42 protein-coding genes and 1 pseudogene are annotated in these 42,264 nt (G+C 60.9%); 9 read left to right on the top strand and 34 right to left on the bottom strand.

The window, feature by feature from the left end; all coding sequences use genetic code 11:
- Window positions 1-333 precede the first annotated feature (333 nt).
- The 5 genes from nifJ to DMP08_RS09450 form a co-directional block, all read right to left on the bottom strand.
- The gene (gene nifJ, locus DMP08_RS09470) at window positions 334-3,870 is read right to left on the bottom strand and encodes a pyruvate:ferredoxin (flavodoxin) oxidoreductase (RefSeq protein WP_123192653.1); all 3,537 of its coding nucleotides are present in this window, start codon (window positions 3,868-3,870) and stop codon (window positions 334-336) included.
- 338 nt (window positions 3,871-4,208) lie between these two features.
- Window positions 4,209-5,060 carry an ABC transporter ATP-binding protein gene (locus tag DMP08_RS09465; RefSeq protein ID WP_123192652.1) on the bottom strand — a complete coding sequence of 284 codons (852 nt, stop codon included), beginning with the start codon at window positions 5,058-5,060 and terminating at the stop codon, window positions 4,209-4,211.
- Window positions 5,057-7,084, bottom strand: coding sequence for a dipeptide/oligopeptide/nickel ABC transporter permease/ATP-binding protein (locus tag DMP08_RS09460; RefSeq protein ID WP_114567162.1), 2,028 nt, complete (start codon window positions 7,082-7,084; stop codon window positions 5,057-5,059). Before DMP08_RS09460 ends, DMP08_RS09465 begins: the two co-directional genes overlap by 4 nt.
- Window position 7,085: 1 nt before the next feature.
- Entirely contained in the window at window positions 7,086-8,042 is a 957-nt protein-coding gene (locus DMP08_RS09455; protein WP_114567161.1) for an ABC transporter permease, read from the bottom strand.
- A gap of 193 nt (window positions 8,043-8,235) precedes the next feature.
- Complete coding sequence (locus DMP08_RS09450) at window positions 8,236-8,775, bottom strand: very short patch repair endonuclease (protein ID WP_244596907.1); 540 nt, start codon at window positions 8,773-8,775, stop codon at window positions 8,236-8,238.
- A gap of 219 nt (window positions 8,776-8,994) precedes the next feature.
- Between DMP08_RS09450 and DMP08_RS09445 the strand changes: the two genes are divergently transcribed.
- The 4 genes from DMP08_RS09445 (at window position 8,995) to DMP08_RS09430 (ending at window position 13,355) form a co-directional block, all read left to right on the top strand.
- On the top strand, window positions 8,995-10,602 hold the full coding sequence (locus DMP08_RS09445) for an ABC transporter substrate-binding protein (RefSeq protein ID WP_114567160.1): 1,608 nt from the start codon (window positions 8,995-8,997) through the stop codon (window positions 10,600-10,602).
- Between the two features lie 178 nt (window positions 10,603-10,780).
- Window positions 10,781-11,725 (top strand): dihydrodipicolinate synthase family protein, encoded by a 945-nt coding sequence (locus tag DMP08_RS09440; RefSeq protein ID WP_123192650.1) that lies wholly within the window; start codon window positions 10,781-10,783, stop codon window positions 11,723-11,725.
- 8 nt (window positions 11,726-11,733) lie between these two features.
- Window positions 11,734-12,684, top strand: a complete 951-nt coding sequence (locus DMP08_RS09435; protein ID WP_123192649.1) for an ROK family protein — start codon at window positions 11,734-11,736, stop codon at window positions 12,682-12,684.
- The gene (locus tag DMP08_RS09430) at window positions 12,681-13,355 is read left to right on the top strand and encodes an N-acetylmannosamine-6-phosphate 2-epimerase (protein WP_244596906.1); all 675 of its coding nucleotides are present in this window, start codon (window positions 12,681-12,683) and stop codon (window positions 13,353-13,355) included. Before DMP08_RS09435 ends, DMP08_RS09430 begins: the two co-directional genes overlap by 4 nt.
- 153 nt (window positions 13,356-13,508) lie before the next feature.
- Here DMP08_RS09430 and DMP08_RS09425 read toward each other — a convergent pair whose 3' ends face one another.
- The 4 genes from DMP08_RS09425 to DMP08_RS09410 all read right to left on the bottom strand — a co-directional run bounded on the left by DMP08_RS09425 (window position 13,509) and on the right by DMP08_RS09410 (window position 16,641).
- A complete protein-coding gene (locus DMP08_RS09425) occupies window positions 13,509-14,117 on the bottom strand; it encodes an ATP-binding cassette domain-containing protein (protein WP_123192648.1) in 609 nt (202 codons plus the stop codon).
- On the bottom strand, window positions 14,114-14,866 hold the full coding sequence (locus tag DMP08_RS09420; RefSeq protein WP_244596905.1) for an ABC transporter permease: 753 nt from the start codon (window positions 14,864-14,866) through the stop codon (window positions 14,114-14,116). The genes DMP08_RS09425 and DMP08_RS09420 overlap by 4 nt, the downstream gene beginning before the upstream one ends.
- Before the next feature lie 9 nt (window positions 14,867-14,875).
- Window positions 14,876-15,916 (bottom strand): ABC transporter substrate-binding protein, encoded by a 1,041-nt coding sequence (locus tag DMP08_RS09415; RefSeq protein WP_123192647.1) that lies wholly within the window; start codon window positions 15,914-15,916, stop codon window positions 14,876-14,878.
- A 92-nt stretch (window positions 15,917-16,008) separates the two neighbouring features.
- Window positions 16,009-16,641, bottom strand: a complete 633-nt coding sequence (locus DMP08_RS09410) for a Crp/Fnr family transcriptional regulator (protein ID WP_161555456.1) — start codon at window positions 16,639-16,641, stop codon at window positions 16,009-16,011.
- Window positions 16,642-16,827: 186 nt separating this feature from the next.
- Between DMP08_RS09410 and DMP08_RS09405 the strand changes: the two genes are divergently transcribed.
- The 3 genes from DMP08_RS09405 to DMP08_RS09395 are packed head-to-tail and all read left to right on the top strand — an operon-like array spanning window position 16,828 to window position 19,288.
- Complete coding sequence (locus DMP08_RS09405; protein WP_123192645.1) at window positions 16,828-17,604, top strand: GTP-binding protein; 777 nt, start codon at window positions 16,828-16,830, stop codon at window positions 17,602-17,604.
- A complete protein-coding gene (locus DMP08_RS09400) occupies window positions 17,592-18,335 on the top strand; it encodes an ATP-binding cassette domain-containing protein (protein ID WP_123192644.1) in 744 nt (247 codons plus the stop codon). The genes DMP08_RS09405 and DMP08_RS09400 overlap by 13 nt, the downstream gene beginning before the upstream one ends.
- A complete protein-coding gene (locus DMP08_RS09395; protein WP_123192643.1) occupies window positions 18,332-19,288 on the top strand; it encodes a hypothetical protein in 957 nt (318 codons plus the stop codon). The genes DMP08_RS09400 and DMP08_RS09395 overlap by 4 nt, the downstream gene beginning before the upstream one ends.
- 169 nt (window positions 19,289-19,457) lie before the next feature.
- Here the strand turns inward: DMP08_RS09395 and nagA are convergent, their stop codons facing one another.
- From nagA to rplB, 22 genes are all read right to left on the bottom strand, one after another.
- Window positions 19,458-20,576, bottom strand: a complete 1,119-nt coding sequence (gene nagA / locus DMP08_RS09390; protein WP_123192642.1) for an N-acetylglucosamine-6-phosphate deacetylase — start codon at window positions 20,574-20,576, stop codon at window positions 19,458-19,460.
- Between the two features lie 157 nt (window positions 20,577-20,733).
- Window positions 20,734-21,462 carry a glucosamine-6-phosphate deaminase gene (nagB, locus tag DMP08_RS09385; protein WP_123192641.1) on the bottom strand — a complete coding sequence of 243 codons (729 nt, stop codon included), beginning with the start codon at window positions 21,460-21,462 and terminating at the stop codon, window positions 20,734-20,736.
- A gap of 68 nt (window positions 21,463-21,530) precedes the next feature.
- The gene (locus DMP08_RS09380) at window positions 21,531-23,663 is read right to left on the bottom strand and encodes a cytochrome C oxidase Cbb3 (protein WP_244596904.1); all 2,133 of its coding nucleotides are present in this window, start codon (window positions 23,661-23,663) and stop codon (window positions 21,531-21,533) included.
- A gap of 133 nt (window positions 23,664-23,796) precedes the next feature.
- Window positions 23,797-24,423: an adenylate kinase gene (locus DMP08_RS09375; protein WP_123192639.1), complete on the bottom strand. Its 627-nt coding sequence runs from the start codon at window positions 24,421-24,423 to the stop codon at window positions 23,797-23,799.
- A 454-nt stretch (window positions 24,424-24,877) separates the two neighbouring features.
- The gene (gene secY / locus DMP08_RS09370) at window positions 24,878-26,158 is read right to left on the bottom strand and encodes a preprotein translocase subunit SecY (RefSeq protein ID WP_123192638.1); all 1,281 of its coding nucleotides are present in this window, start codon (window positions 26,156-26,158) and stop codon (window positions 24,878-24,880) included.
- A complete protein-coding gene (gene rplO, locus DMP08_RS09365) occupies window positions 26,152-26,601 on the bottom strand; it encodes a 50S ribosomal protein L15 (protein WP_123192637.1) in 450 nt (149 codons plus the stop codon). Before rplO ends, secY begins: the two co-directional genes overlap by 7 nt.
- A 202-nt stretch (window positions 26,602-26,803) precedes the next feature.
- Window positions 26,804-26,995: a 50S ribosomal protein L30 gene (gene rpmD / locus DMP08_RS09360; RefSeq protein ID WP_114567146.1), complete on the bottom strand. Its 192-nt coding sequence runs from the start codon at window positions 26,993-26,995 to the stop codon at window positions 26,804-26,806.
- Window positions 26,995-27,522: a 30S ribosomal protein S5 gene (gene rpsE, locus DMP08_RS09355; protein ID WP_114567145.1), complete on the bottom strand. Its 528-nt coding sequence runs from the start codon at window positions 27,520-27,522 to the stop codon at window positions 26,995-26,997. The genes rpmD and rpsE overlap by 1 nt, the downstream gene beginning before the upstream one ends.
- A 16-nt stretch (window positions 27,523-27,538) precedes the next feature.
- Window positions 27,539-27,907, bottom strand: a complete 369-nt coding sequence (gene rplR / locus DMP08_RS09350) for a 50S ribosomal protein L18 (RefSeq protein ID WP_114567144.1) — start codon at window positions 27,905-27,907, stop codon at window positions 27,539-27,541.
- Between the two features lie 32 nt (window positions 27,908-27,939).
- On the bottom strand, window positions 27,940-28,479 hold the full coding sequence (gene rplF, locus DMP08_RS09345) for a 50S ribosomal protein L6 (protein WP_114567143.1): 540 nt from the start codon (window positions 28,477-28,479) through the stop codon (window positions 27,940-27,942).
- Between the two features lie 16 nt (window positions 28,480-28,495).
- A complete protein-coding gene (rpsH, locus tag DMP08_RS09340) occupies window positions 28,496-28,894 on the bottom strand; it encodes a 30S ribosomal protein S8 (RefSeq protein WP_114567142.1) in 399 nt (132 codons plus the stop codon).
- 107 nt (window positions 28,895-29,001) lie between these two features.
- Window positions 29,002-29,187, bottom strand: a complete 186-nt coding sequence (locus DMP08_RS09335; protein ID WP_009306343.1) for a type Z 30S ribosomal protein S14 — start codon at window positions 29,185-29,187, stop codon at window positions 29,002-29,004.
- A gap of 109 nt (window positions 29,188-29,296) precedes the next feature.
- Complete coding sequence (gene rplE / locus DMP08_RS09330) at window positions 29,297-29,848, bottom strand: 50S ribosomal protein L5 (protein WP_114567141.1); 552 nt, start codon at window positions 29,846-29,848, stop codon at window positions 29,297-29,299.
- Window positions 29,849-29,971: 123 nt separating this feature from the next.
- The gene (gene rplX / locus DMP08_RS09325) at window positions 29,972-30,292 is read right to left on the bottom strand and encodes a 50S ribosomal protein L24 (protein WP_123192636.1); all 321 of its coding nucleotides are present in this window, start codon (window positions 30,290-30,292) and stop codon (window positions 29,972-29,974) included.
- A 14-nt stretch (window positions 30,293-30,306) separates the two neighbouring features.
- Window positions 30,307-30,675 carry a 50S ribosomal protein L14 gene (gene rplN / locus DMP08_RS09320; RefSeq protein ID WP_114567139.1) on the bottom strand — a complete coding sequence of 123 codons (369 nt, stop codon included), beginning with the start codon at window positions 30,673-30,675 and terminating at the stop codon, window positions 30,307-30,309.
- Between the two features lie 52 nt (window positions 30,676-30,727).
- Window positions 30,728-30,988, bottom strand: a complete 261-nt coding sequence (gene rpsQ / locus DMP08_RS09315; protein WP_123192635.1) for a 30S ribosomal protein S17 — start codon at window positions 30,986-30,988, stop codon at window positions 30,728-30,730.
- Between the two features lie 28 nt (window positions 30,989-31,016).
- Window positions 31,017-31,211 carry a 50S ribosomal protein L29 gene (rpmC, locus tag DMP08_RS09310; RefSeq protein ID WP_080803034.1) on the bottom strand — a complete coding sequence of 65 codons (195 nt, stop codon included), beginning with the start codon at window positions 31,209-31,211 and terminating at the stop codon, window positions 31,017-31,019.
- Entirely contained in the window at window positions 31,212-31,634 is a 423-nt protein-coding gene (rplP, locus tag DMP08_RS09305; RefSeq protein WP_114567137.1) for a 50S ribosomal protein L16, read from the bottom strand.
- The gene (rpsC, locus tag DMP08_RS09300) at window positions 31,635-32,348 is read right to left on the bottom strand and encodes a 30S ribosomal protein S3 (protein ID WP_114567136.1); all 714 of its coding nucleotides are present in this window, start codon (window positions 32,346-32,348) and stop codon (window positions 31,635-31,637) included. It abuts the gene before it with no gap.
- 5 nt (window positions 32,349-32,353) lie between these two features.
- Window positions 32,354-32,695 (bottom strand): 50S ribosomal protein L22, encoded by a 342-nt coding sequence (rplV, locus tag DMP08_RS09295; protein WP_114567135.1) that lies wholly within the window; start codon window positions 32,693-32,695, stop codon window positions 32,354-32,356.
- Window positions 32,696-32,707: 12 nt separating this feature from the next.
- A complete protein-coding gene (gene rpsS, locus DMP08_RS09290; RefSeq protein WP_123192634.1) occupies window positions 32,708-32,983 on the bottom strand; it encodes a 30S ribosomal protein S19 in 276 nt (91 codons plus the stop codon).
- 22 nt (window positions 32,984-33,005) lie between these two features.
- Window positions 33,006-33,836, bottom strand: a complete 831-nt coding sequence (gene rplB / locus DMP08_RS09285) for a 50S ribosomal protein L2 (protein ID WP_114567133.1) — start codon at window positions 33,834-33,836, stop codon at window positions 33,006-33,008.
- A 724-nt stretch (window positions 33,837-34,560) separates the two neighbouring features.
- On the opposite strand from rplB, the gene DMP08_RS09275 reads away from it, so the two are divergent.
- Window positions 34,561-35,823 carry a GGDEF domain-containing protein gene (locus DMP08_RS09275; protein ID WP_123192632.1) on the top strand — a complete coding sequence of 421 codons (1,263 nt, stop codon included), beginning with the start codon at window positions 34,561-34,563 and terminating at the stop codon, window positions 35,821-35,823.
- A 15-nt stretch (window positions 35,824-35,838) separates the two neighbouring features.
- Window positions 35,839-36,513 (top strand): annotated as a pseudogene (locus DMP08_RS09270) (EAL domain-containing protein); the annotation flags it as partial.
- A gap of 81 nt (window positions 36,514-36,594) precedes the next feature.
- Here the strand turns inward: DMP08_RS09270 and DMP08_RS09265 are convergent.
- Genes DMP08_RS09265 through DMP08_RS09255 form a run of 3 tightly spaced genes read right to left on the bottom strand, consistent with a single transcriptional unit; the run spans window position 36,595 to window position 42,128 of the window.
- Window positions 36,595-37,890, bottom strand: a complete 1,296-nt coding sequence (locus tag DMP08_RS09265; protein ID WP_123192630.1) for a trigger factor — start codon at window positions 37,888-37,890, stop codon at window positions 36,595-36,597.
- Between the two features lie 46 nt (window positions 37,891-37,936).
- Window positions 37,937-41,416: an FtsX-like permease family protein gene (locus tag DMP08_RS09260; protein ID WP_123192629.1), complete on the bottom strand. Its 3,480-nt coding sequence runs from the start codon at window positions 41,414-41,416 to the stop codon at window positions 37,937-37,939.
- Window positions 41,417-41,426: 10 nt separating this feature from the next.
- Complete coding sequence (locus DMP08_RS09255; RefSeq protein WP_123192628.1) at window positions 41,427-42,128, bottom strand: ABC transporter ATP-binding protein; 702 nt, start codon at window positions 42,126-42,128, stop codon at window positions 41,427-41,429.
- Between the last annotated feature and the right edge of the window lie 136 nt (window positions 42,129-42,264).

Genomic DNA, 42,264 nt, shown 5'->3' with positions numbered 1-42,264 from the left:
CAAGGTGAAATCGGACACACTTTTTGAAACACCTAGAAGTTGGTGCGAAACAACTTCTAGGGTCTATTTTCTATTGATGAACTGGTAATACAGGGTAGAAATAGACACACTTTTTGAAACTTAACCCTAGAATGCAGCCCTTAGAGAGACGGCGACAAGGGGGCCTACGGCTCAAAAAACGCAACATTGCGCGTAAAATCGAGCAGAAGCATCGGTCGCTACGTCAAACATCTGCTGGCATCCTACGAGCCGCTCGCAAAAAAGCCCTCGGCGCAATGCCGAGGGCTTTCAACTTTCAGGAACTCACCAACACGCTTGCGTCTACGCGTTCGCTTACGCCTCCGCGTACACGTCCTTGAGCTTGAGCAGGTGCTCGTAGCGCTCCAGAGCAGCCTTCTCGTTGCGCTCGAACAGCTCGGTGGCGCGCTCGGGGAACTCGCGGGTCAAACGGCTGTAACGGGCTTCGTTCATAAGGAACTCCTGGTAACCGCCTGCGGGCTCCTTCGAATCCAGCACGAACTTCTTGCCTGCAGGAGCCGCAGGGTTGAAACGGAACAGGTTCCAGTAACCGCAGTCGACCGCCTTCGCCATTTCGTCCTGGCAGTTTGCCATGCCGCCCTTGATGGAGTGCATCTCGCACGGCGAGTAGCCGATGATGAGCGACGGTCCCGGATACGCCTCGGCCTCGGCGATGGCCTTGATGGTCTGGGCCGGCTTCGCGCCCATGGCCACCTGCGCCACGTACACGTAGCCGTACGCCATGGCGATCTCGGTCAGGCTCTTCTTCTTGACATCCTTGCCGGCTGCCGCGAACTGCGCAACCTGGCCGATGTTCGTAGCCTTGGAAGCCTGGCCGCCCGTGTTGGAGTACACCTCGGTATCGAACACGAACACGTTCACGTCCTCGCCGGAAGCCAGCACATGATCAAGGCCGCCGTAACCGATGTCGTACGCCCAGCCGTCGCCGCCGAAGATCCACACGGACTTCTTGGTCAGGTATTCGCTGTTCTCCAAGATGTCGGCGGCAATGCTGTTGCCCTCGGCGATTTCCTGAAGCTTGGCAACGTATGCGGCGGCCGCTTCCTTGCTGGCGTCAGCTTCGTTGCGAGCCTCGACCCAAGCTTGCGCCGCATCCTTCACGGCCTGATCAACGTCGGAGGCGAGCAGCTTCTCCGTGTCGGCCAGCAGCTTGTCGCGCACGGCCTCGTGGCCCAGCAGCATGCCCAAGCCGTGCTCGGCGTTGTCCTCGAACAGCGAGTTCGACCATGCGGGGCCGTGACCGTCCTTGTTCATGGTGTACGGCGAAGTGGCAGCAGGACCGCCCCAGATGGACGAGCAGCCCGTCGCGTTCGCCACGTACATGCGATCGCCGAACAGCTGCGTGACCAGTTTCGCGTACGCCGTCTCGGCGCAACCCGCGCAAGCGCCCGAGAACTCGAGCAACGGCTGCTTGAACTGGCTGCCCTTGACCGTCGCATCGCCCAGAGCAGGCTTGTCGGATACCTGGTCGACGCAGTAGCTGAACACGTCCTGCTGAGCCAGCTCGGCTTCCTGATCCACCATCTTGAGCGAATCGCTCGGGCACACGTTCACGCACACGCCGCATCCCATGCAATCGAGCGGCGAAATGGCCAGCGTGTACTGCAAGCCGGCAGCGGCCTTGCCCTTCGCAGCCACCAACGTGATGGCGGACGGAGCGGCGGCAGCCTCTTCCTCGGTGAGGGCGAACGGACGAATGGTGGCGTGCGGGCACACGAAGGCGCACTGGTTGCACTGGATGCAGCTTGCCGCATCCCACGCAGGAACGCTCACGGCAACGCCGCGCTTCTCGTACGCAGCCGCACCCTGCTCGAACTGGCCATCGGCATGCTCCACGAACGCGGACACGGGCAAACGGTCGCCGTCCATGCGGCCAACCGGCTCCATGATGTCGCGAACCATCTTGACCAGCTCGGGGCGGCCCTCAAGCTCGGCACCCTGGCCCTCGTCCTTCGCGTCAGCCCAGCTAGCCGGCACGTCGACGCGCACGAACGCCGTCGCGCCGGCATCGATAGCGCGGTGGTTCATGTCCACGACTTCCTGGCCCTTCTTCAGGTAGGACTTCGTGGCCGCGTCCTTCATGTACTGCAACGCCTCGTCCTGCGGGATGACGTTCGCCAGCGTGAAGAACGCCGACTGCAGAATGGTGTTCGTGCGCTTGCCCATGCCGATCTCGCGAGCAAGGTCGATGGCGTTGATGGTGTACAGCTTGATGTCGTTGTTGGCAATGTAGCGCTTGGCCTCGGCGCTCAAGTGATGCTCAAGCTCTTCCGGCGTCCACTGGCAGTTGATCATGAACGCACCGCCGGGCTTCACGTCGTTCACCATGCGGAAGCCCTTAGTGACGTAAGACGGGTTGTGGCACGCCACGAAGTCCGCCTTGTTCACGTAGTACGTGCTCTTGATGGGAGAATCGCCGAAGCGCAGGTGACTGATGGTCACGCCGCCCGTCTTCTTCGAGTCGTACTGGAAGTACGCCTGCACGTACTTGTCGGTGTGATCGCCGATGATCTTGATGGAGTTCTTGTTCGCGCCCACCGTGCCGTCGCCGCCCAGACCCCAGAACTTGCACTCGATGGTGCCGGCCGCAGCGGTGTTGGGGCTGTTCGGATCCTCGGGCAAAGACAGGTTCGTCACGTCGTCGACGATGCCGACCGTGAACTCGCGCGCCGGCGCATCCTTCTCGAGCTCCGTGTAGATGGCGAACACCGAAGACGGCGGGGTGTCCTTCGATGCCAGGCCATAGCGGCCTCCAACCACCGTGAGATCGGTGCGGCCCTCGTGCGCAAGCGCGTTCACCACGTCCATGTACAGCGGCTCGCCCAGAGAACCGGGCTCCTTGGTGCGGTCCATGACCGCGATCTTCTGCACGGTAGACGGCAACGCTGCCATGAACTTCTCGGACACGAAGGGGCGGTACAGGCGAACCTTGACCAAGCCCACCTTCTGGCCGTTGGCGTTCAGGTAGTCGACGACCTCCTCCACCACGTCGCAGAACGAGCCCATGGCCACGATCACGCGGTCGGCGTCGGGCGCGCCATAGTAGTTGAACAGCTGGTAATCGGTGCCCAGCTTGGCGTTGACCTGGTTCATGTAGTCCTCGACCACGGCAGGCAGCGCGTCGTACACGCCGTTGCACGCCTCGCGGTGCTGGAAGAAGATGTCACCGTTCTCATGGCTGCCGCGCATGGCGGGACGCTCGGGGTTGAGCGCATGCTCGCGGAACACGCGCACGGCATCCATGTCGCACATCTCGGCCAGATCGTCGAAATCCCACACAGCGATCTTCTGCACCTCATGCGATGTGCGGAAGCCGTCGAAGAAGTTGATGAAGGGGATGCGGCCCTTGATGGCGGCCAGGTGGGCAACGGCGGAAAGGTCCATGACTTCCTGGACGTTGCTTTCGGCCAGCATGGCGAAGCCGGTCTGACGGCAAGCCATGACGTCGGAGTGGTCGCCGAAGATGCTGAGCGCCTGGGTGGCCACGGTACGCGCGCTCACATGGAACACGGTCGGCAGCATTTCAGCGGCGATCTTGTACATGTTCGGGATCATGAGAAGCAGGCCCTGAGAAGCCGTGTACGTGGTGGTCAGAGCACCCGCGGCAAGCGAGCCGTGAACCGCGCCTGCAGCGCCGCCCTCGGACTGCATCTCGCACACCTTGACCGTGGTGCCGAAGATGTTCTTCTTTCCTGCAGCGGACCACTGGTCCACCAGGTCGGCCATAGGGCTCGACGGGGTAATAGGATAGATGCCTGCGACCTCGGTGAACGCATAGGAGACGTACGCCGCGGCATTGTTGCCATCCATTGATTTGAATTCTCTCGTCATATTCCTCTCCTTTGAAGGGGATGTGGCCCGACCGGAAATTCGCACGGAGAACGCAAGCCCCATGTGACGCAATCGCACGCGCGGGCTTCGACCCTCTTCTCTCGCACTGAACTCTTCGCCTGATCCGACTATACGGCTCTCATAATACCAGTACGAATCAGCCGCTTCGCCCGTCGAAAGCAAGGGACGGCATGTCGCGGGCGCACTCGTCGGCAAACGGCCTGACTCGCGCGCAAGCAGCGCCTGCAAAAAGAGAGCCCGCCTCCCTGAAGAGACGGGCTCGAACCAGCTTCGTCGCGCATGCGCTCCGAAAGCGGCGCTTGTCAAGAACCGAGACGCTACTTGCCCAAATCGGGATGCAGCAGCGAGGGCGCAGCTCCCAAGAGCAAACGCGTGTAGTCGTCTTTCGGATGCTCGAACACCTCTTTGGCGGTGCCGTTTTCCACAGCCTCGCCCGCGTTCATCACAATGATACGGTCGGAAATATAGCGCACCGTCTGGATATCGTGGCTGATGAACACCATGGACAGGCCGAGCTCCTTCTTGAGGTCCATGAGCAGGTTCAGAATCTGCGCGCGCACGGACACGTCAAGGGCGCTCGTGGGTTCGTCGGCGATGATGGCGTCGGGCTTGAGCGACAGGGCGCGCGCGATAGCCACGCGCTGGCGCTGGCCGCCGGACAGCTGGCCCGGCAGCGCGTCGAGCACCGACCCCGGCAGGCCGACCATCTCGATCAACTCGTTCACGCGAGCCTCGCGAGACGTCTTGTCGCCCACCTTGTGCACCACCAGCGGGTCAAGCAGCTGGTCGTGCACGCTCATGCGCGCGTTGAGAGCCGTGGCGGGGTCTTGGAAGACCACCGAGATCACGCGGCCGATCAGGCGGCGCTGGGCGGCGGAACGCTTCGTGACGTCCTCGCCCTTGAAGAACACGCGGCCTTCCGTGGGCTGCTGCAAGCCGCACATCACGTTGGCCGTGGTGGACTTGCCGCAACCGGACTCGCCCACGATACCCAAGGTCTGACCCGGCATCAGCTTGAGGGTCAGGCCGCGAACGGCCTGCACCTTGTTCGGGTGCAGAATGGATCCGGTACGCGTCTTGAACGTCACGCGGATGTCGTCCAGGAAGATGATGGGCGTCTGCCCGTCGGCGGCGGAAGCGTTCGCCGCGTTCGTTTCGAGTTCGCTCATAGCAGCACACCTCCGGGAACGTACGGTTTGATGCCAAGGCGCTTGAGCTCGCTGTCAGGCAGCTCGGCATAGTAATGATCGGTGCTTTCGACGCGCTTGAGCACGGGACGCAGCTGCGACACCTTGTCGGGATGGCTCGAACGCGGCGTGAAGCGGTCGCCCTGAGGGAAGTCCTTCGGGCTGGGAACGCTGCCGGGAACCTGGTGCAGGCGGTCGCCGCCGGCTTCGATGGAAAGCACCGAGCCCAGCAGCCCGCGCGTGTACTCGTGCACGGGGTGGCACAGGATGTCCGACACCGGACCCTGCTCAACCACCTGACCGGCGTACATAACCGTGATCGAATTCGCCACTTCGGCGACAAGCGCCAGGTCGTGGCTGACGAACACCATAGCGAAGCCCAGTTCCTTCTGCAGTTTGTTCAAAAGGTCGATGACCTGCTTCTGCACGGTCACGTCAAGAGCCGTAGTGGGCTCGTCGGCGATAATGACCTTCGGGTCGCGCGTGAGCGCCATGGCAATGAGCACGCGCTGACGCTGGCCGCCCGACAGCTCGTGCGGATAGGAGTCGAGCGTGCGCTTCGGATCAAGGCCCACCAGCTCCAGCAGCTCCTCGGCGCTACGGGTGCCACCGCGCTTGGTCAGCTGCTTCATCTGAGCCCTGATCAGCATGGACGGGTTGAGCGAAGACAGCGCGTCCTGGTAGATCATGGCGATTTCGCGGCCGCGCAGAGCGTTCATCTGCTTCTGATCCATGGCCAGCAGGTTCTGACCGTCGTACAGAATCTCGCCCGTGACGGTTGCCTTCGGATCAAGCAGGCCCATGATGGTCAGCGACGTAATGGACTTGCCGCAGCCGGACTCGCCCACCAAGCCCATGGTCTGGCGCGGACGCACCACGAAGCTCACATGGTCCACCACGTTCACGTCGCCGTGGCGCGGGAACTTGATGCACAGGTCCTTGACTTCCAAAATAGGCGGCACATCGGTGCGAGCCTCGAAGCGATCGGTGCGCGTCTTCTCGATGGTCTGCAGCTGCATCAGGCGCTTTTCCAGCATGTCGGCCTGAGCGGCGTACGCCAGCGTGGGGTCGGCAACCATTTTGTCGGCTTCGCGCTCGGCCAGCACGGCGGAGTCGTCGGCCTTGACCGGAGCCTTGGGAGCGGCGGCCATGGCGTCGGTGATGCCCTCGGACAGGATGTTCAGGCACAGAACCGTGATCATGATGGCAAGACCCGGGAACAGTGCTTGCCACCAACGACCGGACAGCACGCCGTTGCGAGCATCGGCCAAAATGTTACCCCAGGTGGGAGTAGGCTCGGGAATGCCCGCCGAGATGAAGGACAGCGACGCCTCGAACACGATCGCGTCGGCCACCAGCACGATGGTGAACACCATGACCGGAGCGATGCAGTTGCGCACAACGTGCTTGACCAGGATCCATGGGGCGCGAGCGCCGCTTACGACGACGGCGCGGACGTAATCTTGGTTGTACTCCGAAACCACGTTCGCGCGCACGATGCGGGCGATCTGGGGAATGTACAGAAAGCCGATGGCGAAGATCAGCGTGGCCAGCGAGTTGCCGAACGCGATGACGAACGTGGCGGCCAAGGCGATGCCCGGGAACGACATGATGACGTCGAGCACGCGCATGATGACTTCGCTGACCCACTTGCGAGACACGGCAGCGATAGCGCCGATGATCGAGCCGCACACAAGCGCAAAGCCCGTAGCGCCGATGCCGATGATGAGCGAGTAGCGCGCACCGTACATCATGCGCGACAAAACGTCGCGGCCCTTATCGTCGGTACCGAACAGGAACTGCGCATCAGGAGCCTGGCGCGCCGTGAAGATAGCCAGCGGATCATGCGGGGCAACGATATTCGCAAACGCGGCGATCATAACGACCAGCACCAGCACCACAAGCGAGATGCGCGAGCCGATGCCCATGGCCTTCCAGCGACGGAAGCGAACCTTGCCCGGGTTGGCCTCCATTTTCTTCGTAAGGTTTCCTCGTAACTGAACCATGCTACACCGTCCTGATTCGCGGATCGATCAGGATATAAAGCATATCCACGATGATGTTGATAACGATGAAGGTGATGGCCACCACCAGCACGACGCCCTGAACCAGCAAAACGTAGCTGTTCTGGATGCCCGAAAGAATGGCCATGCCCATGCCGGGGAGGTTGAAGATAACCTCGATGACCACGGCGCCGCCGATCAGATAGCCGATGCGCAGGCCCAGAACCGTAACCGGCGTGATGAGCGCGTTGCGCAAGACGTTGCGCGCCACGACGACGCTCTTCGGAATGCCAGCGCCCAGAGCCGTACGCACGTAGTCTTTGTCCAGCTCCTCGACCATCGACGTGCGGATAACGCGCGTCAGCTGGCCGGTAACGGGAACCGCCAACGCGATGGCCGGCATGGCCATGCGAGCGAGCCACCCTGCCGGATCCTGCGATATCGTAGGCAGCGGACCCGACGCCGGCAGCAGGTGCAGCATCGAAGAGAACAGCAGGATCATGAGCACCGCAAGCCAGAACGAAGGCGTTGCGATACAGGCGATCGAGAATACGCGGATGATCTGGTCGGGCCATCGATCGCGGTACAACGCCGAAACAACGCCCAATATCACCGCGAAAAAGACCGCTATGATCAGACCGAGGAACGTCAGCTGCAACGTGACCGGCAGCGCTTCGGCGATACGGTCGGATACGGCTGCTTTGTTAGCACCGTACGTTCCCATGTCCCCCTGGAACAGGCCGGCCATATAGTTTCCATACTGTACGAGCACCGGATCGTTCAACCCGTGCTCCTCGCGGTACTGCTCGGCTTGCGCCTCGGTGGCGTTCTCGCCCAAGACCGAATAAGCTTGGTCAATAGGAGACAGCGCCATAATGAAGAACACGAGAATGGTCACGCCGAAGATCATGATCGGCAGCGCTATCAGGCGCCTTCCGATCAGTCGTAGCAGGTTGCTCACCGCGTCCTCCTTTCGTTTTACGGCTCTTACGCTTTGACAATTACTGGCTTTGTGCGCGGGCCGTTTTCAGCCGAATGCGGCCCGCGCACAAACATCCATTAGGCATTCTATATGAATCTTGGGTATAGCTGCACAAGAAATATGTGGTCAGATTGTCGGGAAACGGAGTGTTTTTTGTAATCTTTGAGCGCGCTTAGGCGCCATCGGGCTTGAGCGGCTTGCCCAGCTCTTCGGCCAGCACGGGCAGCAGCGCAGCAAACGTGGCGTCGATTTCCTTTTTCTTGAGCTGGCACTCCCAAATAACGTGCACGGTCCAGCCCATCTGCTCGAGCTCCGCACGGCTTCGCTCGTCCCGCTCCACGTTGCGCTGAAACTTCACTGCCCAGTACTCCACGTTGCTTTTGGGCATGGATGGCTTGCACCGAGGACAGCGATGCCAAAAACACCCGTTAACAAATACAGCTACGCGCTTGCCCGGCCATGCGACGTCCGGATGCCCGGGAACCTTCCATTGCAGACGATAGCCCGTCAACCCCGCAGCGCGCAGGCGCTGGCGAACGAGCAGCTCCGGCTTCGTGTTGCTTCGCCGGTTTCCCAACATGGACTTGCGCACGTTCTCGTTGGTGGCAGGAGGGGCCTTCAAGCGCATCGGCGCAGGGAGCGCAGGGCGCGAAAGCGCGGTCACGCGCACCGAAAACGCCCCCGAACGCACCTCGCCGTTTGTTGCATACACGTTACTTTTATGTAGAGTGGCGGTCATGCTGCGCATAATACCATTCATTTCCCCTGCTCATCCGTTTTCCCGCGCAAGCCCTGCCGATAACTCGAATTTTACAAGTCCTTTATTTTCCTCAAGTTTTCCCCGATAATGGGCATTGCTGTTGTGCGCGTGCTCAATCACGCGCGTGCAATCGAGGCGCGGATGCCTCGAAACCGAAATGGAGGGAAACCAATGGAACAGCATAAGAATGCATCTTTGTCCCGCCGCACGTTCCTGGCGGGCAGCGCTGTCGCAGCAGCGGCAGCAGGCCTCAGCCTGTACGGCTGCGGCGGCGGCAACGCCGAAACGCCGGCCGAAGGCACTGGCACCGACGCCGGCGCTGCGGTCAAGGGCGGTCAGCTGACGGGTGCTTGCGCCTACAGCTCCACCAACGTCAACCCGATTGGCAACAGCTCCGCTCTCATGCTGGGCGCCACGTGGCACGTATTCGAGGGCCTGTACGACCTCGACCTGCACACGTACAAGACCTACAACGCGCTGGCCGCCGCCAAGCCGACGAAGGTCTCCGACACCGAGTACGAGGTCGCCCTGCGTGACGGCGCCAAGTTCTCCGACGGCACCGACGTGACCGCCGCCGACGTGGTGAACGCGTTCGAGAAGAACATGGCCGACGCCACCTACGGCGCTTTCCTGTCGTTCATCTCCGCCGTTGCCGCGAAGGACGACAAGACCATCGCCTTCACGCTGAAGTACCCCTTCGAGAGCCTGCTCGAAGGCCGTCTGAGCGTGGTCAAGGTCTTCCCCGCCGCCCTGTCCGAGGACGACCTGAAGACCAAGCCGATCGGCTCCGGCCCGTGGGCGTACGCCAGCATCAACGGCGACGACGGCGGTGCGATCGAGTTCGTTCCCAACGAGCACTACAACGGCTCGCTGCCGGCCACGGCCGACTCCATGCACTGGGACGTCCTGCTTGACGACACCTCCCGCACCACCGCGCTGCAGGAGGCCACGGTTCAGGTTATGGAGAACGTTCCCGACGCCAACGCCGACCAGCTGGTGGGCGCCGGCGCGACGGTCGAGTACATCCAGGGCTTCAACCAGCCGTTCTTCATGTTCAACACGCTGAAGGAGCCGTTCAACGATCCTCGCGTGCGCCAGGCGTTCTTCTACGCTATCGACACGAACAAGCTCATCGCCAACGCGATGGACGGCCACGCATCCGCTGTCACCGGCTTTTTGCCCAAGGAGCATCCGAACTATCATCAGGCTTCCACGGTGTACACCTATGACCCGGAGAAGGCCAAGAGCCTGCTCGCCGAGGCTGGCGTGACCGATCTCAAGTTCGAGCTCATGACCAACAACAACTGGGTGAAGAACCTGGCTGCTCAGGTCAAGAACGACCTGGACGCCATCGGCCTGAACTGCACCATCAACGAGACGAAGATCGACTGGGCGTCCCTTGCCGAGTCCGACAGCATCCTCCCCTACGACGTCATGCTGACCCCGGGCGACCCGACCTGCTTCGGCAACGACCCCGACCTGCTGATGTCCTGGTGGTACGGCGACAACGTGTGGACCCAGGGCCGCACCTGCTGGAAGAAGGCTGGCGACGGCAAGTTCGAAGAGCTGCAGACCATGATGCAGCAGGCTCGCGAGGCCACCGGCAAGGACCAGCAGGAAATCTGGAACAAGTGCTTCGATCTGCTGTCCGAGCAGGTTCCGCTGTACCCGCTGTTCCATCGCGCACTGGCGACCGGCTACCAGTCCGCCACGATCACCGGCTTCCAGCCGATCGCGACGACCGGCCTGGTCTTCCTGGGCGCAAGCGCCAAGGCGTAAGCAAGCGCTTCGCACCATACCAAGCACCGCACAGGCCCGCTTCCACAAGGAGGCGGGCCTTCTTGTTGCAACAAGGCGATTTTCCTGTGGCAACCAACCCTTGTTCGTTGACGTGCCTACAAGAGCGGTCTATTCTTTTACCGTTTGCATACAGACACGGAAAAGAGGCTTTAAACCCATGACTGATTCACCGTTTCGCGGCGTAATCCCCCCGGTCGTCATCCCGCTGACCGAGAAGCGACAGCTCGACCTGGAAGCGCTTGAGCGCTCCATCAACCGTATGATCGAGGCGGGCGTCGACGGCCTGTTCTTCCTGGGCTCTTCGGGCGAAGTCGCCTTCCTGACCGACGCGCAGCGCTACCACGTGCTGCAGGAAGCCGTCGCCATGGTACACGGCCGCGTGCCGGTTCTGGCGGGCATCATCGATATGGAAACCCTGCGCGTGGTCGACCAGGCAAAGCGCGCAGCGGGCTACGGCGTGGATGCGCTGGTTGCCACCGCCCCCTTCTACGCGCTGGGCGGCCCGAAGGAAGTCGAGCGCCACTTCCGCGCCATCCGCGAGCAGACCGATCTGCCGCTGTTCGCCTACGACCTGCCCGTGTGCGTGCACACGAAGCTCGATCCCACGATGCTCGTTCGTCTGGGCACCGACGGCGTGCTCCAGGGCGTCAAGGACTCCTCCGGCGACGACGTGTCGTTCCGCTGGCTGTGCCTTGAGAACGAAGACGCCGGTCATCCGCTGCAACTGCTGACCGGTCATGAAGTCTGCGTCGACGGCGCGTACCTGGCCGGCGCCGACGGATCGGTGCCGGGCTTGGCGAACCTCGACCCGGCAAGCTACGTGGAACAGTGGCGCGCCGCTCAGGCAGGCGACTGGGAGCGCGTGAAGGAGCTGCAGGACCACCTGGCCCGCCTCATGTTCCTGACCCGTCAGGTGAAGGCGACCGTGGGCTTCGGTGCCGGCGTGGGCGCGTTCAAGACGGCTTTGTGGCAGATGGAAGTGTTCAACACCAACCAGATGCGCGAGCCCGTCCAGCCTCTGGAAGGCGAAGACGTGGAGACCATCGTCAACGTGATCAAGCGCGCCGGCCTCATGGCCGCCGATGCCCCCGTGCGCAGCTAGGAACCCGCATGAACGTCGAGTATCCGTGCACCATCGCCGTCTTCGATGTGGGCGGCACCAAAATGGCGGGGGCGCTTGCGCACTACGCCTCCCCCGCTGCCGAGCCCGTGATCGAAGGGCGCCGCAGCGTGCCGACGCAGGCGAACCGCGGAGGTGCCGCGGTACTCGACGCCCTCTGCGATCTGGTCGGCGACGTGCTGTCCGATGCGGAGAGGCCCATTTCGGGCATTGGCGTGGGAACGGCTGGATGCGTGGACGTGCGCACCGGCGCCATCGCCTACGCCAACGAGCTCATGCCCGGCTGGACCGGACAGCCCGTCGCAGAGCGCCTGGAGCAAACCCACGGCCTGCCAACCGCAGTCCTCAACGACGTCAAGGCGCATGCTTTGGGCGAAGCCCGCTGGGGGGCGGCACGAGGCGCTCAAACATGCCTGGTCATCGCCGCGGGAACGGGCTTGGGGGGCGGCATCATCGTCAACGGCCACGTGCTGCTGGGCGCCCATGGGTTCGCGGGCGAGGTGGGTCGTACCCCCTGCCCCGACGCTTCAGGCGACCCGCGCACCTGCGGAAACGCCAGCGATCTGGAATCCATCGCCGCTGGCAGCGGCATCGAGCGCCGCTATGCGGCTGCGGGAGGAGACCCCGTGACCGGCGGCGAGATTGCGCAACGCGCCTTGCAGGGAGAAGAGCTTGCCCGCCGCATCATCGAAGAAGCGGGCTCTGCCTTGGGAGAAGCTATCGCCACTTGGACGGACCTGCTCGATCCCGAACTGGTGGTGCTTTCGGGATCGGTCTGCAACGCCGGACCTTCGTGGCGCGCGGCCGTGCAGACGGCGTTCGAGCGACAGGCCCCCGCCGTAATGCACGCTTTGCCCATCGTTGACGCAACGCTCAAAGACAACGCGCCCCTTATCGGGGCAGCCGAGTACCTGCTGGACACCTTGAAAGGACGTTCGTGATCAATCCGCTTATCGAATCACTTCGCGGCAAGCTCATTGTAAGCTGCCAGGCATATATGGGCGAGCCTATGCGCCACCCCGAAACCATGGCTCAAATCGCACGTGCTGCAGAATTGGGGGGAGCTGCTGCCATTCGCTGCCAGGGCCTGTCCGATATCGCGGCCATCAAGGGTCGCGTCGAGATCCCCGTGATCGGCTTATGGAAAGAAGGACACGAAGGCGTCTACATCACGCCCACGTTGCGCCATGCGCGTGCCTGCATAAGCGCCGGATCCGACGTAGTTGCCCTTGACGCAACCGATCGACCGCGCCCCGATGGCCGCACGTTCAAGGAAACCGTCGAAGCCCTGCGCGGGGAAACGCTGGTCATGGCCGATTGCTCCTGCATGGCAGACGTCCATCGCGCACTCGAAGCGGGCTGCGACATCGTATCCACCACGCTTGCCGGATACGTGCCGGGAGGCCTCGCGAAAACCAACGGCCCCGACCTGGAATTCCTAAAGGAAGCCGCCGCCGCGGCAGGAGATGTGCCGGTGTTCTGCGAAGGCCGTATCCACACCACCGACGACGCGAAAGCAGCCATGGATGCCGGAGCGTTCGCCATCGTTGTCGGGACCGCCATCACGCACCCGACAAGCATCACCACCTGGTTCGCGAACGCAATCGCGTAAGCCGCTTAACCAGGCGGGGAGCACGGCAACAGCCCTGTTCCCCGCCTGGTGAGACAAAGGGACGGGGTCAATGACTCATTTTCGGCCGCAGGCCAGAAAATGAGTCATTGACCCCGTCCCTTTGTCTCATATCCTTCCCGTTTCGCTTCGCCGTCACCTTCGCAAAGCTTCGGAAGACATGGTCCAGACGCAAGGAGATTCGAAGTACGCCCGGTCAGCCGGATCATGCGTCACCCAAAGCACGGTCTTTGCTTTGAGCAAGGGTACGAGAACTTCCATAACGCGATGCTTCGTTTCGCCGTCAAGGCCTTTAAGAGGTTCGTCGAACACGATAACGCTGCTCGGCGCCATAACGGCTCGCAGCAAGGCGACCCGTCTTTTCATGCCGCCCGAAAGCGCATGTACCGGACGTCCGGCCGATCCGGCCAAGCCAACCTTGTCCAGCAAACGTTCCATATCGAAACGCAGCAACTCCCGCGCCTGCGGATCAAGCCGTCCGTGCGGCAAGCGTATGTTCGCGGAAACGCTGAGGTTTTCGCAGAGCCTGTCCTCTTGGAACACGGCAGCGCATCGAGCATCGTCCGCCTTCTCGATAACCCCTTGGTCAGGCTGCTCAAGCCCAAGCACCAACCTGAGAAAGGTGGTTTTCCCGCACCCCGACGGCCCTAGAATACAGTGAACCGCACCGTCTTGGAGATCCGCTGAAAATCTTTGCATGACAACGGTCTTCCCATAGGACTTCGTCACGTCGACAAACCTCATCGCATCTCCTCCACCTTTGCCACAGCCTGCTCAAGCAGCTTCGCGAACGACCGCTCGAACATCAAGCTGATAAGAACGATGACAACCGTCCATGCGAACAGATCGGGGGTGTTCAGGTAGACTTTCGCATCGTAAAGACGCTCGCCGATGGAGAAACTGGGAAGTCCGATGACCTCGGCGGCAATACCCGCCTTCCAGCACATGCCAAGCGCAAGCGAGCTTGCCGCCTGAAAGTACGGCAGCACTTGAGAGCAGTACAGGTAGCGCAACCGCGCAAGAGGGCTTAAGTCAAACACCTGGGCCATTTCCAAAAGCTGCGGATCAACTTGCCGGATGCCCTCCAAAACATTAGCGTACACCAGGGGAAACACCATCAGAAACGAGATAACGATCGACAGGTTGGCAGACGACACCCAAATGAGCACCAGGATGACGAACGAAGCCACAGGCACGGCCTTGACAGCCTGCACAAGCGGCGCCAGCAAGCGACGCACCCACTGAAAGCGGGAAGACAACGCTGCCAGCAAGGTGCCCAACACCATAGCCAGCAGAAACCCTACGGCAATACGAGAAAGAGATACGGCTACCGAACCCCAGAAACCCACGGTCTGCACCAGCTCCGCCAAGCGCACGGCAACAGCCACAGGAGACGCCAACAGCACCTCCTGGGCTATCGCCATGCTGGCAACTTGCCACACGATCAGCCAAAACGCCACCGGGAATACGATGCCGAGCGCTTTGTCCGCCACGTAAGCTCCTTACGCCCCGTAGTAGAAGTCGTCAGCGGGAAGCGACCCGCCAACCGACTGGGGGTTTTGCTGGGACAGCACGTTCAGGTAGCCGGACAGCTTGTCCTTCATGTCGGAGCCGCTCAAAAATACGATGTTGCACCCCGGCAGGGCCTTCTTCGCAACGGCTTCGGGAACGATGTCGTACGATCCCACCAAAGCGGCGGCCTGATCGACGTTGGCATTGACGAAATCAACCGACTCGCGGTAATGCTCCATGAACGCCTGAACCGCCTGGGGGTTCTCCTCGATGAACGACGCACGCGCAACCGCCACGCCGGTTACCAGCGCACTCGGGGCGCTTGCATCTTTTTGCAGCGCGTCCCATTCCTTGGTCAGATCAAGCGCAACGCGAATATCGGCGTTCTTTGCCTGCGCTGCCGCCACGAAGGGCTGGGGAAGCATGGCGATAGCATCGGGATTCTGAGCCATAGCTGCGATGCACTCGGCATGCTCGCTCTTCCATTCGATGGTCACGTCTTGACCAGGCACAAGCCCATTGCTTTCCAGAATATAGGAAAGAGCGTACTCCGGCGTTGCGCCCTTGCCTGCAGCGTAGATGGTCTTGCCTTTCAGATCGGCTGCGGCCTGCACGGAGTTTCCAGTTTCGCAGATGTACAGGATGCCCAGCGTATTGATGGCCAGAACTCGCACCTCGCCGTTGGTGTTGTTGTACAGAACCGATGCCAGGTTCGCAGGCACGGCTGCGATATCGACCTCGCCCTTTGCTATCTTGGGAACAACCTCGTCAACCGACGCAGCGATATCGAACGAATAGTTGTTATCGGTTGCCTCGCTTTTGTCAACCTGGTCCATGAACTCCACCAAGCCCATAGCCGTGGGGCCCTTCAGCGCAACCGCGCGCACGTCAACCGGAGCAGCTGCCTTCGCAGAAGCGTCTTCTCCGGATCCTGCCGAGGGTGCGGAGGCACCGCCCGAAGCGCAGCTTGCCAACATGAAGGCGCTCAGGGCCATAGCGGCCGCACACGCCCAAACCTTCTTCAGTACCATGAAAACCTCTTTCTCTTGTTTTTCCGATTCGAAAGCGCCTTCGAAATACCTGAACGACCGCGCGCCAAGGGAAGTCCGCACATGGCAGCGTCTCACATTCGCACGTACAGATCGCTTCCGCGGGAAACCACGCTTCCCTCGCGTTTCAAGTGAGCGATTTCGCGAAAGAGCGTCGCTCTGCTTATTCCCAGGTAACGAGCCATTTCTTCGCGACTTCCCTCAAATACGACCAGTCCGTCGCAGGTCGCACGATCACGCAGATAACTCAGCAGCTTCATGCGCGACGTCTGCATGGTCAGCTCTTCCATGCGGCGCAAAAGGAACTGGATCTTGCCGTTGCAGAGCACCAGGTAGCGTGACATCAGCTCACCGTCGTTGCTCATCAACTCGATCAAGTACTCTTTAGGAATGAACAGCACGTCCGAGCCTTTACGACTGCGCAGCACCGTAGTCAGGTCGTTAGGGGCAAACAGATTGCATATTCCGAACATCTCCCCTTCGTACAGGGAGGACAGCTTGATTTCACATCCGTCGAATGCAACGCTGTACACGTCGATCACGCCTCGCAGGACCAATCCGACGCAGGAAACGTCGCCTGCTCGGTCAACCACCATCTGGCCGGTGCGTAGCCGTTTCGCACGCACGCGCTGTGGGTCGATTCGAACATCACGCAACAGCTCGGAGCGCTCCAGCGCTTTCGCAATGTCAGCCGCCGTACGACTCACCTCCTTCCGACGTTTAGCAAAACAGCACCTACCAAGGCTCATTACACCACAAGATAGTTAACTTTGGAAAACTTTTTTAGCGAAAGCGTCTCACTTGATACTGACGATCTTGGGGGAAACCGCCATCGTAGAGCGCAAGCGTTGCGCCTTAGACCGAAACCAAGCAACGAAAAGACGGGAGGATGCATGGACAAGGTAGTTCTGTTCAGCGGATCATCGGCAGTTGGAAAAACCGCTGTTCTTCGATGGGCAGCGCCCACGTTGGCGCACCGGGGCTGTCCGCCCGCCCTGTGCAAGATCGATTGCATATCGGACGAAGACCGACACGTGTTCGCAGGACTCGGCTTGCCTGCTGTATCGGGAATCAGCGGCGATATATGCCCCGATCATTTTCTGGTTTCCAACCTTGCCGACCTCTGGGAGTGGTCGCGCGACCAAAACGCTTCATGCCTGCTCATAGAAACCGCCGGCCTTTGCCACCGCTGCTCCCCCGCCACTCGAAACATGTTGGCAGGATGCGTGGTGGACGCAACGGCCAGCTGCAAGGCGCCTGAGCATCTGGGACCCATGCTTACGCAGGCGGACTTCGTCGTGGTGTCGAAAACCGACATGGTATCCCAGGCGGAGCGGGAGATCGTCTGCGCAAACATCGCGCGCATCAATCCGCATGCCGCCGTGTTTGCCATCGATGGGCTTGCCGGTTACGGAGTTGACGAATTGTGCGACTGGATTATGGAACAAGCACCTCCGCCCACGCTTGAAGGAGACACGCTGCGCCATACGATGCCGTCCGGAGTTTGCTCGTATTGCGTGGGAGAACGCCGGGTAGGATCGGCGTTTCAGCAAGGCGTCGTGGGAAAAATGACCTTCGAAGACCAGCCAGCAGTACCCGGCAAAAGCGCGTCACGTCAAAAAGCTCCGCTGACCGCTTACCAGAAAGGCGGCAGTCCATGCATGAGATAACCGTGCTTCCTGGAACCGACAAACAGGAAAAGCCTGAACGGTTTGACCGTATCGAATTGCACACGGGCAGGCTGTACGCCATCGTCGGCAACACCGGATCGGGCAAGACCCGTCTCATAAAAGACATCGAGCAGCTTGTCCAAGGAGACTCCCCCACCAAGCGAAGCATCCTCGTAGACGGCGACACCCCTCGAAAAGAGCAACGTCGCTCCTACTCCGGATCGCTCATTGCGCATCTGAGCCAAAACATGCGCTTCGTCCTGGACGTTTCCGTTAACCAGTTCGTCGAGCTGCATCGCGCCTGTCGCGCCTCAAGCGCGAGCGCGCCCGAAGTGCTCGAGCTGGCAAACCGCATTACGCCCGAGCGCATCGACGCCGCCTGCAATCTCAACCTTTTGTCAGGCGGACAAACCAGAGCGCTCATGATTGCCGACATCGCGCTTGTTTGCAACAGCCCTGTCGTCCTGGTCGACGAGATAGAGAACGCAGGAATCGACAAGGAGGCGGCGTTCGAAGCTCTCCTCGATGCACGCAAGCTCGTGCTAGTGGTCACGCATGACCCGCATACGGCGCTCCTGGCCGATACGCGCATCGTCATGACGGGCGGAGCCGTCTCTTGCGTCCGCAACCGCACAACTGCCGAAGAGCAGCTGGAGGCCCGCCTGCATCAAGCCTACCGCCAAACCAAGGCGCTCCAAAGCGCCCTGAGAACAGGAGAAGCACTCGCATGAACGAATCGTACGAACGCTCCAGCAAAGAGCCCGTAACCGTCACGTTGTATTGGAACCACATCTGCATTCTGCACAACTTCGAGAAAATCTACCTTGCGAACCTGCAAGAACGTCTGCTACGCGAGGGCATACATCTGGTCGTACGCTTTTTCGGGCTTGGATACGACGAGCACATGGCCGCCTACCTTGCACGCGACGGCGCGCAGATGCCCGACCTTATCGTGTCGGCCGATCTAGAGGTGTTCGAGTGCGCGAAGGCGTTCGATGCGCTGGGGCCTCTGCACGACTGCGCAACCTGGCTCCCGCTTAAAAGCACTGCCGTCGTACAGGCCGTAAAGCGCACCGACCAGCTGCTTCCCGTAGTTGCCATTCCACTTGTGCTGTACGGCGGATCGCCCATCCCGAACGACCCTCTGCCCACCCTGGTTCGCAACGCACGCGTAGCGTTCGGGGGAATCGACAACTCAGCTGGAAAGATCCTGGTGAAATCCGTGTGGGAGCGCTACGGCAAGGCCGTTGCGGAAGAGCTGCTGCAACGCTGCACCGCCACCGCGATGCCCATCGGGGCGTTCAAAGCCGCCCGCACCAAGGAAGTGGATTTCGCCTTGGTCCCCTCGCTGTACGCCTTGCGGGCCGACGGAACCGATTCGTTCTTCGAAACGCCGCACGAGGGACCCGTATTGCTGCCATCGTACTTTTGCGCGCGCACGTCAATCGAAGATGAGGTTGCGCGTCGCGTATGCCGCGCGCTGCTATCCGAAGAACTGCTCGACTTCTATGCGGCCAACGGCGACCTTGTGGTATGTCCGCAGCAATCGCTCAAGCACGCCTCAACCCAAGATGACGCGGACGCCTGCCTCACCGTCAGCCAATCGTTCATCGACGCGCTTGACTCCCGCGCGTTCTACAAACTCTACCGCCAGCACATTCCCTCGGCCGAGGTGATCGGCTAGATCTCGCAAGACCCGGTCGAACTTGGCTAGACAAAAAAAAAGGGGGGGGGCAGCGGCGGGCGGAACAAGACCCGGAAATGGGCCGTCGCCCTTCCGTCTCGCGCGCCCCACCCCACCGCTGCATGCCTCGTCAGCTGCCGTTCGCCTCGCTGCCTCCGTCTCGACCGCTCTACGAAAGCAGGCGGCCCCGCAGCACGACGTGACGAACATTGAGGTCTTCGTCGAGCACGACAGCGTCGGCGATCTTTCCCGGCTGAATGCCGCCCCGATCGTCATCGATGCCGATAGCACGAGCCGGATTGACCGAAGCCGCCTTCACCGCGCTTGCCAAGGGGATGCCCATGTCCTTCACCGCCACACGAACGCAGCTCATAAGATCGGTATTCGATCCCGCAATCGTTCCGTCTGCAAGCGTGGCGCGATTGCCGTGCACGGTAACGCCCTGACCTCCCAGGGTGTACGTCCCGTCCGGCATGCCCGCGGCCATCATGGAATCGCTGATGAGGATCATGCGATCGTCCCCGAACGCAGCGAACAACAAGCGCACCATAGCGGGATGGATGTGCACGCCGTCGGCAATCAGCTCGGGAGTCACGTCCGCGCAATCGAATGCAGCGGCAATAGGGCCGGGCTCGCGATGATGCAGCGGCGGCATGGCATTGCACAAATGCGTCATATGGCGTGCGCCCGCCTCGATGGCCCTACGCGCGGTTTCGTAATTCGCTTTCGTATGGGCGATCGAGACACGGACCGATGGAGCAACCGCCTCGATGAACTCCAAAGCCCCGGGTATTTCGGGAGCCACGTCGACCAATTTGATAAGGCCGCCCGAACGATCCTGCAAACGCCCGAACATATCAACGTCGGGCCCATGCAGATACGCCGGATTCTGCGCGCCGATGTTGCCGGGCGAGATGTACGGCCCCTCCATATTGATGCCCACGAGGGCGGCCCCGTCAGACTTCTCTTCGTATGAGCCAGCGCAGTCCATCACGGGCGCCAGCACGCCTTCCGGGTAGGTCATCGTGGCAGGGCACATGGCCGTCACGCCGCATGAAGCCTCGTAACGAGCAAGCACGTCGAATGCCTCCTCGGTCCCTTCGCAGAAGTCGTGACCCTTGCATCCGTGGAAATGCACGTCGATCAAACCGGGGATCACGTAGCACCCCGCAGCATCGACGACCAAGGCGTCGGCTGCCGCAGAATCCGCGAACCGGCCGTTCTTCACGGCAACCTCACGCTCGACGAACCCTTCGCCGTCGAATACCTTTCCTCCCGTTATGAGCATTGCTCCGTCCTTTCCCGTTTTCGCCCATTCTCGCATCCGCAGGGCAAAAGAAAAGGATCTCCACCAAGCAAGCAGAGATCCCTTCGCGCAATCGACAAGCCGGCGCAAAACGCCGCGAGCAAAAGCACGCGAGAGTTTGCGCCAAGTGAAATCGGGTCTAGCCGATCAGCGCGCCCGCTTCCTTGTCGACGATCACCGTCACGTCCGGATGCAACTGCAGCACCGAAGCCGGAACCTGCGGCGTAACAGGGCCGAAGAAGGCGTCGCGCACGATCTGCGCCTTGCCTTCGCCGTTGGCCACCACCAAAACCTTAGCAGCGCGCATGATGGTGCCGATGCCCATGGTGTACGCCTCGCGCGGAACCTCGTCGATAGAGTCGAACAGACGGCTGTTGGCCTGGATGGTGCTCTCCGTCAGCTCGACCACATGCGTATCGACCGGAAAGCATTCGCACGGTTCGTTGAAGCCGATATGACCGTTGTGCCCCAGCCCCAAGAGCTGCAAGTCCACCCCGCCCTCACGAGCGATGGCCTCTTCGTACGCCGCGCATGCAGCATCGGCATCCGGGTTGGAGCCGTCGGGCACGTGCGTACGGGCAACGTCCACGTCCACGTGATCGAACAGGTTCTGCTGCATGAAGTAGCGATAGCTCTGATCATGCTGGGGATCCAAGCCGCGATACTCGTCCAGGTTGAACGTCGTTGCGTCGGCGAAGCTGATCTTGCCGGCCTCGCAGTCGCGAACCAGTTCCGCATACAACCCGATCGGCGTGGAGCCGGTTGCCAAGCCCAGCACGCAAGACGGATCGCCCGCAAGGCAGTCCGCGATGACGTCGGCCGCCTTACGGCTCATTTCTTCGTAGGTGTCGGCGATGATGATGTTCACTCTGCATTCCCTTCTAGGACAATAGGATCTCGACGGCTTCGCGCCGCCGCGCTTGCCGTCACTGGACGCTACGTCCAGAACTGCGCAGTCTCGATAATGTTCTGGTACGCCCAGTCGTACACGTCGGAGTACCAGCCAGTCTCAGGCACGAAGCACAGCAGCGCGCTGTACAGCACCGAAACGGTAACCAAGGTCAGCAGAACCTTCATGAGCAGATTCTGCGTAGTGGAGCCCGGAGCAAGGTTCTCGTTGACGATAAACGCCAGCAGCACCACGGCAGCCAAGAACATGAAACTGAAATCGGCATAGTACCGTTGCAGGATGCCGGCCATTTGCGCGTCGGCCAACGCCACGATAACGCCGCCCAGAAGCAGCACCATGATCACGCCCGCAATCGTGCGCGTCGAACGTTGGCTGATGCGCAGCTGCAGGATGCGCTTCGCAAACGGAAGCACCCACAACACGGGAAGGCACGCCAGTATTCCGCCGAAGGTTGCTTCCTTGATGGTCTGCCCCATATAGGTAGTCTCGAACGGCGCCGCCTGCAAATAGGGGAAAACGCCGGTCGCGCTCGGCGGCTGGAGGAAATACGCGAACAACGCCGGAGCGAGGCGTCCGATGTTCCACCCGCGCTTCGTCATGTCGTTCACCGTGAGGTTGTAGTTCGCTCCGAAATCGGTCAACGATCCGAATCGAGCATAGTTATACCCCATCAAACCAGCCGCAACCACCACGTAAGGACCGATAAGACAGGCGAATTCACGGGCGCCTTGGGCAGAGAACAGGCGGCGCTTCGTAATATAGGGCCTCCAGAACAGCGGGAACGCCAGCAGGGACAAAACGATCAGCTGCGGACGACATCCAACCACGAGCGCCATGCACAAAGAACCGATCAGGTACCATTTTTCGGGGCGAGAAGCGGCGCGCCCCTTCATCCAGAAGTACAGGCCCCAAACCGAAAACGCCAAGCCCAACGCAATGGGAAGCGAATAGAACGTGGGGAACTTGAGCAGGTACAGCACGCCGCAGCACATGACCAGAGGGATCTGCAACAACAGGTACAGTCCCAAGCTGACCTGCTTGAAGTGGTAGCGAGCAAAACGATCCAGCAATGCCGAACATCCCAAAACAAACGCCACCACGGCGATCAGGACGCCGATGGCAGTGGGAAAGCTCGCGCCCGTCAGCAAGTAGAACGGCAGGTAGAACAGCAGCACCGGCACCACGCCGAAGTACACGTAGTAATGCCCGTCGTGATAGGCGACATCGAAGAGGTACTCCTCCCCCGTTTCCTTTTGCGCCTCGTCGCGCGCGCCCTTGTCGTAGGGGTCGCTCATCTCCTGCAGCCACTGAGGCGGCTCCTCTTCAAGGTACAGCTGCCCGCGCGCCATGGCCTTCGCCAACTCGGCGTACTGCTGGGCATTGTCTCCACCCACTTCGAAAGAGTTCACAAGGCTGACACCGTCCCAGGAACCGCTGTTGTAATCTTTCGTCGCCACGCCCACCAGATTCGATCCCAAGAACAGGAAGGAGCCGAGCAGGCACACCTCTATGGCAACCGTCGTCACGATCGCAGCCTTCGACTTGCGCGGTTCATCGACGATGCGCACGCGATATATGGCCGAGCGAGGCCTGAAAGCGAACGCCAACGCCAAAAGAGCTGCGGTTATCGTAAAGCGGGTCATGTTGAAATCGAAGGGATGCCGTGCGTTGATGCACAAGTCGGAAAGCTTTATGGGGTACTTGACGTCGTCCCCTACGATCTCGATACGAAGATTGCCCACCAAGCCCGTAGTGTTGAGGTTGATGTACTCGCTTTGATCGGACAGCGTCGACACCGACACGTTCGGAACGCCTGCAGTGTATTCGGTCGAATCGAAATACGTATGATGCGCATCGTCGGTGAATTGGATCTTGACGGAAAGCTCCTGAGCAGGCTGGCGATAATCGAAATTCAACCATATGTTGTGCACTTCGGTATTCAGATTCGAGAATTCCAGCACATTGTTCACCGCAGTGATCTGGTATTGCTTGTCTGCAGTCTCGCGCAGCTGAAGCTTATCGTTCAGAGAGATCGTGTTGTAATTTGCCGAGGTGAAGTAATTCACGTTGAACAGAAACGTCTCCAGAAGAAACGCAATGGCAAGTATGGCGAACGCGCTCTTGGCAATATGCAGAACCGTCGCTCGATGAGAGCGCATGAAGGTGCCGTACGCATAGGCTATGTTGCTTCGAACGGTTGGCATAATGAAATAGGATTATAGAGGAAAAAACAACGGATGGGGCAGATCAGGCCCCATCCGTCGGCAATACCACGAGAAAGTCGTGCAGATGTTACAGTTCGAGCGCCTGTTTGACGTCAGCGTAGACGACATCGGCATCGCGATCACCATCGATGGACACCAGCAGATCGCAGCCGCGATAGTAGTCGATAAGTGGAGCCGTGGACTTCTCGTACACGTCCAAGCGGTTGCGCACCGTAGCCTCGTTGTCGTCATCGCGCTGGTACATTTCGCCGGAGCACTTCGGGCAAGCGGCATCCGCGACGGATCCGATGCAGCCGCACTCGCGGCACATGCGACGCGACGTCAGACGCTTCACGATAACCTCGGAGTCGACGTCGATGAGCAAAGCCGCATCCAGCGGGCGCTCCAACTTGGAGAGCTCGGCGTCAAGCGCAACGGCCTGCGCGGACGTGCGCGGGAAACCGTCCAGGATAAAACCCTTCTCGGTATCGGGATCTTGCAAGCGCTCGGTCACCAGACCGATGATGACTTCGTCGGGCACCAGGTCGCCTGCGTCCATGTAAGACTTAGCCTTCTTGCCCAACGGCGTGCCGGCCTTCACGGCCGCGCGCAGCATGTCGCCCGTCGAGATGTGCGGCGTACCGAACTCTTCGACCAGCTTGGCAGCCTGAGTTCCCTTGCCAGCGCCCGGCGCGCCCAACAACACGATGTTCATGATGTGATTTCCTTTCGACTTACAATCGATGCGCCGTATTGTACCAAACCGCTTAGACCCCCGCGCATATTTCAACAGAAAGACAGGCTGACGGCTTGTTTACGATCTGGCAACCTGCCGCAAAAACCGAGAACCGCATTGCAAGGATTCCCGATTCTGCACGAAATGTTGCGTTCGGAAGGCACCAGCGCTCCTTGCAGCCCCTCCCTTTAAGCACCGAAGTCCATGAGTCCAGCTCGCAGAAAGAAGGTTCGCGGAAGCGCCGAATCGCTCGCAACATTGGAGCAATAACCGTGCAAACAAAGACGGCATCGTGCTGGCTGCTTGGCATCTGACGACACCCGACGGCATTTGTCAGCGGTTTTTTGTACAAATTTTGTACACGGAGGACGTTTTTGGGCACAAAAAAGCCCCGGCAAACCCTCTGGCCGGGGCTTTTGCTTTTACAAACAGGCTACTTGAAGAAGCCGTCGTAGTTGTGCATCTTCAACTGGCTTTCCACCTTGTTCATGGTGTCGAGCGCAACGCCGATCATGATGAGGATCGACGTGCCACCGAACGCCTGAACCAGCGTGTTGCCCGTGAAGTGGAAGATGATCGTCGGTACCACTGCGATGACCGCGATGAAGATGCCGCCCGGCAACGTCACGCGATGCAGTACGTTCTTTATGTACGTAACCGTAGCGGAACCAGGGCGCACGCCCGGAATGAAGCCGCCCTGCTTGCGCAGGTTGTCGGCCGTCTCGTCCGGGTTGAACACCATCGAGGTGTAGAAGTACGCGAAGAACACGATCAACAGCACCGTCAGGATCCAGTTCACCCAGCCAGACGAGATGGCGTCGGCCACCATGGTCAGCCATTCGACGTTGAAGAGCGCCGCCAGCTGAGCCGGGAAGTAGATCAAGCAGCTTGCAAAGATGATCGGGATAACGCCCGCCGCATTCACCTTCAAGGGAATGTAGGTGGACTGACCGCCCATCATCTTACGACCCTGCACGCGCTTGGCGTAGTTCACCGGAATACGGCGTTGAGCGCGCTCCACGAAGATGATCGCAGGAATGCATGCCAGAACCACTACCACGATGAGCGCCGTCACCGCAATGCCCATAGCCGTGTCGGCCGACAGGTTCACCGAAGAGAAGATGGCGGAAGGCACGCGACTCACGATGCTCACGAAAATGATGAGCGACATGCCGTTGCCCACGCCGCGCTGCGTGATGAGCTCGCCCATCCACATGATGAACGCCGTACCCGCCACAAGCGTGAACACAACGAGGATGTCGGTCACGAATTCGGGGATCTCAGTCGAGAACACCACGCCGTACTGAGGAGACTTGAACAGCAGCAGATAGCCGATAGCGTTGATCAGGCCTAGGCCCAGCGTCAGGTAACGCGTAACCTGCGTGATCTTGCGACGGCCCGTTTCGCCCTCTTTCGCCCAGCGGCCCACGGCAGGAATGACGCCCTGCATCAACTGCATGATGATCGACGCAGTGATGTAGGGCATGATGCCCAACGAGAACACCGAGAAGTTCGACAACGCGCCGCCGGTGAACAGGTCGAGCATGGTCATGGACACGCCCGAATCCGCAAAGGAATGCGCAAACTCGTTGAACGGGATGCCAGGCACCGGCACGTACGCGCCGAAACGATACAGCGCGAGGATGCCGAGCGTGAACAAGATCTTCTTGCGCAGCTCAGGTACCTTGAATGCATCGATGATAGAGCTTAGCAAGGCTCTTCGACCTTTCCTCCGGCCGCCTCGATCTTCGCCTTGGCGGAAGCAGACACCTTGTCAACCTTGATCGTGAGGGCCTTCGTGATTTCGCCGTCGCCCAGAACCTTCACCAGCGCGTCAGCATGCTTGATGACGCCCTTGGCCTTCAGGCTCTCGCCGTCCACCACGTCGCCAGCCTCGAAGACTTCCTCAAGACGCTTGACGTTGACGGGCAGGTACTCGACATGGTTGATGTTCTTGAAGCCAGGCAGCTTCGGCAGACGACGCGCAAGCGGAGTCTGGCCACCCTCGAAGCCAACGCCCTTAGCGCCGCCGGCACGGGACTTCTGGCCGTTCATACCACGACCGGAGGTCTTGCCGGTGCCGGATGCAGGGCCGCGACCAACGCGCTTACGAGCCTTACGAGAGCCTTCTGCCGGCTTGAGATCCTTGAGTTCCATTGAATTTCTCCTTCATTCGCTTTTCCGAGCCCTTGCTCGGTGTTGGCAGCTCGCCGCCAACAAACTTCCAATAACATCTTATTGACGCCTCATATTCTCCCGAAGCGCCAATCAAGCATTGTAGCGCAATGCAGAGCATCCTGCGCGAGGTTTTGCCCGCGCAGGATGCAAGTGCGCCGGCCAAGAGCCGACGCACCGTAGTTTAGATCTCTTCAACCTCGACGAGGTGCTTGATCTTGAAGATCATGCCGCGGACGCAGTCGTTGTCCACCTGCTCGACCGAACGGTTGATCTTGCCAAGACCGAGGGCGCGCAACGTGGCACCCTGATCCTTCTTGTAGCCAATGGCGCTCTTGACCTGCGTGATGCGCAGCGTCTTCTTAGCTTCTGCCATTATTTCTGCTCCTTCCAGCCGTAGATCTGAGCAACGGACAGGCCGCGACGCTCAGCAACCTCCTGGGGGCTCTCCATGTTCTTGAGACCCTCGGCGGTGGCCTTGACCACGTTCATGACGTTGTCAGTGCCCAGCGACTTGGTGAGCACGTCGGTCACGCCAGCCAGCTCCATGACGGCACGAGCAGCGCCGCCAGCGATAACGCCGGTACCGGGCGTAGCCGGCTTGATGAGCACGCGACCAGCGCCGAACTCGCCGATGATCTCGTGCGGAAGCGTCTTCTCGGCGGTCAGAGGCACGGTGAACATGTTTTTCTTCGCGTCCTCGACGCCCTTCTTGATGGCGATGGGCACTTCCTGGGACTTGCCCATGCCCACGCCGACGCGACCGTTGCCGTCGCCAACCACCACAAGCGCGGTCAGCGCGAAGCGGCGGCCACCCTTGACGACCTTGGACACGCGGTTGATGTAGACGACGCGCTCCTGGAGCTCGGGGACCGCGGCGTTGTCTTGTTTGTTACGAGCCATAAGACATTTACCCCTTCTAGAATTTCAGGCCTGCTTCGCGAGCAGCATCGGCCAAAGCCTTGATGCGCCCGTGATACAGGTTGCCGCCACGATCGAACACGACCTCCGTAATACCGGCGTCCTGTGCCTTCTTGCCAGCGATCTCGCCCAGAGCAGCAGCGCCCTCGACGGTCGCGCCGCTCTTGCCCGTGGCCTTGAAGTCCGGACCGAGCGTGGAAACGCCGCACAGGGTCTTGCCGGCGACGTCGTCGACGAACTGCACGTAGATGTTGCTGTTGCTGCGCGTAACGCAGAGGCGGGGGCGAACCGGCGTGCCGGAGATCTTCCCGCGCACGCGACGATGGCGGCGAGCCAGCGCAGCTTGCTTTTTCTGAAGCTTCTTCATGATAATCCCTTCGATCAGTTACGCTCGCGCGCCTAGTCCTTGCCAGCCTTGCCAACCTTGCGGCGGACGTGCTCGCCCTCGTAGCGAATGCCCTTGCCCTTGTAGGGTTCCGGCTTACGCCACTTGCGGATGTTCGCCGCCACCTGGCCGACCTGCTCCTTGCTGATACCGGACACGATGATCTCGGTCTGGCTCGGCACCTCGAACGTGATGTTCTCGGGGGCCTCTACCAGCACCGGATGGGAGAATCCCAGCTGCATTTCGAGATCCTTGCCCTTGAGCGCGGCACGGTAGCCAACGCCGACGAGCTGCAGCTTCTTGGAATACCCGTTCGAAACGCCCTCCACCATGTTGGAGACGAGCGTACGCGTAAGACCGTGCAGGCTCTTCGCTTCGCGGCTGTCGTTGGGGCGAGAAACGATGATCTCCTCGCCTTCCTGAACGATGGTCATCATGGGGCTGAACTCGCGTGCGAGCTCGCCCTTCGGGCCCTTCACCGTCACGGCGTTGCCGTCGATGATCACTTCGACGCCGGCAGGAACGGTAACGGGCTGTTTGCCGATACGAGACATATCAAACCTCCCTTTCCTACCAGATGTACGCGACGACTTCGCCGCCGATGCCCTTTTTGCGGGCATCGCGGTCGGTCATCACGCCGTTGCTCGTCGAGATGATGGCAGTGCCGAGGCCGCCGAGGACGCGGGGCAGCTCATCCTTGCCGGCGTAGATGCGCAGACCCGGCTTGGAAATGCGCTTGATGCCGCGGATGGTCTTGGCCTTCTTGTCACCGTACTTGAGCGTGATCTCGAGCGTAGCGCGCGGCTCGCCGTCGATCACGTCATAGCCCTGGACATAGCCCTCTTCCTGCATGATGCGGGCGATCTCGACAAGCTTCTTGCTCGACGGCATGGAAACCGTCGTCTTGCCGGCAGAGTTTGCGTTACGCACGCGCGTAAGCATGTCTGCGATAGGGTCGGTCATGGTCATAGTTGATTTCTCCTTTGGTTCGTGATGAGCCGAGCGGTTCGGTTCGTCGGCGCCCATAACGCCTCCGCCTGAACCGTGGCACACCCATGCGTACCTTTACCTGTGGCTTACCACGAAGCTTTGGTCACGCCGGGCAGTTCGCCTTTGTTGGCCAGCTCGCGCAAGCAGACACGGCACAGGCCGAACTTGCGGTAGTAGGCGCGGGGACGTCCGCAGCGCGTGCAGCGATTGTGCTGGCGCGTCGAGAACTTCGGCTCGCGCTTGGCCTTGGCGACCATCGATTTCTTAGCCATGCAAATCCTTCTTTCTTATATCCAGCCTTCCTGGCTTAATCGGAAGGCTCGAGAGCACGTTTCAACGCAGACCGCCGAACCAGCGGCCTTAGGACGGACAACGAGAGTGTTATTCCTTATCCTTGAACGGGAAGCCCAGCGCGTCGAGCAGCGCGAAGGCAGCATCGTTTTCTTCCGCCGTGGTCACGAACGTGATGTCCATGCCGCGCGTGCGGTCGACCTTGTCGTAGTCGATCTCGGGGAAGATCAGCTGCTCGGTGATGCCCATCGTGTAGTTGCCGCGACCGTCGAAGCTGGTCGGGGAGATACCGCGGAAGTCGCGCACGCGAGGCAGAGCGGTCGCCAGCAGACGATCCAGGAACTCCCACATGCGGTCGCCACGCAGCGTGACCTTGCAGCCGATAGGCTGGCCCTCGCGCACATGGAAGCCAGCGATGGACTTCTTGGCACGCGTCACGCAGGGCTGCTGGCCCGTGATGATGCGCATGTCGTTCATGGCGGAGTCGAGCAGCTTGTGGTCGCCGGCAGCGGCGCCCACGCCCATGTTCACGACGATCTTCTCAAGACGCGGAACCTTGTTGATGTTGTCGACGCCCAGCTCTTTCTCGAGCTTGGCAACGATCTCGGTGTTGTACTTTTCCTTCAAACGAGGAGCAGTCATGCTTTCAATCCTTTCGATGAATTAAACGCAGGATTTCCGACCCTGCGTCCCTAGCCGCATTCGACCGGGGCCATAACCTCGGAGGGGCCCGGCGTTGCCGCCGCGGCTCCTCCGTTGCTTATTCTAGTCGATATCCTTGCCGCACTTCTTGCAGACGCGGACTTTCTTGCCCTCGTCGGTGAAACGCTTGGACACGCGGGTGGGCTGCTTGCAGGCCGGGCACACCAGCATCACGTTCGACACGTGAATGGGAGCCTCGACGGATGCGATGCCGCCCTGAGGGTTCTGCTGCGTCGGACGCAGCGCCTTCTTGACGACGCCGACCTTCTCGACAACCACACGCTGCTTCTGCGGAAGAGCGCGAAGAACCGTGGACTCCTTGCCCTTGTCCTTGCCGGACAGGACCTTCACCTTATCGCCCTTTTTGATGTTCATGCTATTCATTGGCGCACACCTCCTTAGAGCGTCTCAGGTGCCAGGGACACGATCTTCATGTACTTCTTATCGCGCAGCTCGCGAGCAACGGGCCCGAAGATACGCGTGCCGCGGGGGGCGCCGTTCGTATCGATGAGCACGGCGGCGTTCTGGTCGAACTTGATGTAGCTACCGTCGTTGCGACGCACTTCCTTCTTCACGCGCACGACCACGCAGCGCACCACATCGCCTTTTTTGACGTTGGTGTTCGGCGCCGCTTCTTTGACGCTGCAGATGATGACATCGCCCAGTCCTGCGTAACGGCGCTTGGAGCCGCCCAGGACCTTGATGCACTGCACCTTGCGAGCGCCGGAGTTGTCGGCCACTGCGAGCATGGTTTGCATCTGAATCATTGCTTTAACCTAACTTTCATCTCGGTAGTCTGAAGCGAATATTCGCGTCGGACTACTTGGCCTTCTCGACGATCTTCACCAGACGCCAGCGCTTCATCTTAGACAGCGGACGGGTCTCCATGATCTGGACGGTATCGCCGACGCCAGCCTCGTTGTTCTCGTCGTGGGCGTGGAACTTCTTCGTCGTCGTCATCATCTTGCCGTACACCGGATGCGGCTTGCGCTCCTTGACTTGCACCACGCAGGTCTTGTCGTTCACGGCGCTTACAACGACGCCCTGACGGACCTTACGGGAGTTGCGATCTTCGCTCATGTATATCCAACCTTCCTTACCGACAAGCCTAAGCGTTCAGCTCGCGGGCGCGCATTTCGGTCTGAATGCGTGCGATGTCCTTTTTGACCTGCTTCACGCGGGCGGTGTTGTCAAGCTGGCTCGTAGCCATCTGGAAGCGCAGGTTGAAAAGCTCCGCGCGCGCTTCCTTGAGTTTCGCCTGCAAATCGTCGGCAGACAGCTCACGGATCTCTGCTGCTTTCATTTATTCCTGCCCTTCCGTTTCCTTGGAAACAATCTTGCACTTGATGGGCAACTTGTTGATGGCCAGACGAAGCGCCTCTTTGGCGGTTTCCTCGTCGACGCCGGCGATTTCGAACATGATGCGGCCGGGCTTAACGACCGCGACCCACGCCTCGGGGTTGCCCTTGCCGGAACCCATGCGGGTTTCAGCCGGCTTCTTCGTGATCGGCTTGTCCGGGAAGATGGTGATCCAAACCTTACCGCCACGCTTCATGTGACGGGTCATGGCGATACGAGCGGCCTCGATCTGGCGGTTGGTGATCCAATGGGCCTCAAGCGCCTGGATGCCGTATTCGCCGTGATTCAGGCGGGTACCGCCCTTGGCCTGGCCCTTCATGGAGCCACGCTGCACCTTGCGGTGCTTAACGCGCTTAGGTACGAGCATTTACTTCGCCCTCCTATCGTTACGATCGTTGCGACGGGGACGGCTCGGACGGGAGCTGCCCTCGAGCGCCGGCTGCGGCGCCTTCTGGCCAGGCATCACTTCGCCGTGGTACACCCACACCTGCACGCCGATGGAACCCATCGTGGTAGCAGCGGTGGCGAAACCGTAGTCGATCTTGGCACGCAGCGTGTGCAACGGCACGCGACCCTCGCGATACCACTCGCGACGGCTCATCTCAGCGCCGCCCAGACGGCCAGAGCACTGGATACGGATGCCCTTGGCACCGCTTTTGCGGGCGGATTGAACAGCCTTGCGCATGGCGCGACGGAAGGCAACGCGGCCCACCAGCTGCTCGGCCACGGACTGAGCGATCAGCTCTGCGTCGAGCTCGGGGCGCTTGACCTCGATGACCTCGATGCTGACGGGGCCGTTGGCAACCTTCTCCAGCTTCTTGCGCAGAGAATCGATCTCGGCGCCCTTCTTGCCGATCACAACGCCCGGACGAGCGGTCGTGATGATGATCTTGATCTTGTCGCCGGCGCGCTCGATCTCAACCTTGGAGACGGCGGCACGGGCAAGGTGCTTGTCCAGGAATTTCCTGATGGCCAAGTCGTTTTCCAGGTTCTTGGCGTAATCCTTGTCGGCGTACCAGCGGCTACGCCATTCCTCGGTGATGCCAAGGCGGAACCCGGTGGGGCTTACTTTCTGACCCATGCGGCTTATGCCTCCTCTCGCGGTGCAACGATGATGGTGATGTGGCTCGTGCGCTTGCGAATGCGCGACGCGGAACCCTTAGCGCGCGGACGAATGCGCTTGTACGTGGGGCCTTCGTCGGCGAAGGCCGTCTTCACGACGAGCGTCTCGGGACGCACGTGATGCTGGTTCTCGGCGTTGGCCACAGCGGAGTCGAGCACCTTGGCAACGACTTCGGCGATAGCGCGGTCCGAGAACAGCAGGATCTCGCGAGCAGCAGGCACAGACTTGCCGCGGATCAGATCGATGACGATGCGCGCCTTACGGGGCGAAACGCGGACGTAGCGTGCAGTAGCTTTAGCTTCCATTGTTCACCCCTTCTATTTCTTCTTGCCCTTGTCGGCGGAGTGACCCTTGAACGTGCGGGTCGGGGCGAATTCGCCCAGCTTGTGGCCGACCATGGATTCCGTAACGTATACCGGCACATGCTTGCGGCCATCATGGACGGCGATGGTGTGACCCACCATGTCCGGGAAGATGGTGCTCGAGCGCGACCAGGTCTTAACGACGTTCTTCTCGCCCGCCGCGTTCATTGCCTCGATACGACCGAGAAGGCGCGGTTCAACGAAAGGACCCTTCTTCAAACTTCTACTCACTATTACTCCTTAACGCTTTGCGCTACTTCTTGCGACGGCGGATGATCAAGCGGCTCGAAGCCTTCTTGGGATTGCGGGTGCGATGGCCCTTCGTGGGAACGCCCCACGGGGTGACCGGGTGACGACCAGCGGACTTGTTCTTGCCCTCGCCGCCGCCGTGCGGGTGGTCGACCGGGTTCATGACGGTACCGCGGACGGAGGGACGGATGCCCTTCCAACGGTTACGGCCGGCCTTGCCGATCTTGATGTTCGAGTGCTCGGCGTTGCCCACTTCGCCCACCGTTGCGCGGCAGGTGATGAGCACGCGACGCATTTCGGAGGAAGGCATGCGCAGGATGGCGTAGTTGCCTTCCTTGCCCATGAGCTGAATGCTGGTGCCGGCGGAACGGGCGATAGCGGCGCCCTTGCCCGGCTGCAGCTCAACCGCGTGGATGAGCGTACCGACGGGGATGTTGGCCAGCGGCAAAGCGTTGCCCGGCTTGATGTCGGCCTCGACGCCGCTCATGACCATATCGCCCACGCGCAGCCCCTTCGGGTGCAGGATGTAGCGCTTCTCGCCGTCGACGTAGTGCAGCAAGGCGATGCGGGCCGAGCGGTTCGGGTCGTACTCGATGGTAGCGACCTTCGCGGGCACGCCGTCCTTGTTGCGCTTGAAGTCGATGATGCGGTAACGGCGCTTGTTGCCGCCACCCTGGTGGCGGGTGGTGATGCGGCCGTAGTTGTTGCGACCTGCCTTGTTAGACAGGGGCGCAAGCAGGGACTTCTCCGGCTTGTCCGTCGTGATCTCGGCAAAATCCGAGACCGTCTGGAAGCGTCGGCCGGGGCTGGTCGGCTTGTACTGTTTGACTCCCATTTCTTTCCTTTCTGCGGGTTATCGCTCGCACGCCTCTCCGTACACCGAAAACCCTTTGTCTCTTCGTGGCTCCGATTGCCTCCGGGAACCTTGGGGAGGCTGGGCCCCCGTGACTCCGGTATGCCACGCGCCCGGGTGTATCCATCAAAGTCCAGACGCAACCGAGAATTATACGCAGAATCCGCTGTTCTTTCAAGAAGTATTTCCTGATGGCCATTCAAGGACCCCCTCGCACACAACCTGAACACAAGACACGCAAGCAGGATCCGCCGAGCGCGGAATTTGTCGGGAGCGGCGGGGTTGCGAACTGCGGCGGCGGCTTGTGCGGGGGTTTTGGCGGGACGGACTGCGGCGGGACGGACTGCGGCGGGACTACATCCAGGTTCTGTCAAAACGGACGAGTTTTGCTGGTCCTCAAACAAGGATAAAGAAGGCGTGTAAGCCCGTGAACTGGCACTTTGCAAGACGCCCCTGCAGGCTCATCGGTTCGGAAGCGAAAAATCGCCGCAAAACTCGTTCGTTTTGACACGACGAAGCGCAGCGGCCGGCGAATGGGCATCTATGGCAATTCGCGCCCAAAAAGCGGCAAGCAGCGCATGGAGTCCTTTGCCGTACCATGCGGCGAAAGCGCCCGCGCTTCGCCGTGCGAAGGGATACAATGCTGTGAAGACTGAAGCGAGCTTTACCGTTCGACCGGCACCACCGCGAAGAAAGTCAGCCGCCCATGACATGGAACACCCTGCCCGAAATCGTCGCCCTCATCGTGGTGCTCGTCATTTCGGTGTACTCTTGGAAAAGCCGCGACGTCCCGTCGTTCAAAAACCGGATGTTTCGCGCATGCCTGGCAACAACGATAGCGGCGAGCGTGGCGAACCTGGTCTCGGCGTACCTCATCATGTACGCGCCCCAAAGCCTCTGGGCGCTCACCTGGGCGGCGACCGCTGCTCATTTCGCGCTGACGCCCTTTCTGGCCGCCATGTACTTCTACTATGCCGCGGCAGTGGTAAGCGAAGCCCGGCCGATAAGCCGCGTCGCGCTGCTGCTGTGCGCGCTCCCCTGCCTTGCGTACGCCCTCTGCGTTGTCGCCAATGCCGCAACCGGCTGGTTTTTCTTCATCGACGATGCCGGCGTCTACTATCGCGGGCCTTACTACCACGCAGCGTATGCGGTGGCGTACTTCTACTGCATGGCCTGCATCCTCGTCGTAGCGGTCGCCCGCACGTCCCTGCGACCGGATGCGCGGAAGATACTGGTCGTGTTCCCGCTGCTGGCCGTCGTCGTGGTCTTCGTGCAGCAGTTGTTCCCCAATCAGCTTCTGTCCGGATCGGCTGCAGCATGCACGCTGCTGATCATCTATCTTTATCTGCAGAACAAGCGCCTCTCCATCGACCTTTTGACGGGCATCCCCAACCGTCAAGAATTCCTGTCCATGGTATCGCTGCTGCACGATCGAAACCGACCGTTCTCCGCCGTGCTGGTATCGCTCTCGAACTTCAAGTTCATCAACGACCGATTCGGAAACGACAACGGCGACCGTCTTTTGCAGGAATTCGCCGGCTTCTTGGACTCGATCAAGGGAAGGGCGAACCTGTACCGCTACGGCGGAGACGAGTTCGCGTTCGTGCTCGACGGGCGATCTTGCGAACATGCCGACCTGGAAACTGCAACCAGGCGCTTGCTCGACGATCTGAAGCGATGCCTGGGAGCGCCCTGGCATCTGGGAGAGCACGCCTATTCCGTCAACTTCGTCATGGGAACCGTAGCCTACCCCGCCGTTGCGAGCAATCCCCACGATGTGACAGCCGCGCTGGAATACTCCGTCGAGCGGGCGAAAGATCTTGAACCGGGCGTTGTCTGCACCTGCTCGCACGGCATGATCGACGAGATACACCGCCGCAGCGCCATCGCCGACATCCTGCGCAAAGCCATCGCAACGAGAAGCCTGAGCGTGCAATTCCAACCCATCTGGGAAGAAACGGCAGGCTAATTCGTTGCAGCGGAAACCCTATGCCGCCTCGCCGACAGCCAGCTTGGGGCCATACCCCCCAGCGAGTTCATCCCCATCGCCGAGCAAACGGGACTCATAACGAGCCTGACGGGCATCGTCCTCGACGAGGCATGCTCGTTCGTCGCAGCGTATCTTGCCGCGCATCCGAACACGTCTTTTCGGGGCGTCTCCGTGAACTTCTCCGCGGTGCAATTCATGCAGAGCGACCTTGCCGAAACGGTGCTCAAGACCGTGCGCGAGCACGGCATACCGCCCTCGTTCCTGCGCATCGAGGTGACCGAGAGCGCTATCGCGGCGAACCCCGACATGGTCCATGCGTTCATGGACGACATGAACGCACAGGGGGTGCGCTTCTACCTTGACGATTTTGGAACCGGCTATTCGAACGTCGCGCTGATGCTCGAGCTTCCCTTCGATGTGGTCAAGCTGGACAAGAGCATACTGAAAGCGGCTTCCGCCGGCCATCAAACATGCCTGTTCCTGGAGCACTTGGTGGCATGCTTCGCATCTACGGGATCGTTCGTGCTGTGCGAAGGCGTGGAAACCCCCGAGCACCGCGCGCTGCTCAACGACTGCGGCTGCACGCTCATGCAGGGCTACCTGTTCTCGAAGCCGCTGCCGGCAGACGAAGCGGCGGCGCTGATCGCCGCGCACGACCGAAGCGAATGAGGCATACCGCGTAAAAAGGCCCCCAACCGGAACGGTCGAGGGCCTTGTCTCGTCGAATCGCCGAAACGGATCGGTTGCGCGCTATTCGGCGACAGCCGGCTGCTCCACGTTCACGATAGCGTGCTCGAGAAGCCAGCGGTTCGCTTTCATGCGCTCGGCAGCCTCACGCAGAGCGAAGCCACGACCGCTCTCCTCCATTTCGCGACGAGCGGCCTTCGGATTTTGGGGGTTCATCTGACGGCAAGCCGCCTCGATGTCCTCGTCGGTCAGCGTCATCTTTTCATGGCGGAACAAAGCGTCAAGAGCGTAGCCCTGCACAAGCATTTCTCGCGTCTGCATCATGGTCATCATACCGAACTGCTGCTCGCCGCCCTGGCTTTCCACGAATTGCTCGAACGGAACGCCCTGCTGCTGAAGCTGACCGCGCAGGTTCGACATGAGCGTGGAGCGCATGGACTCGTACACTTCGTCGGCGATGCGGCCCTGGAAGCGCTTGCCCAGCTCTGCTGCGACCATCTGCATCTTGAACCCTTCGTACTGCGCCATGTAATCAGCGTGAATGCGATCGGCGATGCCCCCGCGCAAAGCTGCAGCGTTGCGGTACATGGGCATGTTCTTCTCCACCCATGCGTCGTCGATCTCCGGCACGATCTTTTTCTGGATCTCTTTGATCGTCACCGTGCAGTCCATCGTCTCGACCTGCTCGCCTGCGCCGGTGGGGAGTTCGAACGAGAACGACTTGGTCTCCCCCACCTCCATGCCCATGAGGTTGCTCTCGAACGCTTCGGGCATCAAGCCCATCCCCATCAGGTACGTGCGGCCGTCCGTCGACAGGTTGTCTATGCGCTTGCCTCCCTGGAACGCCTCGAGCGCCAGCATCATGCTGTCGCCGGCACCCACAGGATGGGGCTCGTCGGCCACGAACTCCGCGTAGCTCTCAGCCATCTGCGCAATCTGCGCGTCAACTTCGGATTCGGGAACTTCCAACGACGGAACGGTGATGGTTACCTGGTCGTACGAGGTCAGTTCGTACTCCGGCTTAGGAGCAACGCGCAGTTCGAACGAGAACGTCTGACCCCGCTTGAGAGGCTCTTTTGCTTTCGGCTGAGGCGGATACGCCGGCATGATGTTGCGCTTGTCGATCGCGAACGGCACCAGATACTCGATAGCCTGCTGCTGCACGATAGCGTCAAGATCCTTGATGCCCATCTGCTCCTCGACGGCCTGCGCCACCGGCTTGCCCGGCTGAGGCTGAATCCCCATCTGCTGGGCAAAACCGTACTGGGCCATGGTAAGCGCATGACTCACTTCCGCCGTGGAAACAACGGCGTCGAGCAGGATAAGCCCGTCTTCGAGCTTCTTCTCAGTTACCTTCATAAGGGGTCCCCTTCTGTAGCGATCGTCAATGGGCTATTGTAGCGCATTACTCGTTGGACTTGAGGCTTTCGACCATGTCGATGCGGGCTAGTTTGCCGCGCATAGCCAGCATGACCAGCAAAGTAAACAGCATGGTGAGCAAAAACGCCCATAAGAAGCTCAGCGCGTGGATGGTGCGGCCGAACATCACCTGGTCCACCTCGGCCGTCACCACGACGAACCCCTCCATCCACACGCCGAGCACCAAGCCTACCGCGCAGCCGATGGCAGCCAGCAAAAACGTCTCGCGGAAGATGTAGGCGTTCATTTCGCGCGGAGTGAATCCGAGCACTTTGAGCGTGGCGATCTCGCGCATGCGCTCGGTGATGTTGATGTTCGTGAGGTTGTACAGCACGATGAACGCGAGTGCGGCGGCGGCAACCACCAGCACCACGACGATCATGTTCACGCTCGAAAGCATGTCATGGTACGCGTCGATGGTCTCATCGTTGCTGGCCACCGTCTTCACGCCGTCGGTTGCCTGCAGCGTTTCAACCAGGTCCGCGCGCGCCGAAGAATCCGTGGACGCAATGGTCAGGACGGTCGAAAACGTAGGGGCCTCCCCCGTCAGGCGCTCGTAGAGCTTCGGGCCCATGAACGCGTAGTTGTACACGTAATTTTCCACCACGCCGGTAACCGTAGCCTCGTACGACGTGTTGGTGGCGTTGCCAATAGAGTCCTGCTCGGTCAACCTAACCGTATCGCCCGCCGAAACCCCCAGTTCATCCGCCAGCTTCTCGGCCAGCACCAAGCCGTCGTCGGCAAGCTCGACCGGATGGTGGCCCACGCGTGTACGCAAATCGAAGAATTGCCGGAACGAGCCCGGCTCTTGAGGGACTACCAGCTCTATGCGCACGTCGGATTTGCCGGGCCCGCTTGCCAACAGGTTTTGGCGATCCACCGCAGCGTGCCCGCTTGCCAAACGCGAATCATCCAGCACGGCGTCTACGGCCTGACGGCTTTCCTTCGACGCGTCGTCATCGAGCGTGATGGTCACGTTGTACTTGGTCAGATCGCGGAACTGCTTATCGATGATGTCATTGATAGCGTCGGACAGGCCAAGCCCCGTCAACAGGAGCGCCGTGCATCCCGCGATGCCGATCACCGTCATGACGAAGCGCTTCTTGTAGCGGAAAAGGTTGCGAAACGTCACCTTCCACGTAAACGAAAGGCGCTTCCACAACGGAGTGGCCCGTTCGAGCAGGATGCGTTTGCCGGCCTTCGGGGCGCGCGGCAGCATGAGCAAAGCAGGGCGCTCGCGCAGCGTCGCGACCGCAGCCGCCAGCGTGGCCGCCAGCGTGACCCCAACGCCCATGCCGGCGGACAGCAGCGCGAAGAAGGGATCGATCGGAAGCGGGATCGGCAGGTTGGGCACGAAGTAGATGATGCCGTAAGCCCTCATAATGACCGCCGGCAGCACCTGCGACAGCACCGCAACGCCCACGAGGCTGCCCGCGCCGCTAGCTACCGCGGCATAGACCAGGTACTTCCCCGCGATCCGCCCCCTCCGGTACCCCAGCGCCTTGAACGTGCCGATCAGCGCGCGCTCCTCCTCCACCATGCGCGTCATGGTAGTCAGCGCCACCAGCGCGGCCACCAAGAAGAAGATGAAGGGGAACACCTGCGCGATGCTGTCCACGCGGTTCGCGTCGGCTTCGAAGCTGGCAACGCCGTAGTTCGCGTCGCGGTCCATGACCATCCACTCGGGAGCAGCCAGGTCGTCGATCTGCTTTTGGGCCTTGGTCAGCTGGCGCTCGGCATCGGCCAGCTTGTCGCTCGCCTTGGTTTTCTGGCGTTCGTACTCGGCAAGGCCGCTCTGGTAATCAGCTTTGCCCTGCTCAAGCTGGCTGCGACCGCTTTCCAGCTGGGCGGCAGCCGCCTCAAGCTGCCGCTGCGCAGCGGCTATCTGGGCATCCGCCTGCACGCGAGCGGCCGACAGCTCCGATCGCGCCTGATCGAGCTGCTGCACGTTTGCGTCGAACTGCGCTTTTTGCTGGTCGAAAGCAGCTTGCTGCCCCGCAAGAGCCGATTGCGCGGCGTCGACCTGGCGCTGCTGCGCCTCAAGCTGCTCGCGCGCCCGATCGAGCGCGGGCTTCTGCGCGTTCAAGGCGTCGAGCGTGGCCTGGGCGCTTGCAAGCGCCGTCTGGGCGGCCGCCTTTTCAGCCTGAAGCCTCTCGATTTCGACCGGATCGGTTACGGTCTGCAGCTGTTCCTCCAGGAAGGCGATGCGGGCGTTCAGGTCGGTGATCGACCGCTCTGCCTGGTGCACGCCCGCATCGAGCGCGTCGGACTGCTGCTGCCACCGGGCCTGTGCGTCAGCCAGCGCATCCGCTCCCTGCTGCCACTGGGCCCACGCATCCTGCAGCTGCGCAGACGCCGCCTCGATGCGCGGGCGAGCTTCGTCGACTTGCGCTTGGCCGTCGGCTATCTGCTGCTCGGCGCTCGAAAACTGCTGTCGCGCGCTCTCCTGCTGCTCGGCAAGCTGCGCCGTGCCGCGATCGTGCTCGACCTGGCCGTCGGCGAGCTGCTGCTCGCTTTGGGCGATGGTCGCAGCCGCGTCGTCGAGCTGCCGCTTCGCCTGGTCAAGCTGCGATTGCACTTCCATCTTCTGCGATTCGTATTCCGCGCGCTTCTGATCGAGCCGCTTCTGAGCTTCTTCTTTCAGGCCGTCCACGCGCGCCTGCTCGCGCTCGGGAGCTATCTCCTTGATGCGATCTTCCACCGCGGCCACGCGCGCGTCGTACGCCTCGCTCGAGGCACGCTCGTCCGCTGCGCCCTTTACGGTGACGAACGCCTCCGTAAAGGGAAGGTCTGCCGAGAAATCGCTTTGCGGAACGTACATGAACTGCTGGATGGAGCCGGTTCCCAGCGTGGTCGAGCCCATGCTCGACGATGTGGCGTAGTACGGAGCGTTCACGAGTCCGACCACTTTGTACGTGCGCGTTGTCAAAGTCTCGTCCACGTCTTGAACGCCCTCGACAACGGTAACGGCATCGCCGATGCGCGCGCCCGAGTTCACCACAAGATTTGCCGACAGCACGCACTCGCCCGCTCGCTCCGGCCACGAGCCCTCCACCAGGATGGGACGGTTGAGGTAGTCGGGATCATCAGAGCGCGCATGCACGCCGTCGGACGTGTCGCTTTCGGACGCGGACGCAGGCAGCGAATGCACGCGCGTAGCGTATTGCTCGTCGCCAACGCGAACCATGACGTCGGTTTCGTACGCGGGCATAACGGACTCCACGCCGTCCACCTGGCGCAACGCGGCGATATCGGCATCGGTGAGGCCCATCGTCGACAGAACGCGCACGTCCATCAACGCCGTGCCGTCGAAGAACTCGTCGGCAGCCAGCTTCATGTCCGGAGCCGTCATGCGAAGGCCGGCGTAGAACCCCGTCCCTAGAGCAACGATTGCCGCAATGGCCAAGAAGCGCCCGAGCGAATGGGTGATCGAGCGAACCGTTTCTTTGGCGAACGCGTTTTTCATAACGGACCGACTACCACTCGAGGTATTCGGCGGATACGGGCGATTCGTTCACCTGCGCGCTGGCTACGCGACCCTCGCGAATATGGATGACGCGATCAGCGATGCTGGTGAACGCCGAGTTATGCGTGATGAGCACGACGGTTTTGCCGGTGTTGTAGCACGTGTCCTGCAACAGCTTCAGAATAGCCTTGCCCGTTTGATAGTCGAGCGCCCCTGTGGGTTCGTCGCACAAAAGCAGCTTCGGGTTCTTCGCCAGGGCGCGCGCGATGGCCACGCGCTGCTGTTCGCCGCCGGAAAGCTGCGCCGGAAAGTTGTCCAATCGATGCCCCAACCCCACCTGAGCAAGCACCGTAGCCGCGTCAAGCGGGTCCTTGCAAATCTGGCTGGCAAGCTCCACGTTTTCAAGCGCCGTCAAGTTTTGCACCAGGTTGTAGAATTGGAACACGAAGCCGATGTCGTAACGCCGATAGTACGTGAGTTCCTTTTCGGAGAAGGCGCTGATCTCGCGGCCGTCCAACATGATGGTGCCCGACGAGCACCCGTCCATGCCGCCGAGCATGTTCAAAAGCGTCGTCTTGCCGGCGCCGGAAGGACCAACCACCACCACAAGCTCACCGCGTTCGATGTCGAAGGTCATGCCGTCGACGGCGGCCACTTCGACCTCGCCCATGCGGTACACCTTGCGCACATCGCGAAACTCAACGAATGCCACGGCGGCTCCTTCCCTTGCGATTGTTCCGAACCCTCACGATACACCAACGACCCTGCCCGTACCAGCTGCGGACGCGCTTCCGAACCAATTCGACAACCACGCGGCAAGACGGGCGCGCGGGCGGGTGGAAGTGCGG

The organism is Paraeggerthella hongkongensis (assembly GCF_003726035.1).
GTDB lineage: Bacteria > Actinomycetota > Coriobacteriia > Coriobacteriales > Eggerthellaceae > Paraeggerthella > Paraeggerthella hongkongensis.
Note: the sequence above shows the minus strand (reverse complement) of the source record. Positions and strands in the feature narration are given on the sequence as shown.

What these genes read in the sequence shown, in the direction of transcription:
- nifJ (WP_123192653.1), bottom strand. Translation starts at nt 3,870, where the DNA reads ATGACGAGAGAATTCAAATCAATGGATGGCAACAATGCCGCGGCGTAC.
- DMP08_RS09465 (WP_123192652.1), bottom strand. Translation starts at nt 5,060, where the DNA reads ATGAGCGAACTCGAAACGAACGCGGCGAACGCTTCCGCCGCCGACGGG.
- DMP08_RS09460 (WP_114567162.1), bottom strand. Translation starts at nt 7,084, where the DNA reads ATGGTTCAGTTACGAGGAAACCTTACGAAGAAAATGGAGGCCAACCCG.
- DMP08_RS09445 (WP_114567160.1), top strand. Translation starts at nt 8,995, where the DNA reads ATGGAACAGCATAAGAATGCATCTTTGTCCCGCCGCACGTTCCTGGCG.
- DMP08_RS09440 (WP_123192650.1), top strand. Translation starts at nt 10,781, where the DNA reads ATGACTGATTCACCGTTTCGCGGCGTAATCCCCCCGGTCGTCATCCCG.
- DMP08_RS09435 (WP_123192649.1), top strand. Translation starts at nt 11,734, where the DNA reads ATGAACGTCGAGTATCCGTGCACCATCGCCGTCTTCGATGTGGGCGGC.
- DMP08_RS09425 (WP_123192648.1), bottom strand. Translation starts at nt 14,117, where the DNA reads ATGAGGTTTGTCGACGTGACGAAGTCCTATGGGAAGACCGTTGTCATG.
- DMP08_RS09415 (WP_123192647.1), bottom strand. Translation starts at nt 15,916, where the DNA reads ATGGTACTGAAGAAGGTTTGGGCGTGTGCGGCCGCTATGGCCCTGAGC.
- DMP08_RS09405 (WP_123192645.1), top strand. Translation starts at nt 16,828, where the DNA reads ATGGACAAGGTAGTTCTGTTCAGCGGATCATCGGCAGTTGGAAAAACC.
- DMP08_RS09400 (WP_123192644.1), top strand. Translation starts at nt 17,592, where the DNA reads ATGCATGAGATAACCGTGCTTCCTGGAACCGACAAACAGGAAAAGCCT.
- DMP08_RS09395 (WP_123192643.1), top strand. Translation starts at nt 18,332, where the DNA reads ATGAACGAATCGTACGAACGCTCCAGCAAAGAGCCCGTAACCGTCACG.
- nagA (WP_123192642.1), bottom strand. Translation starts at nt 20,576, where the DNA reads ATGCTCATAACGGGAGGAAAGGTATTCGACGGCGAAGGGTTCGTCGAG.
- DMP08_RS09380 (WP_244596904.1), bottom strand. Translation starts at nt 23,663, where the DNA reads ATGCGCTCTCATCGAGCGACGGTTCTGCATATTGCCAAGAGCGCGTTC.
- DMP08_RS09375 (WP_123192639.1), bottom strand. Translation starts at nt 24,423, where the DNA reads ATGAACATCGTGTTGTTGGGCGCGCCGGGCGCTGGCAAGGGAACTCAG.
- rplO (WP_123192637.1), bottom strand. Translation starts at nt 26,601, where the DNA reads ATGGAACTCAAGGATCTCAAGCCGGCAGAAGGCTCTCGTAAGGCTCGT.
- rpmD (WP_114567146.1), bottom strand. Translation starts at nt 26,995, where the DNA reads ATGGCAGAAGCTAAGAAGACGCTGCGCATCACGCAGGTCAAGAGCGCC.
- rpsE (WP_114567145.1), bottom strand. Translation starts at nt 27,522, where the DNA reads ATGGCTCGTAACAAACAAGACAACGCCGCGGTCCCCGAGCTCCAGGAG.
- rplR (WP_114567144.1), bottom strand. Translation starts at nt 27,907, where the DNA reads ATGAAGAAGCTTCAGAAAAAGCAAGCTGCGCTGGCTCGCCGCCATCGT.
- rplF (WP_114567143.1), bottom strand. Translation starts at nt 28,479, where the DNA reads ATGTCTCGTATCGGCAAACAGCCCGTTACCGTTCCTGCCGGCGTCGAA.
- rpsH (WP_114567142.1), bottom strand. Translation starts at nt 28,894, where the DNA reads ATGACCATGACCGACCCTATCGCAGACATGCTTACGCGCGTGCGTAAC.
- DMP08_RS09335 (WP_009306343.1), bottom strand. Translation starts at nt 29,187, where the DNA reads ATGGCTAAGAAATCGATGGTCGCCAAGGCCAAGCGCGAGCCGAAGTTC.
- rplE (WP_114567141.1), bottom strand. Translation starts at nt 29,848, where the DNA reads ATGACTGCTCCTCGTTTGAAGGAAAAGTACAACACCGAGATCGTTGCC.
- rplX (WP_123192636.1), bottom strand. Translation starts at nt 30,292, where the DNA reads ATGAATAGCATGAACATCAAAAAGGGCGATAAGGTGAAGGTCCTGTCC.
- rplN (WP_114567139.1), bottom strand. Translation starts at nt 30,675, where the DNA reads ATGATTCAGATGCAAACCATGCTCGCAGTGGCCGACAACTCCGGCGCT.
- rpsQ (WP_123192635.1), bottom strand. Translation starts at nt 30,988, where the DNA reads ATGAGCGAAGATCGCAACTCCCGTAAGGTCCGTCAGGGCGTCGTTGTA.
- rpmC (WP_080803034.1), bottom strand. Translation starts at nt 31,211, where the DNA reads ATGAAAGCAGCAGAGATCCGTGAGCTGTCTGCCGACGATTTGCAGGCG.
- rplP (WP_114567137.1), bottom strand. Translation starts at nt 31,634, where the DNA reads ATGCTCGTACCTAAGCGCGTTAAGCACCGCAAGGTGCAGCGTGGCTCC.
- rpsC (WP_114567136.1), bottom strand. Translation starts at nt 32,348, where the DNA reads ATGGGTCAGAAAGTAAGCCCCACCGGGTTCCGCCTTGGCATCACCGAG.
- rplV (WP_114567135.1), bottom strand. Translation starts at nt 32,695, where the DNA reads ATGGAAGCTAAAGCTACTGCACGCTACGTCCGCGTTTCGCCCCGTAAG.
- rplB (WP_114567133.1), bottom strand. Translation starts at nt 33,836, where the DNA reads ATGGGAGTCAAACAGTACAAGCCGACCAGCCCCGGCCGACGCTTCCAG.
- DMP08_RS09275 (WP_123192632.1), top strand. Translation starts at nt 34,561, where the DNA reads ATGACATGGAACACCCTGCCCGAAATCGTCGCCCTCATCGTGGTGCTC.
- DMP08_RS09265 (WP_123192630.1), bottom strand. Translation starts at nt 37,890, where the DNA reads ATGAAGGTAACTGAGAAGAAGCTCGAAGACGGGCTTATCCTGCTCGAC.
- DMP08_RS09260 (WP_123192629.1), bottom strand. Translation starts at nt 41,416, where the DNA reads ATGAAAAACGCGTTCGCCAAAGAAACGGTTCGCTCGATCACCCATTCG.